General features: G+C 44.0%; 52 protein-coding genes (2 of these 52 cut by a window edge). 16 read left to right on the top strand and 36 right to left on the bottom strand.

Annotation, left to right across the window (positions count from 1 at the left end; genetic code table 11):
* Both B3V56_RS12255 and B3V56_RS12250 read right to left on the bottom strand, forming a co-directional pair.
* Window positions 1-104, bottom strand: the 5' portion of a protein-coding gene (locus B3V56_RS12255; RefSeq protein WP_286305604.1) for a flagellin. It extends 691 nt beyond the left edge of the window; 104 of the gene's 795 nt are visible here — the first part of the coding sequence; the start codon lies at window positions 102-104; the stop codon falls past the left edge of the window.
* Window positions 105-220: 116 nt separating this feature from the next.
* Window positions 221-3,877 (bottom strand): glycosyltransferase, encoded by a 3,657-nt coding sequence (locus B3V56_RS12250; protein WP_289284342.1) that lies wholly within the window; start codon window positions 3,875-3,877, stop codon window positions 221-223.
* 115 nt (window positions 3,878-3,992) lie between these two features.
* On the opposite strand from B3V56_RS12250, the gene B3V56_RS12245 reads away from it, so the two are divergent.
* A complete protein-coding gene (locus B3V56_RS12245) occupies window positions 3,993-5,408 on the top strand; it encodes a glycosyltransferase family 2 protein (RefSeq protein ID WP_289283792.1) in 1,416 nt (471 codons plus the stop codon).
* Window positions 5,409-5,447: 39 nt separating this feature from the next.
* Here the strand turns inward: B3V56_RS12245 and B3V56_RS12240 are convergent, their stop codons facing one another.
* The 20 genes from B3V56_RS12240 to flgB form a co-directional block, all read right to left on the bottom strand.
* Entirely contained in the window at window positions 5,448-6,497 is a 1,050-nt protein-coding gene (locus B3V56_RS12240; protein WP_289283791.1) for an NAD-dependent epimerase/dehydratase family protein, read from the bottom strand.
* Window positions 6,490-7,134, bottom strand: a complete 645-nt coding sequence (locus B3V56_RS12235) for an HAD family hydrolase (RefSeq protein WP_289283790.1) — start codon at window positions 7,132-7,134, stop codon at window positions 6,490-6,492. Before B3V56_RS12235 ends, B3V56_RS12240 begins: the two co-directional genes overlap by 8 nt.
* Complete coding sequence (locus B3V56_RS12230; RefSeq protein ID WP_286305609.1) at window positions 7,131-8,312, bottom strand: class I SAM-dependent methyltransferase; 1,182 nt, start codon at window positions 8,310-8,312, stop codon at window positions 7,131-7,133. Before B3V56_RS12230 ends, B3V56_RS12235 begins: the two co-directional genes overlap by 4 nt.
* Window positions 8,305-9,351, bottom strand: a complete 1,047-nt coding sequence (locus B3V56_RS12225) for a methyltransferase domain-containing protein (protein WP_289284341.1) — start codon at window positions 9,349-9,351, stop codon at window positions 8,305-8,307. Before B3V56_RS12225 ends, B3V56_RS12230 begins: the two co-directional genes overlap by 8 nt.
* Window positions 9,344-11,167, bottom strand: a complete 1,824-nt coding sequence (locus B3V56_RS12220) for a thiamine pyrophosphate-binding protein (protein WP_289283788.1) — start codon at window positions 11,165-11,167, stop codon at window positions 9,344-9,346. Before B3V56_RS12220 ends, B3V56_RS12225 begins: the two co-directional genes overlap by 8 nt.
* The gene (locus tag B3V56_RS12215; protein WP_289283787.1) at window positions 11,164-12,684 is read right to left on the bottom strand and encodes an N-acetylneuraminate synthase family protein; all 1,521 of its coding nucleotides are present in this window, start codon (window positions 12,682-12,684) and stop codon (window positions 11,164-11,166) included. The genes B3V56_RS12220 and B3V56_RS12215 overlap by 4 nt, the downstream gene beginning before the upstream one ends.
* Window positions 12,685-12,687: 3 nt before the next feature.
* Entirely contained in the window at window positions 12,688-14,316 is a 1,629-nt protein-coding gene (gene rfbH, locus B3V56_RS12210; protein WP_289283786.1) for a lipopolysaccharide biosynthesis protein RfbH, read from the bottom strand.
* Window positions 14,317-14,349: 33 nt separating this feature from the next.
* Complete coding sequence (gene rfbG / locus B3V56_RS12205) at window positions 14,350-15,456, bottom strand: CDP-glucose 4,6-dehydratase (protein ID WP_289284340.1); 1,107 nt, start codon at window positions 15,454-15,456, stop codon at window positions 14,350-14,352.
* The gene (gene rfbF / locus B3V56_RS12200) at window positions 15,420-16,190 is read right to left on the bottom strand and encodes a glucose-1-phosphate cytidylyltransferase (protein ID WP_289283784.1); all 771 of its coding nucleotides are present in this window, start codon (window positions 16,188-16,190) and stop codon (window positions 15,420-15,422) included. Before rfbF ends, rfbG begins: the two co-directional genes overlap by 37 nt.
* A gap of 38 nt (window positions 16,191-16,228) precedes the next feature.
* Window positions 16,229-17,134 carry a flagellar hook-associated protein FlgL gene (flgL, locus tag B3V56_RS12195; RefSeq protein ID WP_289244612.1) on the bottom strand — a complete coding sequence of 302 codons (906 nt, stop codon included), beginning with the start codon at window positions 17,132-17,134 and terminating at the stop codon, window positions 16,229-16,231.
* Between the two features lie 9 nt (window positions 17,135-17,143).
* Window positions 17,144-18,580: a flagellar hook-associated protein FlgK gene (flgK, locus tag B3V56_RS12190; protein WP_289244611.1), complete on the bottom strand. Its 1,437-nt coding sequence runs from the start codon at window positions 18,578-18,580 to the stop codon at window positions 17,144-17,146.
* A 27-nt stretch (window positions 18,581-18,607) separates the two neighbouring features.
* Entirely contained in the window at window positions 18,608-19,582 is a 975-nt protein-coding gene (gene flgJ / locus B3V56_RS12185) for a flagellar assembly peptidoglycan hydrolase FlgJ (protein ID WP_289244610.1), read from the bottom strand.
* Between the two features lie 2 nt (window positions 19,583-19,584).
* Window positions 19,585-20,676: a flagellar basal body P-ring protein FlgI gene (locus tag B3V56_RS12180; protein WP_286305619.1), complete on the bottom strand. Its 1,092-nt coding sequence runs from the start codon at window positions 20,674-20,676 to the stop codon at window positions 19,585-19,587.
* A 12-nt stretch (window positions 20,677-20,688) separates the two neighbouring features.
* Entirely contained in the window at window positions 20,689-21,396 is a 708-nt protein-coding gene (locus tag B3V56_RS12175; protein ID WP_289283781.1) for a flagellar basal body L-ring protein FlgH, read from the bottom strand.
* Window positions 21,397-21,527: 131 nt separating this feature from the next.
* The gene (gene flgG / locus B3V56_RS12170; protein ID WP_286305621.1) at window positions 21,528-22,313 is read right to left on the bottom strand and encodes a flagellar basal-body rod protein FlgG; all 786 of its coding nucleotides are present in this window, start codon (window positions 22,311-22,313) and stop codon (window positions 21,528-21,530) included.
* Between the two features lie 42 nt (window positions 22,314-22,355).
* Window positions 22,356-23,099, bottom strand: coding sequence for a flagellar basal-body rod protein FlgF (flgF, locus tag B3V56_RS12165; protein ID WP_286305622.1), 744 nt, complete (start codon window positions 23,097-23,099; stop codon window positions 22,356-22,358).
* 50 nt (window positions 23,100-23,149) lie between these two features.
* Complete coding sequence (gene flgE / locus B3V56_RS12160) at window positions 23,150-24,505, bottom strand: flagellar hook protein FlgE (protein WP_286305623.1); 1,356 nt, start codon at window positions 24,503-24,505, stop codon at window positions 23,150-23,152.
* Window positions 24,506-24,516: 11 nt separating this feature from the next.
* Window positions 24,517-25,191 (bottom strand): flagellar hook assembly protein FlgD, encoded by a 675-nt coding sequence (locus tag B3V56_RS12155; protein WP_289284339.1) that lies wholly within the window; start codon window positions 25,189-25,191, stop codon window positions 24,517-24,519.
* Window positions 25,192-25,204: 13 nt separating this feature from the next.
* Window positions 25,205-25,618 carry a flagellar basal body rod protein FlgC gene (gene flgC / locus B3V56_RS12150; RefSeq protein ID WP_286305625.1) on the bottom strand — a complete coding sequence of 138 codons (414 nt, stop codon included), beginning with the start codon at window positions 25,616-25,618 and terminating at the stop codon, window positions 25,205-25,207.
* Window positions 25,619-25,623: 5 nt separating this feature from the next.
* Window positions 25,624-26,028: a flagellar basal body rod protein FlgB gene (flgB, locus tag B3V56_RS12145; RefSeq protein ID WP_286305626.1), complete on the bottom strand. Its 405-nt coding sequence runs from the start codon at window positions 26,026-26,028 to the stop codon at window positions 25,624-25,626.
* A 291-nt stretch (window positions 26,029-26,319) separates the two neighbouring features.
* Between flgB and B3V56_RS12140 the strand changes: the two genes are divergently transcribed.
* From B3V56_RS12140 to B3V56_RS12110, 7 genes are read left to right on the top strand one after another with little or no spacing between them, the layout of a single operon-like run.
* On the top strand, window positions 26,320-26,853 hold the full coding sequence (locus B3V56_RS12140) for a GspH/FimT family pseudopilin (RefSeq protein ID WP_289244606.1): 534 nt from the start codon (window positions 26,320-26,322) through the stop codon (window positions 26,851-26,853).
* Window positions 26,850-27,311, top strand: a complete 462-nt coding sequence (gene pilV, locus B3V56_RS12135) for a type IV pilus modification protein PilV (RefSeq protein ID WP_289283779.1) — start codon at window positions 26,850-26,852, stop codon at window positions 27,309-27,311. The genes B3V56_RS12140 and pilV overlap by 4 nt, the downstream gene beginning before the upstream one ends.
* On the top strand, window positions 27,308-28,399 hold the full coding sequence (locus B3V56_RS12130; protein ID WP_289283778.1) for a PilW family protein: 1,092 nt from the start codon (window positions 27,308-27,310) through the stop codon (window positions 28,397-28,399). The genes pilV and B3V56_RS12130 overlap by 4 nt, the downstream gene beginning before the upstream one ends.
* Window positions 28,396-28,920 carry a pilus assembly PilX family protein gene (locus B3V56_RS12125; RefSeq protein WP_286305630.1) on the top strand — a complete coding sequence of 175 codons (525 nt, stop codon included), beginning with the start codon at window positions 28,396-28,398 and terminating at the stop codon, window positions 28,918-28,920. The genes B3V56_RS12130 and B3V56_RS12125 overlap by 4 nt, the downstream gene beginning before the upstream one ends.
* 4 nt (window positions 28,921-28,924) lie before the next feature.
* Window positions 28,925-32,566, top strand: coding sequence for a pilus assembly protein (locus tag B3V56_RS12120; protein ID WP_289284338.1), 3,642 nt, complete (start codon window positions 28,925-28,927; stop codon window positions 32,564-32,566).
* A gap of 10 nt (window positions 32,567-32,576) precedes the next feature.
* Window positions 32,577-32,870, top strand: a complete 294-nt coding sequence (locus B3V56_RS12115; RefSeq protein WP_289283776.1) for a hypothetical protein — start codon at window positions 32,577-32,579, stop codon at window positions 32,868-32,870.
* Window positions 32,863-33,264 (top strand): type IV pilin protein, encoded by a 402-nt coding sequence (locus tag B3V56_RS12110; protein ID WP_289283775.1) that lies wholly within the window; start codon window positions 32,863-32,865, stop codon window positions 33,262-33,264. The genes B3V56_RS12115 and B3V56_RS12110 overlap by 8 nt, the downstream gene beginning before the upstream one ends.
* Window positions 33,265-33,332: 68 nt before the next feature.
* Here the strand turns inward: B3V56_RS12110 and B3V56_RS12105 are convergent, their stop codons facing one another.
* From B3V56_RS12105 to B3V56_RS12065, 9 genes are all read right to left on the bottom strand, one after another.
* Window positions 33,333-36,671: a retention module-containing protein gene (locus B3V56_RS12105; RefSeq protein WP_289284337.1), complete on the bottom strand. Its 3,339-nt coding sequence runs from the start codon at window positions 36,669-36,671 to the stop codon at window positions 33,333-33,335.
* Between the two features lie 220 nt (window positions 36,672-36,891).
* Window positions 36,892-37,332 carry a hypothetical protein gene (locus B3V56_RS12100; RefSeq protein ID WP_286305635.1) on the bottom strand — a complete coding sequence of 147 codons (441 nt, stop codon included), beginning with the start codon at window positions 37,330-37,332 and terminating at the stop codon, window positions 36,892-36,894.
* Window positions 37,329-37,946, bottom strand: coding sequence for a nucleoid occlusion factor SlmA (slmA, locus tag B3V56_RS12095; protein ID WP_289286507.1), 618 nt, complete (start codon window positions 37,944-37,946; stop codon window positions 37,329-37,331). The genes B3V56_RS12100 and slmA overlap by 4 nt, the downstream gene beginning before the upstream one ends.
* Window positions 37,943-38,842 (bottom strand): acetylglutamate kinase, encoded by a 900-nt coding sequence (gene argB / locus B3V56_RS12090; RefSeq protein WP_289283771.1) that lies wholly within the window; start codon window positions 38,840-38,842, stop codon window positions 37,943-37,945. The genes slmA and argB overlap by 4 nt, the downstream gene beginning before the upstream one ends.
* 20 nt (window positions 38,843-38,862) lie before the next feature.
* Window positions 38,863-41,697, bottom strand: a complete 2,835-nt coding sequence (locus tag B3V56_RS12085) for a phosphomannomutase/phosphoglucomutase (protein WP_289283770.1) — start codon at window positions 41,695-41,697, stop codon at window positions 38,863-38,865.
* A 21-nt stretch (window positions 41,698-41,718) separates the two neighbouring features.
* The gene (gene dut, locus B3V56_RS12080; protein ID WP_286305640.1) at window positions 41,719-42,174 is read right to left on the bottom strand and encodes a dUTP diphosphatase; all 456 of its coding nucleotides are present in this window, start codon (window positions 42,172-42,174) and stop codon (window positions 41,719-41,721) included.
* Window positions 42,146-43,375, bottom strand: coding sequence for a bifunctional phosphopantothenoylcysteine decarboxylase/phosphopantothenate--cysteine ligase CoaBC (gene coaBC, locus B3V56_RS12075; RefSeq protein ID WP_289283769.1), 1,230 nt, complete (start codon window positions 43,373-43,375; stop codon window positions 42,146-42,148). Before coaBC ends, dut begins: the two co-directional genes overlap by 29 nt.
* Complete coding sequence (locus tag B3V56_RS12070) at window positions 43,372-44,730, bottom strand: YihY/virulence factor BrkB family protein (protein ID WP_286305642.1); 1,359 nt, start codon at window positions 44,728-44,730, stop codon at window positions 43,372-43,374. Before B3V56_RS12070 ends, coaBC begins: the two co-directional genes overlap by 4 nt.
* 6 nt (window positions 44,731-44,736) lie before the next feature.
* Window positions 44,737-45,495: a Nif3-like dinuclear metal center hexameric protein gene (locus tag B3V56_RS12065; protein WP_289244595.1), complete on the bottom strand. Its 759-nt coding sequence runs from the start codon at window positions 45,493-45,495 to the stop codon at window positions 44,737-44,739.
* A 57-nt stretch (window positions 45,496-45,552) separates the two neighbouring features.
* On the opposite strand from B3V56_RS12065, the gene B3V56_RS12060 reads away from it, so the two are divergent.
* Complete coding sequence (locus B3V56_RS12060) at window positions 45,553-46,230, top strand: DUF4126 domain-containing protein (RefSeq protein WP_289283767.1); 678 nt, start codon at window positions 45,553-45,555, stop codon at window positions 46,228-46,230.
* Here the strand turns inward: B3V56_RS12060 and B3V56_RS12055 are convergent.
* Window positions 46,227-47,060, bottom strand: coding sequence for a CheR family methyltransferase (locus B3V56_RS12055; protein ID WP_289283766.1), 834 nt, complete (start codon window positions 47,058-47,060; stop codon window positions 46,227-46,229). The genes B3V56_RS12060 and B3V56_RS12055 overlap by 4 nt on opposite strands.
* A gap of 114 nt (window positions 47,061-47,174) precedes the next feature.
* Here B3V56_RS12055 and B3V56_RS12050 point away from each other — a divergent pair, with 114 nt between their 5' ends.
* The 4 genes from B3V56_RS12050 to cynS all read left to right on the top strand — a co-directional run bounded on the left by B3V56_RS12050 (window position 47,175) and on the right by cynS (window position 51,654).
* Entirely contained in the window at window positions 47,175-48,005 is an 831-nt protein-coding gene (locus tag B3V56_RS12050) for an SDR family NAD(P)-dependent oxidoreductase (protein WP_286305646.1), read from the top strand.
* A gap of 35 nt (window positions 48,006-48,040) precedes the next feature.
* The gene (locus B3V56_RS12045) at window positions 48,041-50,146 is read left to right on the top strand and encodes a putative bifunctional diguanylate cyclase/phosphodiesterase (RefSeq protein WP_289284335.1); all 2,106 of its coding nucleotides are present in this window, start codon (window positions 48,041-48,043) and stop codon (window positions 50,144-50,146) included.
* 175 nt (window positions 50,147-50,321) lie between these two features.
* On the top strand, window positions 50,322-51,164 hold the full coding sequence (locus tag B3V56_RS12040) for a formate/nitrite transporter family protein (protein ID WP_289284334.1): 843 nt from the start codon (window positions 50,322-50,324) through the stop codon (window positions 51,162-51,164).
* Window positions 51,165-51,213: 49 nt separating this feature from the next.
* Window positions 51,214-51,654, top strand: coding sequence for a cyanase (gene cynS / locus B3V56_RS12035; RefSeq protein WP_286305649.1), 441 nt, complete (start codon window positions 51,214-51,216; stop codon window positions 51,652-51,654).
* A gap of 59 nt (window positions 51,655-51,713) precedes the next feature.
* Here the strand turns inward: cynS and clpB are convergent, their stop codons facing one another.
* From clpB to B3V56_RS12015, 4 genes are all read right to left on the bottom strand, one after another.
* On the bottom strand, window positions 51,714-54,299 hold the full coding sequence (gene clpB / locus B3V56_RS12030; RefSeq protein WP_289284333.1) for an ATP-dependent chaperone ClpB: 2,586 nt from the start codon (window positions 54,297-54,299) through the stop codon (window positions 51,714-51,716).
* Between the two features lie 69 nt (window positions 54,300-54,368).
* Window positions 54,369-55,076, bottom strand: coding sequence for a lysophospholipid acyltransferase family protein (locus B3V56_RS12025; protein WP_289283759.1), 708 nt, complete (start codon window positions 55,074-55,076; stop codon window positions 54,369-54,371).
* Window positions 55,042-55,665, bottom strand: coding sequence for an L-threonylcarbamoyladenylate synthase (locus B3V56_RS12020; RefSeq protein ID WP_289283758.1), 624 nt, complete (start codon window positions 55,663-55,665; stop codon window positions 55,042-55,044). The genes B3V56_RS12025 and B3V56_RS12020 overlap by 35 nt, the downstream gene beginning before the upstream one ends.
* 27 nt (window positions 55,666-55,692) lie before the next feature.
* The gene (locus tag B3V56_RS12015) at window positions 55,693-56,526 is read right to left on the bottom strand and encodes a PHP domain-containing protein (protein WP_289284332.1); all 834 of its coding nucleotides are present in this window, start codon (window positions 56,524-56,526) and stop codon (window positions 55,693-55,695) included.
* A 53-nt stretch (window positions 56,527-56,579) separates the two neighbouring features.
* Here B3V56_RS12015 and B3V56_RS12010 point away from each other — a divergent pair, with 53 nt between their 5' ends.
* The 3 genes in view from B3V56_RS12010 to B3V56_RS12000 are tightly spaced (at most 12 nt apart) and all read left to right on the top strand, a layout consistent with a single transcriptional unit that may run on beyond the window.
* Window positions 56,580-57,158, top strand: coding sequence for a septation protein A (locus B3V56_RS12010; protein WP_289283755.1), 579 nt, complete (start codon window positions 56,580-56,582; stop codon window positions 57,156-57,158).
* A 12-nt stretch (window positions 57,159-57,170) separates the two neighbouring features.
* Window positions 57,171-57,470 carry a YciI family protein gene (locus B3V56_RS12005; RefSeq protein WP_289244584.1) on the top strand — a complete coding sequence of 100 codons (300 nt, stop codon included), beginning with the start codon at window positions 57,171-57,173 and terminating at the stop codon, window positions 57,468-57,470.
* On the top strand, window positions 57,467-57,671 hold the 5' portion of the coding sequence (locus tag B3V56_RS12000) for a BolA family protein (protein WP_289283754.1). The gene runs 62 nt beyond the window's last position; only the first 205 of its 267 coding nucleotides appear in the window; its start codon is at window positions 57,467-57,469; its stop codon lies beyond the right edge, outside the window. The genes B3V56_RS12005 and B3V56_RS12000 overlap by 4 nt, the downstream gene beginning before the upstream one ends.

Raw genomic sequence — 57,671 nt, 5'->3', positions numbered from 1 at the left:
CCAGAAGATAAACGTTGTAATGCAGTGTTCAAATCACCTTGCGATTTTGTTAAGTTCCGCTGCGCATTAAGCGACGCAAGGTTAGTATTTACGATTAATGGCATTTGAATTCTCCCATTTCAAATATTATTTGCCTGTAGCCACAAAGGGTTACCAGACTCGATGGGAGTAAAGCAGTTTGCGTACCAGTTTTTTAATCGGTCAACGCAAAAACCATTAACTATTTGTTTTTATTAAACTTAAATACTTTCAACCACTCGTGCAAGTGATCTTCAAGGATAAATTTTTGACGTACCCAGTTTTGAAGCTGCCGGCCTTGAGCGGCAATTTTCTCCGGTTCGGCTAAAGCGGCAAGAATAGTTTCTATCCACACAACCTCATCATTTGGAACTAATGTCACAGGCGCGCCATCTTGCTGGTATGGATAGATGTCACTGGCAATCACAGGCCAGCCCATGACGCCATACTCAAGCAGACGTAAATTACTTTTTGCTTCGTTAAAAGGGTGTTCCTCTAAAGGCGCTATAGCCAGATCTAAGTCAAGATCGGCTAAAGCCTGCGGATATTGATTAAACGACACAAATTGATGGAACTCTTTGACATAAGGTCTGAGTTCTAATGGGCACATCCCCATAAAAACCCAATCCACTTTATCTGCCAATGATTTGACAACATGAGTCATTAAAGCCAAATCGCCGGCATGCTGATTCGCCCCAGCCCAACCCACTCGGGGTTTAGGGTAAGTTTTTTTCTGTGGTAAGGATAGATTAAACCAGCGTTGTAACTCCAACCTATTAGGAATAACCGTCACATTATCAGTATATTGACGACATAACTCCGCTAATGGCTCAGTAGAGACGATTGTATGGTCACATAAGGCGAGTGTTTTTCTGAGCCTTGAACGCATATCCCGGAAAACCAGTTTTTTTCTATCACTCATTTTTGGCAAGTTGGTGACCAAGTCGTCCAAGGAAAGGACAATGCTGATTTGGGTGTGCGCTTTGACCTCTTTAAGAAAATTATAGGTGACATCAGTCAACATTTGTTGCACGTAGATCACATCGGGCTTCAATCGCATCAATTCAAATAAGGTCGGCAATAATGGTTGCTCTTTGAACTCATGAAACGGCATCCATGTGAGTTCTACATCACCTCGTTTTGCCAAAGCCTGCATTGGTGCAATCATGCGATACTGGCCAGTGCCAGAACCATTAAGAGGAAAAACAACAACCCGTGTTTTTAAATTAAACCGAGGGTCCCACTGTCGTTGAATATCTACCTCTGGTGCAAAAAATCGTGAGCGCAGACTCAGGTTGTCATTATAGAAAGGATCGTGTGTAAACAAATCAGACCACTTTTCGACGATGAACTCTTCTCTGTGAGAATTGTAATCGGCCACACCATTTGATTGCTCTGCCAGCTTTTTGTCCTGAAACAAGGTGACATAGGGTGACCAGATAACCTTTTTACCTTGCTGCTGGATAGTGAGACATAAATCCATAACGGTATAACACGTATCTGAAAATATACTTTCACTCAGCCCTCCAGCCTGGATGAACGTCTGTTTTTCAATACCGAAACATGCTGATGACACGGAGGAATACTGCTGAATGCAATGCGCTCGTTCCATATAGCCCGGTTCAGTAATATCGAGCCCTTGAAATAGACCACTGACATCATCCGTGATACCGAAAACGCCTCCAGCATGAATAATCTTGTTGTTATCATCGAGGATACGGGCACCCACAATCCCCACGTCCTCTCTGGCCAACAATGGCATCATCTCATTTAACCAATTGCCGTTCACAGCCATAGCAAAGCAAGACATAACAACAATATAATCACCACTAGCGATGTTCACACCATGGTTAATAGCTGCCGAGTAGTTTTTCTGTTCAAAACGTGTTGAAACGAAACGTTCCCCCCACATTTCTGACATCTCAGCATACACATCTTCGAGATCTTCGACATCACTCATGACATCTACAACGACCACTTCGTAGTTAATATAGGTCGTGTTGAGCTCTAACTCTTCCAAACATCGGGCAAGGTAGGAAACATAGTTATGATGAGCAACGATAATAGAGACTTTGGGCTGATTTTTCGTGCTATAGACTGTCTGGAATCGCGGCTTGTTTTTGGGGTTCGATATTGTGGCTGAAATACCGCTCCTGTTTAGATGTGCATGGCGGGTCAACCATTCATTTTCTGCCAATAGCTCTTTATTAATCTCTAATGGAATAGATGTGAGCAATACATCAGGGATATGAGAAAACGCTGATTGCTGATATTGCTCATACACCTTAAATGCCATATCGGTGGTGTGCACATAAGCTAAGTTTGAATATCCACCGACCTGTTCAAAGGCTTCTCTACTGACAATGAATGAACGCCCTAAGTATGAATAGGCCCTCAGATAATCCAGACTAAACTCAGGTTTGAACCAGATATCAGCTTTAGACTCATCGACTAATTCATCACTATAGATAAACTGCGCTTTTGTCTCTACGTTAATCGTATCCGCAAAACTCAATAAGGCATGTGGGGCTAATTTATCTCCAGGGATTAACTGCATAATCCAGTCAAGCTGAGCAGCAACCACAACCTGTTCGATGTCTTCATTCAGATTTTTCCCTGAGATCTGGACCCATTCAATATTCTCAGGCACAGAGGAAAACGCATCTGGGGCCGGGATATTACTTAGGATAGTCAAACCCCAAGCTTGATAGAGCTGTTGCTCAAGTGACTCAATCGTGTTGGAAAGAGCCTCTAGTTCTGATGCATTGACGATGATAAGTAAATGAAAACCTGGCGTCATTGTCCAAGTACTTGACATTCGTTCAGCAAGTGACATAACAGAGGTTTCTGACAACTCATGTTGATATAACCATCGTTTATTTTTGGAAAGACGTTCCCTTTCTGCAATCAATACATCACTTTGTTCGGAGACAACACCATTTATGTAAGCTAGTGTTTTATCAACCCATGCATTCGATAATCTCTTTCTTTTTGAAAAGAACTCTTGCGTTTGAATCACAAACCATTCGATCTGGGTGGTGCAATCGTTTATTAGTTTTTCGTAGTTTACACCGACCTGTGCGACCGTATTTCTCGCCATTGCTATGGCATCTGGATCAGTTCCAAATGCAATACCAGGGCCATTCAAATCACCATCGATTTTATCCAGATATGGTGTGGGTATCATCGCGACAGGACAACCGCACAAAAGCGCCTCAGCGACTATTGAAGAAGGTTCATAACAGAGTAACAATTCACTTTTTCTAAGAATGCTGGCAAGCTCAGCCTGAGACAAAGAAACATCCTGGCACAAGCTTCTGGCACCCGAAATATGCTCAGTTAAAGCTCTCCCACTGGCTAAATATTTGTTTGCGTAATAACAAATCCCTTCTCGGCTCTGATCCTCGGGGTTATCACGATTATTGAATAAAGTATTATTAACAACAGGAACTCTAAGGATATTCGCTTCAATATTGACTGGAATAAAATCAGCTGAGAAGGCAAATATCATCTCATCTTCAGAAAAAGTTTTATCACCGCCAACCACGCCTGGTGCATTCAACAACCAACGTACAACATTTTCTGCCCCGAGAGGGTTACCGGAAATGACCTCTGGATAAATGACGATAGGTGAGAGGCCTAAACGTTCATGACGAACAACATCAAGCTTCGTTAACTGCGGAGTCCTCAAACTGGTATCGACCTTTTTCGCTCCCACGACATATGCCTCAGCACCAAGCTGGTTTAGTGCATGGCATAGATAGTGTAAAGCTCTAACACCAGCGAATTTATTAACAAATTCTGAGGTGTAGATATAGAAAGGTTGCTGTTCCGTTGTAAAAAAATTCAATCGCGCCATTAATTCCTCTTTACTAAGCCATCGACTTAACTTCCGTATGTTGCCACTACACTAATTTGTCAAACTCAGGCTATCGCCATATTCTTGTTGTCACTTTAATAAATGCAGACAAATAATGACACCCATACTTTCAATTTGCATACCAACACTAAATCGAGCCCATTTACTCAAGTCAATGCTGTTCCAACTAGCCAGAGTCGTCGAGGGCTATCTAGACCGAGTTGAAATTGTTATTGCCGATAACGCTTCAATAGATGAGACAAAGAAGGTAGTTGAATCTTGCCCGCTTCCGATTCAATATGGATGCCAAAAAGAAACGGTTGGGTTCACTAAGAATGTATTATTTGCGACCACAGAACTAGCGAGAGGTGAGTTTATATGGATCGTTGGTGATGATGACCTTATTGTTCCCAGCGCGCTCAAGCATATTTTTGATTCTCTCGCGAGAGCCCCCGACGTCAGCTACCACTACCTCAACTTTGGTTGGATCAATATCGCCAAGAGAGATGAGATTATTTACGGGCAATCTGGCTACCCCAATGAAACGCAACTCAATAAACTTCAATTTAATGAAACATCTTGGCAACTACTCGACAAAATCGAATTATTGACTCAGCTTCCCTCTGACAACATCTCAGCCTCTTTTAGCGGCATTTTTTGTTTTATTTGTCGCCGACAATTATTTATTAGAGAACAGATAACATTAAATCCTACTGATAGCCTTGATGGCTCATCCACCAATATGAGTGATTGTTTTCCTCATGCAATGCTTACTCTCGCTCCTCTGGCGGGTGAGCCGATTGCTTATGTGGCTGAACCCTGTTTACTACAGGGCATCAACGGATGGGAGTGGGGAGGTTACGCTTATAAAAATATGATTTTGGGCACGTATCAGCTGTTTAGATGGCTGCAATCAACTGCGTTCGATCAGAATGCCCTAGAAATACTATGGAAGAGCTACTACTCCATGGCAGGCAGACTGTTTGCCCGGATGCAACATGAACCAGATCAACATAAAGGGGCTGAGCTGATACTAAAAGAAGCGATCCCTTACTCCACATCGCACCCTCAATTTTGGGATAGCTTGATTACCGAAATGAAAATGTTAATAAATATAGACAATGATGTTGAGGCGTTAGCAAGTTGGCTGAGGCAGGAGCTAACTCATCACCCACAAGCAAAGCTAGGGTTATGGGGTGTAGCCGGTAGAGGAACAAAACTATTCAGAAAACATCCCAATTTTCTGAGAAATCTCATTTGGATTACTGATAAAAATGAGCTGGAGCATGGTTTGCCTTTTCTGCAATCTGGACAGTCCATATCACAGCCAGAATCACAGAGAGGAATGGATATTGATATATTACTTATCGGAACACGCTCAGAGTTTGTAATTGATGTAGAAAATCACGTTTGCTCAATTAGCCCATCGCTCACCACGATTAGCGTGAACGGAATAAAAAGACACAAACACAACAATACAGCCATTCATAAAGCTTCTAAAACAGAATACAACGAGACCCAAAAGAATTAAAAAACCTTTACGTGAATTTTATGACGGAATTATTGATCATTATTTCTGAAACGAGCATAAGTCATCATTAAACATATTTTCCATCTCCATGGTTTTTCTAATTGCGGCACGAAGGTCTGTCCACACATCTAACCCTAGTTCATCTTTTGCAGTCGTAATATCTGGAACATAAACTTGGCGACTACTGCTTTGGTTAGCGCCCCCTTTCCCCACAAATATAGATTTATTTGGAGCAATAATTTGACGAATATGTTCAGCATGATCAATTAAGGATTTTACATCATCAGAACCGACATCGTAGGCTGCTTTATCTCTCCCATTGATAAGTATTTGTAATAGCCATAGCGCCATATCAGCCGCATAAAGGTAACTTCTCACAGGAGAACCATTGCCATGAATAGTGATACATTCATCATTTAAAGCACTTCTGATGAACTGTGCAACAGCAAGATGCTTTGGCAAAAGATAACCAATAAAAGCAAAACATCTGGCCAGTTTTAATTGACACATACTTCCTTCAGTTTCGCTAAGAGCGACCTGCTCCATGAGTTGCTTAGCGATACTGTAATAATTCGCTGAGTTTAATTTGCCTGGTTTTTGCGGAACATAATCAGACTCATATACTGCACCTGAACTGACTATCAAAATAGAATTTGCAGAAGCCATTTTCGCCTGTTCAATAACTCGCTTTGTGCCTCTTGTGGCAATATCAATCAAGTCACTACCATTTTTTAATTTATCTGGCCGAGTATCCATGGCTGCGTGAATAACATAGTCATAGACCTCGTTCTTGAATGGGAAATCTCTGATCTCTCCCTTAATTAGATGAAGCCACTTTTTACTTAAAAAGAAAGGGTGTCGCTGATAAAACTCATCAGGATGCCTAGATATACCCGTTACCTGTATATTAAACCCTTTGATATTTAGGCAATGAATCGTCATTAATATCCAATAGCCCATAAATCCGGTACAACCAGTGACGAAAAGGTGCTTATCGGATAACAAGGAGAAGTCAACAAACTCTAGGAGATGATTAATATCAGCCTGAGCTAACTCATCAACATTTAACTCAGAGAAATTTTCAGCCATTATAATTGCTTATAAAATGAAGCAGTTGTAATGGTGAATGGAACACAGTATTTGATGACTCCCAGTCCCCATACCCCCAGCCAGCAGCAACAAATGGCATAGAATTGAATGTAGCAGCTTGATAGTCGTCTAATTTGTCTCCGATATAAAGTGCTTCTTTTTCTTCAATATTATGTTCTTTCACCAACCTTTGGATAAGAAGCGATTTTTTTTGCTTTCCTAAGGGTAACTGATCGACGGCACCAATATCGGTGAAATACTTTGCTAGTGATAAATGTTCAATAACTGCCATGGTTGGTTCATAACGCTTGTTTGTTGCGATATATAGCTGATACCTCTGTTCATTTAACCAGGCTAATACTTCCTCTATCTCAGCATACATTGGCGTTTCTGTTGCCACACGGCTGTCATAAAAGCTTTTAAACGCGGTTGCCATGTTTTCGATGAGAACTTCATCTTCAGTATTTGCCAGCATGGCTACAGTGTCAGTAAGAGGAGGGCCAATTATCGACGCAGTTATCGGAACAGATGGTGTGATATTCAGATCCGACATGACCTGCTCATAACAATTGAGAATACATGGTGCCGAATCAATGATTGTGCCATCAAAGTCAAAAAGAATATGTTTTAAATTCATAGCTGGTACATCGTTATAATAGGATTTGGATAAATGTCACTAAGCACATGGTTAATGGCATTCTGAGATCGGTATGAAGAGACAAGAACAGGGATATCAGGACAGCGGTTTATTAATATTTCTGGCACATCAATCACCCATTTTCCCATCTGCTTACCCTGAAGATTTGTGTTGCCATCAACAATGCCAACAATATGTTGAGAAACCTGACAGTCATCGAGATAGGGTAGTAACCGTGCGGTATGGCTACCTGCACCATATATTATTACGGGCTGCCGAACCAATGACTTTATTTTACTTAAGCCTAGCTGCAATTTACTCTCAGACTCTGCCATGTATTCATCCAAAGCGGTATCAGTTGCGATGACATTATCTGTTTTTTGTTTACGCGAATAGAGGCTTAAAAGACTGTCCGTTGTTCCTGGAGGTAAATCCAAGATGTGAGACGTTATTGGATAAAAACCAAAGTTCTCCATTAATCTGTCCAAGGAACTTGCACTAAAAAATTGAATATGTTCCAGAGAGAACTCGCCATAGGGCTCAAAATCACCTCGTGTAAATCGCTCACAAGCAGGTACTTCAATCAGTATGCTGGCATCCTCTTTCACACTATTTAATAATAAGGTGAGATCATCATATAAGTTGGGCAGATGCTCCAATACTCCCATCAGACAGATTAAATCAGCCTCTATCAGCCGATTTAAAGACACTGCATTTTCCAAGCTCCCCGTTGTAATACAGGACAAACCATAAAGCTGGTTTGCTTGGTCGGCAGCATTTGGGGCTGGGTCAACGCCATAGATATTTGACCAACCACTCATCGAGAACCAGTTGAGTAACGTTCCATGTCCACACCCTAAGTCAAAAACTTTTTTATCCAAAGAAATATATGGCTGGATGAAAGAGATAACTTTCTCAGCTCTATAATTATCTATTTCTGGTATCGAGCTGGCAGAAAGAGTGACATCATATTTAGACAAAGATCGATAGTAAGACTGATACGATGATGCCTTAGGTAGCTGATTCGCATAATGAAATCCACAGTGACTGCAGGTTGTAACACTATAGCTCATGTCTCTACCATCAATGACAGCAAGTTGGTTCTCATACAAAACCGACAGATTCAATGTCCCACAAACCTGACAAGCCCTGTTCCAAGCGAAATGCTTATCAGCCATTGCTATTCACCCCCAGCAAGATATCGCTGAGATAATAGATATTATTTAAAGACACTTTTTTCTGAAGCAACTCGTCACGGATCTGCTCCTCATAACGAATACTCGCTATTAAAATGGGGCGTTGTTCATTTTTTTCATTTTCGAAAAGTATGACAGGTTTACCTCCCATCTCTTTTTTCATTGCATCATTATCGAATAATGATATGACGTTTAGATGGGGCATAATCGGCTCTATGTAGTTTTTAAAATCCCCACCCACACAAAAAACATCAAAGGGTTCATGTATCGTTTTTCTGATAGCTTCTATCAGGCTATCCTGTTTGTCTTTTCGAGACAGTGACAACTCAGCTACTAAGCGAATGCTATCGGTATAACTTGGTGATTCAAAAAAGCCGGTGCTCATCATCTTGATTATGAAGCCATGCCTTTGCAATAAAGCAGCTATTGAACTCATTCCAAATTGGTGAATATGTTCAGGGTTATTATCGTCCTCAACCCACGGATGCCCAGCGTTATTAGGCACCTCCAGAATCACTATTCCATTAGGCTTTAACCAATGTTTCCAATCTACAATGACAGCACTAAGATCAGAGATATGCTCCAATACATGAAAACTCATGATGAGATCAAACTTCCGTTCTTCGCTCACTTGATCAGCTAAACGGAACACACCGTCAAGAACTGTCATGGCTTGTATGACATCTTGCGAAATTTCAAAGCCATAGTATTCCAATTGATACTTTTCTTTAACTTTCTTGCCCAGCTCCCCTTCAGCACATCCGATCTCTAATACTGACATCCCTGTCCTTAAGTAAGGTGCCAAATACTCAACTCTCTCAAGAAGTTTTTTTTCTACGTATTTATCAGGAAGTTCATTTCGACCTGTTAATTTAATGTAATGTTTACTTACCCAATGGGGGTCAACATCTTTCCAAACATGATGGCAATGGGGACAGACAAATACACTATTTATAGTATGGTTTATAAGCGACAGACAACATGGGCATGCTAATGATTTGCGGTTTTGAGTATCAACCATCTCCTCGTACCACTTGTTGAGAAATGTCAGCTAAGGACACTAACATTTCCTGTTTTAACTGATCTAAAGACAACAGAGGTGTCATATCTTCTAAGGGCATGGATATCATCGAACCATTCGCTTGAGGATTAGCTGACACTTTTGGCCATAACGCTTCGTCTTTGATGATAGAGACATCACAAAGAATTGGGCCTGGATGATTCAGCACATATTGGATTTTTTCATCCAACTCACTGGCGTCATTTATACGAACAGCATCAAGACCAATTGCTTCTGCGAGTTTTACTAAATCCGGAATCAGTAATCCAGCTTCTTGACCAGTTGCCACATAGCGCTCATCAAAATAATTGCGTTGTGTATTTCGAATGGAGGCATAACCATTATTGTTCATAATGAACATGCGTATAGGTAAATTGAGGGATTTTAAGGTGCTTAATTCTTGAAGATTAAGCTGCAAACTTCCATCACCTTCAACCGAAACAACGGGCTTTTTACCTGAGGCCAGACAGCCACCAATCGCCGCGGGCAAACCATAGCCCATAGAACCTAAACCCGAGGTGAGGAAAATACGTTGTCCCGTTTTGTTCACAAAAGTGGAGTAAAAGACTTCGACTGCCAGCCCTGAGCTGCCCGTAATAATAAGCTCATTTGCTTTAGTGAGAGCAGATAAACGATCGATGAAATGATAATGACTAATTTCACCTTGCTCTGGAAATTTTTCTCCATCACAGCGTGGATAGCGTTGTTTCCAGTCTGCAATTTTATGTATCCAGTCAGCATAGTCGGCAGGTGTATCATTCACCTCAGCCAGAAGCTGCTCAATAAAGGTTTTGGCATTCGCCTGAATCAAACGGGCTTTGGGTAGCTGATGTTTTTTCAGTTCAGAGGCATCAATATCGATAATCACCTTATCGGAATACTGAGCAAAGTTTTGCGGATTGTGTGCTGTAACCACATTATCCAGACGTGCGCCAATACTGATCAATAAATCACAATTCTGGGCGGCAAAGTTTGCCGGTCTCAGTGCCACTGAACCTGGTCGACCAGCACATAATGAATGTTCGTAAGGAATTAGATCCAGAGAATTCCATGTGGTTAATACCGGAATACCGTTTTTTTCATAAAGTTGTTTGAATGCGTCAGCGGCACCTGATAGACGGATACCATGACCAGCCAAAATTATAGGACGCTCAGCCTGCTGAATGAGTTGGATAACTTCATCCAGCTCAAGTGCACAGTCTGACTCATTGTCTGTATTCGACTCATCCCGGGCTAGCTCTTCCGGCTCAATCAAACTGGCTTGTACATCCAAAGGCACATCCAGCCAGACAGGGCCTTTTCGTCCTGTCATCGCTTCATGTAAAGCCTTATCAAGATAAAGACCAATATTCTCTGGCTCATCAACGGTGATGGCATATTTGGTAATGGGTTTAACCATCGACACGATGTCAACTTCCTGCGGGCCCATTTGCCGTACACCGCTATCAGCTTTCATATCGGCCCGTTTCACCTGACCGGAAATAATCAGCAGTGGTACAGACTCAATCCAGGCACCCGCTACAGCAGTCAAAGCATTGGTCGCACCCGGTCCCGTTGTAACAAGCGCCACGCCGAGTGTTTCATTCACGCGAGAGTAGGCTTCAGCCGCAATCGCTGCAGCTTGTTCGTGATGAGTCGGTATGAAAGTGATATCAGGATTCTGCCCCAAGGCATCCACCAGATGCATGGCCCCTCCACCAGGAAGTAAGAAAACCTCTTTAACACCTAATTCAGCCACTCGGGCAAAGATATAGTCAGCAACGCGTTGTTCGCTCATGCCCACTCCGAAGTTAGCCAGTCAGCACGGAAGATTAGATTGGTTTTGCGGCGACTGTTTTGGTTAATAGCTTTATCGTCATAATACGAATCATCAGTGAAATGTGTGGTGGATAACTCTTCAAATATCGCCCCAGTTTCACTGCTAAAAGCATGTTTAACACCGCGCTCAACGGTGACCATTTCACCGGCTTTGATGGTTTTTAGCTCATCACCTAGTTGTAAGTACATCTCTCCCGCCAGCACATTAAAGGTTTCTTCTTTTTTATGATGAGCGTGCACCGGATGATTTTGTCCTGGCAGTAACACCAGAATCTTTTTACAGTATTCACGGTTAACCACATCAATAATGGTCGCACCTGTTTCTTCGAACTTCTCAATGCCATAGTGATGCGATAACTGGCAGTTCACCCCATCAGCAATAGCAATGCCGGCTTCACGTAATAAAGCACACACTTTAGATAATGAAGCTGAAACCATGTCACGGGTATCGGTGATTTCTAACTGCTTGAGTAATAAAGGTTCATTAGCCTTTACCGCCGCTTTTAACTCAAACTGTTTGTATTTGGATAAGTCATTGGCCAATAGTTGACCGGGTTGACTTGGAATCGCCAAGTAAAAATCTTCTGTTTGCAATGCTTTGCCTGCAGCGAGATCTTGTTTAGCAAACACCGCTCGGCGTAATGAATTCAGTGTGGTTAATTCTGTCTCTGTCACCGTCACACGCTCGCCCTCAAGACCAAGCATGGCATAAGCTTCTTGCGCTGAGAGTAACCATTGTCTGACTTGTTCAGGGTTCGCCGAGTAAGCATTGAGCTCACCTACCCCAACATGCTTTTCAAACAGCTGCGCGCCCATGGCGACGGCCATTTTCACTGCTTCCGACTCATTAGGATCTTCATGGGTTGAATAGCCCACCGTCACCTCAGGAAAACGTTGTTTTAATAGAGCAATTTGACCTAACTGTAGATTTTGTCTTGGCGTTGGATACTCACCAACACAGTGCATCACGGCTAATTGTTTGTGGCGATGTAAGAAAAACTGAACGACATTGTCAATCTCTTCCATCGTGGCACCGGCGGTAGACATCACCAGCGGCAAAGAGGATTGAGCGATACGTTCTAATAATGGCCAATCGGTAAGTGAACAGGAGGCAATTTTTAAGATGTCAAAACCATGTTGTTCAATCCAGTCAACAGAGGCTTCATCAAACGGCGTACACATGGAAATAAAGCCTGCTTCATCAATGGCTTTTTTTAATTCCAGCAATTGGGCTTCGTCTAACTCTGTATCACGAAATCGTTTTACGTATTTAATATCTTGTCTATCTCGATAATCAGGATGAATAAAGGTTTTCAGGTTACGGTACTGCAATTTAAAGGCAAACTGGAAAGGGAAATCATCACAAACCTGCTTCATCTGCTGAATAACCTGCTTGCCATGAGCAATATCACCTTGGTGATTATTGGCCATTTCCAGCACAAATAACTTTTGATACATCGATGTTTTGTCAGTCATCACTCACACTTTGAAATAAGATTGGATAGTATCGATCATATAATCAATCATCTCATCAGATAGCCCCGGAAAAACGCCGATCCACAACGAATCATTCATGACCTGATCGGTGACGGTTAATTCACCAACTTTACGATAGCTTTGCTGTTCAAAATACGGCTGTTTGATAAGGTTTCCGCCAAAAACCAGTCGATTGGCTATCTTGTGTTGTTCAAGATACTGAATAAAGTCAGCTCGATTACCTTGTTTTAAGGTAATAGCGAAACCAAACCAGGACGGTTCAGCATTATTTTCTGCTTCCGGCAGTAATAAATAATCTTGTAGGCAAGCTAAGCCATCATGTAAACGTTGAAAGTTAGCTTTACGCTTTTCAATAAAGCCCGTGACTTTATCCAATTGAGATAAGCCAACAGCGGCCTGCATATCAGAAATTTTCAGATTATAACCAAGATGTGAATAGGTATATTTGTGATCATAGCCGCACGGCAGTTGTCCCAACTGATAACTGAAGCGTTTATTACAGGTGTTATCTTTACCGGGTTCACAGAAACAATCTCTACCCCAATCACGGAATGACTCCAAAATCAGTTTCAGTTGGCCATTATTGGTATAAACCGCTCCACCCTCTCCCATCGTAATATGATGAGCCGGATAAAAGCTTAAGGTAGCAATATCACCAAAGGTACCGACATGTCGAGGCTCATTTATGGCGATGGGCAGACCACGATAATCCGTTAATTCTACAGAAGGTGTATAGGTACTCCCCAGAGCATCACAACAATCTTCGATTAACCATAAATTATGTTGACGAGCAAAACGCACAACAGCATCAATATTGAACGTATTTCCTAATGTATGAGCCATCATAATGGCTCGGGTTTTATCAGATAACGCCACCTCAAGCTGACTGACATCAATATTGTAGGAAGGCAAGGTAATATCAACAAAAACCGGCACTAAACCGTTTTGTAATATGGGATTCACCGTAGTCGGAAACCCAGCCGCGACAGTGATGACTTCATCGCCTTTTTGTAATGCTTTATCACCTAACTTAGGTGAAGTCAGTGCAGTTAATGCCAACAAGTTCGCTGATGAACCTGAATTTACCGTGAGAACATGTTTGACACCAATAAATTCAGCCAGTGCTTTTTCAAACTGGGCATTAAACCGTCCAGTTGTTAGCCAGCCATCCAGTGAGGCATCCACCATATGCTGGATATCATTGTTATCCAAAACTTTTCCTGACACAGCAACAGCATTCTGCCCAGGCTGGAAAGCCTTTGATTGAAATTTATGCTGGCTGTAGCGTTTCACTTGACGTTGAACTAAGGCACGTAATAACGCATCGACTGTTGAAGCCGAAAGTTGACCTTGTCGACTGGCGATATTCATTGGACCAGTAAAAATAGGCTGCCGTAAATCCAGATATTCTGCTGAACGGCTTGCTGTCGCTTCCGATAACAAAAACCAGTTATCCCCTGAAGTTGAAGGATTGTCTGTTAAAGCCAGTAATTCATAACATTCTATGACGGCTTCTTCCTGAGAAATCACGACACACAAAGTTGGCGAGGTGGCAGGTTTATTGACAATACACAGTTCACCGCAAGCAAAAGTCGCAGCGTGATTTGTCATATCATGAGAATGCATTGGGTTCATAATGTTGCTTTATGTTATCGAGCTCGCGTTACTGTCCTGAACAAACTGCTGAATTTGTTGCAGGCTTATCTCGCGCATGGGCTTTCCAGAATAAAAAGCATCATACCAGTCAAATGTGAGAGAGAGCGCATCATCAATATGCCAAACAGGTTGCCAGTCTAATTGCTGTCGGGCTTTACTACAGTCGAGCATCAGTATTGATGCTTCATGATGCTCGTTATGCTGAGGAGCAAACCAATCAAGAGACGGCCAACGCTGCTGAGCAAATTCCACAATATAATCTACAGGCTTCGTGTCTTCCATAGCAGGACCAAAATTCCATGCATCAGCTACTTCCGCACCGCGCTCAACCATGTGTTGAGCCAGTAATAAATATCCTGATAAAGGCTCCAATACATGCTGCCAAGGTCTAATGGCTCGCGGATGACGAATCTCAAGCGAATGACCTGTCTGATTGGCTTTTATTAAATCTGGGATTAACCGGTATTCAGACCAGTCACCGCCACCAATCACATTACCGGCACGCGCGCTAGCTATGGCAGTTTTATTAGCCATAAAAAAGGACTGTCGATAGGCACTGGTGACAAGCTCAGCACAGCCTTTACTATTGCTGTATGGGTCATGCCCACCCAACCGATCGTTTTCGCGGTATGGCCAGGACCACTCATGGTTTTCGTAACATTTATCTGACGTCACCACGACCACAGCTTGAACACTGGGACAATGTCTGACGGTTTCTAGAAGATTGACTGTCCCCATCACATTGGTTTGATAAGTTCCAACAGGATCAAGGTAGCTGGGTTTAACTAATGATTGTGCAGCGAGATGAAACACCACATCGGGCTGTGTCTGATTAACAAGTTCAGATAGCCTTGATAAATCAGAAATATCTGCCATCGCAGAATTGATAATAGTCTTTAACTCGAGAGCTTCGTATATTGAAGGTGTGGTATTTGGCGCAAGCGCATAACCCGTTACTTTGGCGCCAAGCTGAGTTAACCACAAGCTCAACCAGCTACCTTTAAAACCGGTATGTCCGGTAATCAGAACCGATTTGTTCTGCCAAAAAGTCTTATCAATCACCACACTTTCCATGGTGCCTGATTTGACTGCCATAAGTGCTCAAGATGTTGTTTATCACGTAAAGTATCCATCGGTTGCCAAAAACCTTCATGCCGAAAGACTCGCAACTGCTGTTCAGTTACTAACTTCTGCAATGGATAACCTTCCCAACTTGTCTTGTCATCACTGATGTAATCAATGACTTTGGGAGATAAAACGAAAAAGCCACCACTGACCATACCGTTATCACCTTTGGGCTTTTCCTGGAAGTTAACAACACGATCACCTTGAATATCTAAAGCACCGAATTTCGCTTGAGGATAAGCCGCAGTCACAGTAGCCAAACTTCCATGCTCATGATGAAACTCAATACTAGTGCGAATATCGATATTGCCGACACCATCACCATACGTCAGGCAAAAGGCTTCCTCATCTTGGACATAATCCTTAATACGACGGATACGTCCACCAGTCATACTATCTTCACCGGTATCTACCAGAGTCACCTTCCAAGGCTCTGCATGGGCTTCATGTACATGCATTTTATTGTTTTGCATATCAAACGTGATGTCCGACATATGCAAAAAATAATTCGCAAAATACTCCTTGATGAGATAACCCTTATATCCACAGCAGATAATAAAATCATTCACGCCATGGTAGGAATAGATTTTCATGATGTGCCAGAGAATAGGTTTGCCACCTATTTCTATCATCGGTTTAGGTTTATTGATGGACTCTTCACTGATACGCGTGCCTAAGCCACCTGCCAGGATCACTGCTTTCATATTTTTATAACTGACAACGGTAAAAAAATGTCAGTGTTTCATAAAAAGTTAAAGAGGGACAGTCCTTGTACTTTGACATAGGCTTGTTGAGCGGCTTGCAAACCCGTTGTTTGAGAGTTCAAACGCGATATAGCCTCGGCGTAATCCAAATCTTTTAATTTAGTCAAACTGGTTTCCAGACTAGCTAAGCTGTCTTCATTAATACTACGTTGCTGGTCTATTGAATTGATTCGGGCACCTACAGCGGTTCTTGCTGTCGTTAATGAATCAATGGCTGTCGACATATTATCAAGAAACTCACCATTATTAGGGGCTGTGCCTATAGTATTGGCTTTAAGCGCGGTAGAAAAATCATCGATGGTTTGGAAAACCGCCTGAGTAGTGGTGTCGGCATTGGTGATAACAAATAGCTCATCGCCGGGAAAAGTGGCTTCAACAGAATAATCGCTGCCTACACGCATACTGCGTTGCCCACCATCGCCGCCATAAGCAAATGTGGTAGTGTCAAACGCTTGTGTAAAAGATTGATAACCAGAGAATAAAAACTCGCCGTTCGCATCTGTGGTGTTCGCCAGGCTCACGAGAGACTTATTCAACTCATCAATTTCTTCTGCGATACCTGCTCGGGCATTGGCATCATTGCTGTCATTAAGTGCTTGCACAGCCAGCTCACGGATCCGTTGAACAATATTTGTTGCACTGGTTAAGGCATTTTCAGCGGCATTAAGTTTGTTATTGGCCACATCGGCATTCGCCTGATACTGTTCGTTGATGCTGACTTCACGCTGATAGTTCAATGACTTTACTGCTGCCACCGGGTCATCTGACGGTCTTAGAATTCGTTGCCCCGTTGAGACTTGTAACTGGGTATCCGCCAACTGCTTTTGTTGGGCCAGCATCGTATCAACACTTTGCTGTTGAATATAGGATGTAGAAATTCTCATGACAATCTCCTAAACAGCATTAATCAGTGAATCAAAAATAGTATTGGACACAATAATGATCTGTGATGCCGCCTGATAGGCTTGCTGAAACTTGATCAGCTGAGCGGCTTCTTCATCCAGATTTACACCGCCTACCGCGTCGAAACGCTGTTCGGTCTGTTGCAGTAATGCCAGTTGTGTTTCCTGACTGGCTTCTGCTTGCTGAGTTCTGGTGGCAACATCAGACACCAGCACGGCATAACCTTCTGATAGAGAACGCGTTACACCGGGGGCAATTGTCACGAGCGTTTTATCTGTCTCCAGATTTGCCAGCGCCAAAGCATTTTCGTTATTACCAGAACCAGAAATATTAATTGTTCCTGTTGCCGCATCAAATTTAGAGGAAGCGGCAATAGCACGCGGATCACTGATTGCCAAGGAGATCGTGGCAGCGGTAATATTTGCCGGGTTAAAGAAATCCCCACCATCATTACCATCCAAATCAACTGAACCCTGACCGCCATTGGCAATATTCGTCGTGTTGTTGTGGACGGCATTAAAACCTTCCACAACGGCTTGTGCCAACACATCAAGCTCCGCTCTCACATCATCTATAATCGTGTCACGGAAATCCAAAGCCCCACCTAAGGTACCACCAGATAGCTGACTGGTAATATTCGTACTACTATCACCGTAGCCAATACCTAATCTTGGTGGACTGGTTGAGGTATCCGTAACCGTCGTTAGAGCCATACTTTTTGTGCCCGCGACAAGGGCCTGGCCATTACCAATCAGGATATTTGTGGTGCCGTTTGATTGCTCAATAACATTCACTGAGACGATCTCGGAAAGATCTGTGATCAGTTTGTCACGCTTATCAAGTAAATCATTCGGTGATCCACCAGCACCTGTGGCTGCGGTAATGGCCGAATTTAACTCGGCAATACTTTTCGACAGATTATTGATGTCATCAATGGCAACGGTGATATCGTAATCGACCTGCTCGTCTAGCTTTGTTAGCTGTGAGTCCATGGTGTTAAAACGATTCGCTAAGAGTTCACCACGGGTCAGCATCAACTGTCTGGCCGCTATAGAGGTAGGATCGTTTGCCACCTCATTTACTGAGTTGAAAAATTCACTGATGCCTGTACTCAGACCTAAGTCTTCCGAACCAAGTAGATCATCTACCTGTTGTGAATAACTGAGATAGCTTCTTTGGGCTGCTTCTTGTGCGGTATACGTTCTAACCTGGCTCGCCAGAAAGGTGTCATAAACACGTTCAACCGAGGTTATCTGTACACCCGTACCAAAATACATATCTCCTTTGTAGTCAGGTGTACGGGTGGCTTGGTCAGCACGCTGGCGAGTGTATCCCTCAGTATTGACGTTACTGATGTTATGACTTGTCGTCGATAAATTACCTTGGGCTGTTAATAATGCCGATGTCCCAATCCCTAGCAGACTCATGGCATGCTCCTTAACTCGTCAGCGTGATTATGCATGGTCTGACTCCAGCGAAATTCGTGCCAGAATGTCACTATTCATTATGCGTTTTATTTTGTCAGCGTATTGAGGATCGGTTGCAAACCCGGCTTTATGCAGGTGTTCAACAAAGGCTTCAGCATCATTGGTGTGCTGCAATGCGTTACGGTAGCGTGGTTGAGTTTGTAAAAACTCAACGTAGTCATTGAAGCTATCTTGGTAAGAATCATAAGCACGGAATTGAGAAGCCTCGTTGTAAGCTTTGCCATCACGATACTCAAGTGCCACTTTACTGACACGCTCTCCGTCCCAGCTTTTATCCGCTTTGATGTTAAACAGGTTAAAGCTTGTTTCACCACTTTTGCTTTTTAATACAAATTTACCCCAGCCGGTTTCGAGTGCAGCCTGCGACAATATTACTTCAGGCGACACGCCTATTTTATCTGCAGCTTGTTGTGCATACGGCCACAAGGTTTGCACAAAATCTTTGGGTGAATTAAAAACCTTTTCCCCAAGATTCATTAAGTCTGCTTTTGTCTCAATCTCACCGTTTTCTGCATGAATCTCACGGATTTGTTTGATCATCAGTTCATTCACTTTCTTAGCAAGTGCTGGCCGAATAGTCACTGTGTCATAACTGTATGATTGATCCGTTCTCGCTGGTTGAGAGGACTGCAACTGATAACTTCCTAGCTGTTTGATGATGGCATCTTGCAGTCCCAGACCACCTCGCATCGATAAATCTGAGGCCAGTTGCTGATCAGCCATATCCTGATACATTTTGCTTTGTGTCGAATCAAACATGCCTTCAGCTAAACTGGCTTGGCGCATGGACTTGAGCATCATATTCACAAATAAAGACTCAAACTGACCAGCCACCTGCTTAAGTGTTTGCTCAGCATCACTACCTTTCACCGCTTGCTGACGCAGTTGGTTCAGACCATGAAAGTCAACAGCGGACTGGGCAATATTCGATTCGTAAGCCATGATTAGATGACCACTAAGTCTGCTTTAAGCGCACCCGCTTGTTTGAGTGCCTCAAGTATAGCGACCAAATCACCAGGTGCCGCGCCAACTTGATTCACAGCACGTACGATTTCATCCAGTGACACGCCTGGGTTAAACACAAACATACGACTATTTTCTTCCGTGATATTGATGTCGTAGTTAGGCGTCACCACGGTTTGTCCTTGTGAGAACGGTTCAGGCTGGCTAACCTCAGGATTTGCTGAAATAGTGACTGATAAGTTGCCATGAGTGACAGCAGCTGGACTCACTCTGACATGCTGACCAATCACCACCGTTCCGCTGCGTGAGTTAACCACGACTCTGGCAGGAGCCTCACCTGGGCTCAGCTCTAAATTTTCAATCAGTGATAAAAAGGGTACTCGTTGATTAGGATCTCGTGGCGCATTAACTTTTACGGAAGAAGCATCCATCGAAAAGGCCGTGTTTTTACCCAGAGTATGGTTAATCGCATCACTTAAACGACTGGCGGTGGTGAAGTCAGGGCTATGTAGATTCAGAATAATCGAATCTCCTACATTCAATGCATTTCTGACCGCCCGCTCGACGGTTGCACCGTTAGGCACACGACCAGCACTGGGAATATTGACGGTAACGCGTGAACCATCAGCTGCGTCAGCACCAAAACCACCTACAATTAAATTGCCTTGTGCCATGGCATAAATCTGTCCATCTGCCCCTTTTAAAGGGGTCATCAATAAACTACCACCACGTAAGCTTTTCGCATCCCCTAAAGAAGAAACGGTGATATCAATGGTTTGTCCAGGCTTCATGAAAGGCGGCAAATCGGCATGAACTGAAACGGCTGCTACGTTTTTACTTTTTGGGTCGGTACCTGGCGGAATATTGATGCCCATTTCTACCAGCATGTTTCGTAAACTTTGGCCGGTAAACTTGGTTTTATCACCCGTACCATTGAGGCCGACTACAAGGCCATAACCAATTAATTGGTTATTTCGCACACCCGCAATTGAGGCTAGGTCTTTGACCCTTTCGGCATAAGCCATGCTCGAACTCACTATGAACGCAAATGCGATAAACACTTTAAACTTCATAACTTTCACCCTTTAGAAAGGCATTAATGCACTGACGAAGAATCGACTTAACCAGCCCATCACATTGGCATCATTAGTCGGACCATCTCCTACATAAGAAATCTGAGCATCGGCAATGCGGATAGACGAAATAGAATTATCGGCCTCAATATCTCTGGGACTTATCATGCCTGACAACCGGATATATTCATTGCCTTGATTGATAGTGATGACTCGCTCACCACGAATCACCATATTGCCGTTTGGCAGTACTTCTACAACCGAAACACTGATATTACCGCTCAGTTTGTTGTTCTGATCACTGTCGCCCGCACCAGTAAAATCTGAGTTAGAGCCAATACCAAATGCCAAATTGTTATCTTTTGTGTTGGCTAAAGGTAACTGACTGGGTAAATTGAATTGAGGCGTAGTACCAAACAATGTTGGATTATCGATGTTGTTACTATTTGATTTACTGACAGTGGTTTCTGTTTCTTTTTCGGCATCAGTCTGCTCTTCCAGCTTCACCGTCAAAATATCGCCGACTCGTCTTGCACGATAATCTTCAAATAGAGAAATATTACTGCGTGCGTCAAAAATAGCACCGTCATAATTATCTTGTGGTTCAATAGGAGCAGGACGAACAGCAGCAAACGCGGGGTCACGCTTCACTTCATTGTTGTAGCAACCCGATAACATTGCCACAGCAAGAAATACTAAAAATGGGGCAACAGTTTTCATTTTGACACTCCGAAAAAACCAACTTCACATGAAATAATCTTGCAGAGTTCGTGCCAAAAATGAGTAAGATAGTGAATATTGAAAAAGAAAAAAGGCTACCTGGTGGGGGACCAGGTAGCCAAGTGCTGTAACTAGAGATTTTGGCTGGCGTACTGCAGCATTTGATCGGAAGTAGAAATCGCTTTTGAGTTCATTTCGTAGGCGCGTTGAGTTTCGATCATATTGATCAGCTCAGTCACCACATTCACATTCGATGTTTCTAAAGCGCCCCCAATCGTTTGACCAAAGCCATCCAATCCAGGCGTTCCCGTTATCGGTGTGCCACTGGCGCCGGTTTCCTGAAATAAATTCTCACCGATAGGCTGCAGACCTGTTGGATTAACAAAGTCAGCTAACTCAATGTTGCCTACGATGGTCGGGGTAGCCGTACCTGGCTGAGTTACGCTAACCGTGCCATCTGAACCTACCGTGATACTCTGCGTGTCAGCTGGAATCGTAATGGAGGGTTCTAAAGGGTTACCGTTTGACATCACAATCTGACCATCAGAGTCTAATTGAAATGTACCATCACGAGTGTACGACAATGTGCCATCAGGCATTAAAATCTGAAAAAAACCACGACCATTAATAGCAATATCCAATGCTTGTTCAGTTTGAATAATATTACCTTGACCATGTAACTTTTCCGTCGCAACAGTGCGAACACCTGTACCAATCATTAAGCCGGATGGTAGTTGAGTGCTTGTTGAAGACTGGGCACCAGGCTGTCTTATAGTCTGATATAGCAAGTCTTCAAAAACGGCACGATCTTGTTTAAAACCTGTTGTATTCACGTTAGCCAGATTGTTTGAAATAACTGACATTCGTGTTTGTTGGGCATCAAGGCCGGTTTTGGCAATCCACAAAGCCTGATTCATAATTGTCTCCTGAAATCTATGCAGTCAGTATTACATTGAATGCTAATTACTCATCTGCATTAAACGTGCCGATGCCGCACTATTTTCCTGGGTTGTATCCATCATTTTGACTTGCATCTCATATTGACGCTGCAACTCAATCATATTTACCAGCGCCCCAACCGCATTCACATTGCTTCCTTCCAGTGTGCCGGAAGCGACTTTTACTGTGGCATCTAAAGGTGCTTCAGAGCCATCTTGCATACGCATGAGGCCATCACTATCTTTAAACACTTGCTGCAAGTCTGGTTTGACTAATTTAATCCTGTCTAATACGGCAAGGGCATTTGCCGCTTCACCAATAGGACGGATAGATATCGTGCCATCACTGCCAATTTCGACAGTTTGTGCCGGTGGGATGGCAATAGGTCCACCTTCTCCCATCACGGCCAGACCCGTTCCTGTGACGAGCTGCCCTGCTTCGGTGACATGCAAATCGCCTGCACGCGTGTATCCTTCACGGCCATCTTTACCTTGCACAGCAATAAAGCCTTCGCCTTGAACAGAAATATCCAGATCACGTCCCGTAGATTGAATCGAGCCAGTTTGATAATCCGTCTGAGGCCGTTCCAGCATTGAGTAGACCCTGCTGGGTAAACCTTCACCAAACACTGGCATACTTCTGAACTGCTCAAAGTCAGCCCTGAACCCTGTTGTGTTCACATTCGCCAAATTATTGGCATTGGCTGCCTGAGCAAGCATGGTTTGTTGAGCGCCATTCATGGCGATATATAAGCTACGGTCCATTTTTTCACCCTCAATGTGCTGTTTTAAACAGCGCATTTATACTAAAAACGTTATCGCAGGTTGATAATGGTCTGAGTAATAGCGTTATTTGTCTCAATCGCTTTGGAGTTCGCCTGGAAGTTACGTTGTGCTGTAATCAGTCCCACTAACTCTGCTGTCAAATCAACATTCGAGGTTTCTAATGCACCCGCCTGAATTTGACCAAAACTACCTGTCGCAGCTTCTCCTGCAATGACCGGGCCAGAATCTGTTGTTTCCTTCCATGCCGTACTACCAATTTTGTTCAGCGCTTGTGGATTGGCAAAGTTACCCATAGCAATCTTACCGATTGGGATGGCTTGACCATTACTATAGTTTGCGCGAATCAGTCCTTCTTCACTCACATCAACACCCGTCAAACGTCCGGTCGGAAAACCATTGACCGTCAAGGCACCGACGTTAAAGCTACCTGAGTTCTGTGTCGACCCTCTCAATGAGATAGTAATATCTTGAGTTTCGGCACCACTGGCCCACTCCGTAGCACCACCATCTGTGAAGGATATGACCACATCATCAAGCGCCGCCGTACCAGGATCGGCATCAACGCTGGCAAGTGTACCGTCGGCATTAAAACTGATTCTGGCATCGGTTTCTAACGCATAGGGGACACCAGCCGTACCACCTTTGACTTCACCACCATCCACATAAGCAGCCATTTGCCATTGATTGTCACCGACAGGTGTACCACCATCCAAGGCTGCTTCATCAATGTGCTGATAGTAAGTGGTCACAATATGTTCATTACCCAATGAATCATAAATCGTGGCTGATGTTGAAAAGCTGTATGTGGTGTCATCCGTCGGATCAATCGCCAAAATACCACCAGTACCACTATCGATAATGCCATCAGAAGTAGAAGGCAAATTGGTCGCGATAGTTAGCGCCGTTGTAGCTTCAGGCGCACCCACTGAAGCCGGTAATTGAATTGGCGAGGTTGCATTCATACTTGTGGCTGAAATATTGCCTTGCAAATCAACAGGGAACGTTCTCAGATACCAGCCCTCATTTGAAACAATATAACCATCCTTATCCACACCAAACTCACCCGCCCGAGTGTAGATGACTTCACCACTATCCAACTCAGGTGCTAAAGCAAAAAAGCCTTGCCCACTTATCGCTAGATCCAAGGAATTATCAGTGAATTCCAGATTACCCTGGTTAAATTGCTGAGCCACGTTCTGTAACACTGCGCCACTACCAATCGCGGTTTGATTGGTTGAACCAAACGCCGACACGGCAAAGACGTCACCAAACTCTGCACGAGACATCTTAAAGCCTGTCGTGTTGACGTTAGCAATATTGTTTGATTTGACATTTAGATCGGCGGTTGCCGCATTCAAACCACTTAAAGCTGTACTAAATGACATAAGATGTTCTCCTAAAGAATTTCAACTACTTCGCTAAATGACGCAGAACCAATTCCGGCCAAATTCACTATCAGGCCATCGGTCGAGCTAATGGATACACTCGATACCTGAGCCATAACCCCGGTGGCAAAAGCCGTGTTAGATCCGTCTACCGTACCCGAGGCTTTAAACTGATAAACACCTTCTGGTAAGGCCTCACCATTGTCGTCAAATCCATCCCAGGTGAAATCGGTATAGCCCGAAGCAGCACCCATTTCGATGGTACGAACCACCACGCCAGCCTCGTCGTAAATATTCACTTTTAGATCCGTGACAGGATCGGCAACATTTATCCGCCCGGACATACCATCTGTTGCCGTTAAATTACCGATTGAAGATGGAAGTAGTACTTTACGTCCTACTAATGATGATCCCTGCAGTGCTTGGTTAGACTGCATCGAGTTAGAAAAAGTAGAGAACGAATCCTGCAAGTCAGATAAGCCTGTGACCTGAGCAAAAGATGCGATTTGTCCAAGAAAATCACCATTTTCCATGGGGTTCATTGGATCCTGATACTTTAATTGGGTGGTCATCAAGGACATAAAATCTTCCATGCCCAATGTGCCAGGATCTTTTTTGGTTTCTTCTGAACGATTTGAGTTCAAGAATGCATACGGATTGTTATCGTTAACGCCGCTCACAGCCATCTTTCACCCCTCCTTATTGCCCTAACTGTAATGTTCTTAACAGCAATTGTTTTGAGGTATTCGCGATTTCAACGTTGTTTTGATAGGAACGTGACGCGGACATCATATTTGCCATTTCGGTAATTGGATCCACATTAGAGTGGAAAATATAGCCATCTTCGTTTGCCATTGGATGACTTGGGTTGTATTCCTGTCTCACAGGTGCCTGGCTTTCAACCACTCCCTGAACTTGCACTGCACCCTGCTTGTAACCTTCCTGAACATCATCAAGTACGGTCGCAAAGACCGGTTGTCTGGCTTTGTATGTTTGATCAACACTGCTACTGACACTGTCCACATTCGCTAGATTACTTGCTGTTGTGTTCAGACGCAGAGACTGAGCACTCATGCCACTACCGGCAATATCAAAAATATTAAATAAAGACATAGTGCCTACTCTCCTTTCAGTGCTCGTGTCATCGAACTAAACTTGCCACCCAAAAACTGAAGGCTGGCCTGATACTGAACAGCATTCTGCATAAACTGTGCCTGCTCAACCTCCTCATCGACACTATTGCCATCAAGTGAGTCCTGAGTGGCCACTCGATATTGGATGGGTCCCATAAGCCCATTAGATTCCGGATTAGTGGCGTAGTGTTTGTTATTCGTCGTGTTCAGTTGGCTAGGAGAAGATCCTGCCATCGCATTCTTCAAAGTCTCTTTAAAATCAATATCCTGAGCTTTGTAATTAGGCGTATCAGCATTAGCCATATTGCTGGCCAGTAACTCTGCACGCTGTGATCGCACCCGCAATGCATCAGCATGAACTCCAATCGCACTATCAAAATTAATCGGCATCTGTACGCCTCCATCCTCATTTACAATTGTCCTTCAGCATTTAACGTGCCAACTAAACTAAGCTCATGAATTGCCGATAAACAGATAAGAATTCGGCAACATATTGGTCGAACATGGCGGCAAAGATTTCCCCCTATTGCCGCCATGTTGCTACACTTTAAAATGACGATATGGCTGATATTCACCGTTATTTTTCAAAATATGAGACAAGCCCCACAAAGTCTATTGATTGAAGCTTGACTGAGAAAATAAATAAGACTAAAACCGACCACATGGAGAGGACGATACGACGTGGTAAAAGACAAAATTAATCAAGGATTTACTTTAGTTGAATTGATGGTAACACTCGCTGTTGCAGCCATCATATTAGCTATTGCTGCCCCTAGTTTTTCTCAAATGATTCGAGACCACCGCCTTATCACGACAGCAAATGATTTTATGGGCACCATGCAACTGGCACGCAGCGAAGCTATCAGAAGAGGCATTCAAGTCACCATGCTACCGATTACCAATGGTGACTGGAGTAGTGGTTGGAATGTATTTACTGACTGGGATGCTGATGAATCGCTTGGAGATGTAGGGGCAGTTTGTGCAGAGAATCAGGATTGCTTTCTATCTCAACAAAATGCATTGGACAGCGTTACGTCAGTCGCTGCCGGAAATACAGGCAGTGGATTTCGGTTTATGCCGACAGGTGAAATTCTATCCACACTAGGTTTCCCAAATGGCAATATCACTTTTTGCTCGACAGGCAGCAATGAAAGAATTATTACCGTGAACCAGTCAGGTAGTAGCAGAATTTCTATCGGGAATGTTTGCCCATGATGAGACGTCAACAAACCGGCTTTACCTTACTGGAAGTTATGGTGGCAGTATTTGTCTTAGCTATAGGTTTACTTGGTATGGCACATTTACAAGTCACCACCCTCAAGGCCAACTCAACCGCAGGCCTCAAAACCCAAGCTAATATTCTTGCTGGCAGCATACTAGAGCGCATGAAAGCCAATACCACGGCAACCTATGCAAAAAACTATGACATCCTTTTTAATGGGGCAACGCCAGCTGGCAATAGTGTTTCTGATACGGATGTTCGAGAATGGCGAGCGGCTTTATCAGCCTATCTTCCTGCAGGTGAAGGACAAATTGTGTGTGGCAACTTTCTTGTGAACCAGCCCTTCATTTGTACGATCACGGTGAGATGGTCAGATATTCAAATTGGTGATGAGAATACTAATTATGGTGACTATGCGACCTCGACAATGGTTCTGGAAAGTGCAATATGAATAAAGAAAAAGGGTTTTCTCTAGTCGAATTGATGGTGGCACTTGTCATAGGCCTTTTACTGATTGCTGGGGTAATAGAGTTATTCGTTAGTACGCGTCAAACCTATCGTGTACAAGATATGAAAGCGCGCATGCAAGAAGATGGACGCTATGCAATTCATCACATTTCATCGCTTTTAGACCGCGCCGGTTACATCGGTTGTAACTCTATCCCTACAGGGAATAGAGGGGCTACAGGAAGAAATTCAGGGGGTACAGGTAGAAGCCTAGTCAATAATCTGAACACGGCAAATAATTATTTCTGGGACATAGGTGGTGCCCCAGTCTTAGGCCACGAAGCAGATAACAACGGTGGCTGGTCTCCCGCATTACCTGCTGGAATCAATCAAGCGATAGCAGGTAGTGATGTATTTACCTTACGTACAGTGAGCAATGTCTTTATTGAAGTGAGTCATTTCGATAGCAGTTTAGGCCCCTCTGCTCCGGTTAAAATTCCACAGGATAATCCTCTGGATGACTGCGATCCGGCGACAGAAGCAAAGCCTGGTGAGTGTGCTAACATCGTGATTGCTTCTGACTGCAATAATAGCGTGATTTTTCAGGTGACCAATGATCCCTCAGTAGACGGCAATCTTGAACATGAAACAGGTATCGGTACACCTGGAAATAGTAGAGTTGACTTGGGACTATCTGGCCTAAGTCAGGGCTGGTTAAATACCATCACTACACATACTTTTTTTATTCGAAATGGCCCCAGTAATTACCCTTCTCTTTATCAGATGGTGCTAGGAAAAAATCCAGATGTACTTATCGAAGGTGTCGAACAGATGCAGGTGGAGTATGGTGTCGATACCAGCAATAACGGTAGTGTAGACCAATATGTCAAAGCAAATGCAGTGGCTGACTGGGAGCAGGTTATCAGTGTTCGCATCTCCTTAGTCATGATCAATATTGACCCTCAACAAAATGATAATGTGGCATTAGGGGATGGCACCTATACCCTCGAGGGCAATGTCATCACCCCAGATGACGGCAGGTTGAGGCAAGTCTTTACCAAAACAATAACGCTCAGGAACCGTATATTATGAAAATTCAACAATCAGGTGCGGCCTTGATTGTCAGTCTCATTATGCTGTTATTGCTGACCATGATAGGAATCTTTGCCATGCGTACAGGTGTCATGGAAGAAAAAATGGCAGCTAATCAAATTGACAGAGATATAGCGTTTAAAGCAGCTGAAGTGGCGTTACGAGCTGGTGAAGGTACCGTCTTAAACTGGGTTAATCTGCCAATTTGTTCCGATACTGGTGCCCCCGGGTGTTGGACCAAACAATCTATGGATCCTGTCGGCACAGATGCGACCCCTTGGTGGCTTCAACGTAACGCCGCCTGGTGGACTGCAAATGGCACAGCCGCCACCCAACCACAAGGTGCTGTCAGCCCACCACGTTATGTCATTGAAGAAATTATAAAACCCGGAAATAGTAACGGTAATAAGCCTCGAGACCAGCAACAAGGTGGTGCTAAGTTCTACCGCGTTACTGCCCGCGGTGTGGGTGGCTCAGTGCAATCCGTGGTCCTTTTACAGTCTGTCGTTCGTATGAGGTAAAAATATGAATAAATTATCCTCTTTCACAGCGCTCGTATTATTGGGTATTTACTCGCTGACATCTTCAGCAGCTAATCTCAACATCAGTAATGTGCCACTCTATCTCGGTGGTGTGGTTGCACCGAATATCATGTTTACACTTGATGATTCAGGTTCCATGCAATGGGAGGTCATGCCTGATGAGAATTTACATTATGCGAATTACCTGTTCCCTAGACCGTCCAGTCTTTATGGTGGTGTTACCTACAGTAACCAGGTACCAAACTTTGATGACGATAACGTCCATAACTTCTTTTCACGCTCATCTGTCAACAACGCAGTGTTCTACAATCCAGATGTGACTTATGTGCCTTGGAGTAAGGCTGATGGCACGAGTATGGGAAATGCGAATCCATCAGCTGCGCTATATAATCCGGCCGATCCTTCACGTGGAAGTATCAACTTAAAAACTCAACAAACACAATATTCATGCTGGTTCAAACATGGCAGTAGCCTCGGTAGTGCTTATGGAGACCCATGCAATGGTAACCATAGTTTTTGGCCCATCACATACTACAAATACAATGGCAGCGCTTCTGACTCAGAGGCATTGCGATTAGATCGCTCTCGCTATACACGGGTAAGAATTACCGACTCCACTTCAGCTAGTACAACATTCACCAGTCCAAACGGTACGACTCGAACTCGTGATGAAGAAATACAAAACTTTGCTAACTGGTTTCAATATTACCGCTCAAGAATTTTGACAGCTCGTGCTGGTGTAGGCCGCGCATTTGCCACCCAATCTGAAAATTCCCGTGTCGGTTTTGCTGCAATAAACGAGGGTAGCCGCACTATCGATGGTGTCAGCAGTAACAGAGCTCTCATCAGAGGCGTCAGAAAATTTAGCGGTGCAAACAGGACCGCATTTTACGATAACCTCTACGATCATGTGATTAACAATTACGGGACACCTCTCAGATCAGCTGCAGCCAGTGTAGGCCAATATTACGAAAGAACCGACAACAGAGGACCATGGGGAGCTACCCCAGGTACTGATGACTCCTCTACTCACCTGACTTGTCGTCAGAGCTATCATATTCTTACTACAGATGGCTACTGGAATGGCGGCAGCCCTGGGCTTGGAAATGTCGATAATAGCAACGGCACCGCCATCAGTGGTCCCAATGATGACGATTATACGTACATTGCATCTCCCCCTTTCTCTGACTCATGGTCAAATACACTGGCTGATACAGCCATGCACTACTGGAAACGGGATCTTCGGACAGACTTAGAAAATGAAGTACCAACCAACACAGAAGATCCAGCATTTTGGCAACACATGGTCACATTCACCGTGGGGCTCGGGGTCAAAGGCTCACTCGACCCAGAGAATGATTTAGACGCTCTTTCAGCCACCCCTCCGACCAAATCATGGCCTGACCCGGGAAGTTCAAACCCAGCAAAAATAGATGACTTATGGCATGCTGCAGTCAATAGTCATGGTAATTTTTTCAGTGCTGCTGATCCTGATGAGTTTGCCGAATCACTTGCTGGCATTTTACAAAATATCACATCGAGAACTTCGTCCTCCGCTGCTGTTGCCGTTAACTCGGGTGCCATAACTAGTGACAGTAAAGTCTATCAAGCCCGTTTTAACAGTGGCGACTGGACAGGACGACTACTAGCGTTTGGCTTTGATGACGATGGACAATTATTACCTTCAGCATTGTGGGATGCTGCTAATAAAATTCCAAGCGCTAATCAACGTGTGATATTCACCTCTGATGGTAATAATGGTTATGCATTTGACTGGAATGCATTGAATTCTAGTCAAAAATTATCATTAGGTAGCGAAGATGTATTGAATTATCTGCGTGGTAACCAATCGAAAGAACAGAGTAAATCTGAGGGTATCTATAGAACACGAACTAAATTACTTGGCGATATTATTAATTCCTCTCCAGTGTTACTTGGTCCTCCTAGATCAGATTATTACGATCAATGGGGCAATAGATCAGAAGATGATGAGCCAGAAGATTCTGTCCTATATTCTGAGTTTGTCAGCACCTATCTGAACCGAACCGCTATGATTTATGTAGGGGCGAATGATGGTATGTTGCATGCGTTTGATGCTGATTCTGGAGTTGAAAAGTTTGCCTACGTCCCGAATAGTGTCTATGACAACTTGAAAGAATTATCATCCCCCAGCTACTCACACAAATATTACGTTGATGCCAGTCCGACTGTTGTGGATGCCTTTTTTGATGGCAGCTGGCATACAGTACTTGTTTCAGGTCTTGGTGCGGGTGGTCAAGGTTACTTTGCCTTAGATATTACGGATCCTTCAGCATTTTCAAATGAAACAGAATCAGCTAAAAAAGTGTTGTGGGAATTTACCGATAAGAATGATCCCGATATGGGATACACCATGGGACAAGCAAATATTGTTCGTTTGAATAACGGTAAATGGGCGGCCTTATTTAGTGGCGGGTACAACAATACTTTTGATAATGACGCTGATGGCAGTGCAAATAATGCAAGCCATGACAGTGAAGATGGCAATGGTTATATCTATATCGTAGATATAGAAACCGGTAGCCTGATTCGTAAGTTTGATACACAAACAGGCAAAAATGAGGATCCAACCGAACAGTTTAGACCAAATGGAATCGCCACGCCGACAGCTATCGACACAAACCAAGATGGCACCACCGATCTGATTTATGCCGGCGATATGTTTGGTAATGTTTGGAGCATTGAAATTGGTAGCAATAATAAGAATGACTGGGACTTTACATACAGAGATGCGGATACTAATAAGCCACTGCCGTTATACTCGGCGTGTTTCGGGACAAGCTGTAACAAAGACAACATTCAACCAATTACAACACCAGTTAAAGTAGAGCTTCATAACGAAAAAAATGGCTATTTACTTTTATTTGGTACCGGTAAATATTTTGAAGTTGGCGACAATACTCCGGTTGATCAAGTTACACAAAGTTTTTACGCTATTTGGGATCCGAGAGTATATGATGCTGATACATCCTCCTATACACGTTATGCATTTTCTCGGGCTCAACTCAATAAACGGGCAATGGCTGAATTTACGATTCTAGGCACGAATTATCGGACAATATCGGCCTCAGAATCAGATAAAATCATTAACTGGGGTACAGCTAACACTGATGACCGAGGCTGGTATGTTGACTTAGTCAGTGCATCATCAGGTGAAAATAGTGGTGAAAGACAAGTTTCTGAAGGCATTATCCGAGATGAAAAAGTGATCTTTACGTCACTTGTTCCATCAGAAGATGCATGTGATTTTGGTGGTAGTAGTTGGTTAATGGAATTAGATTATTACACGGGACTACCTCTGAACTATCAGCCGCTGGATATCAATGGCGATGGTGTGATTGATGCAAATGATCTCTATGTAGATACTGATGGTGACGGTGAGCCAGATACCGAGGTGCCAGTTGTCGCAGGTAAAGGCTATGACAGTATCATTTCTCCACCTAAAATCAGCAGACGTGTTCCTGGTTCTGGCTCCACTGAAGTGAAATTTATGAGTGATGCCGAGACAGGTGAGCTTATTTTAGAAGAAGAGTCTTCAAGTGAGGATGCGATAGGAAGACGATCTTGGATTCAACTGACTGATTAAGGACATATGTATGTTTAAAAAAAATTATTTAACCATCCTCTCTGTGTTATTAATACCAATGTCAGTACTTGCACAGACTTTTAGTCAGAGTGGAACAGTAACGGACTCATCGCTATCCTCAGATAGATTAGTGATTTCTAATCAAGAGTATCTTATCGACCATAATACGGTTGTGCATGGTCTTGCGCCACAAGGGGAAAAAGGCCCCATTGTGAATGAAGACACAGCTATAGGCTTTAACACGAGTCGTGGTGCTGATGGCGAGCCCCCCTATATCACTGAAATATGGTTATTAAATGAATAACATAAAATATACAGAAAATGGATTTACACTCATCGAGTTGATGATTGTGGTTGTCATTCTAGGCATCCTTGCTGCCATTGCTTATCCGTCTTACCAAGAGCAAGTCAGACAAACTCGACGAGCTAATGCTCAGGCTGATTTAATGGAACTGGCAAGTTATATGGAAAGGTATTACACAGAAAACTTTACTTACGTAGGCACACTGGGTGCATTACCTTTTGCTCAGTCACCTAAGACTGGAACAGCCTATTACAATATCGTTGTAGCAGCGAATCCTACGGCGACAAGCTATCAATTAGTGGCAACAGCCCAAGGGAGCCAAGCAAATGATATCAACTGCACCCCCCTGACAATAACTCAGACAGGTGCCACTGGTCCAGCTGGTTGCTGGTAGAAACATATAAAATAACCCAGTAAAAAAGCCGACTAACGTCGGCTTTTTTACTTTTCTCATATACTGAATTAACTTTGATCTACTTGTATCTGACCACTAGTAATCAAAGAGTTGATAATATCTGCATTTGACATACCAGATGCATCACTACCAACCAGTTGATCAATACTGGTATTTTGCAAGGTGATTGTTTGTGTCATATCACCACCATCGCCTTCTGGGGTTAACGAAAGTACAACGTCGTTACCTTGTTCAGCGACTGAGATATAGTCGGTAATATCATTACTTTCTTCTCCCTGCAGAATATCAGAAAGATCCAATACATCCCCTTCACTGTCATTAAAATCAGTGACGATATCAGCAGCAGGGCTGGCAGCTGAGCCTTGATCACCTGAGTTCCAGATAAACAAGTCAGCTCCTTCACCACCAGTAAGGATATCATTGCCGCCACCGCCGACAAGGGTATCATCCCCTTCACCACCAAGTAGAATATGCTCACCATCACCGCCGACAAGAATATCGTCTCCTGAACCACCATCAAGGGTTTCCGTCACTATTGGTGAGTCATTGACTGTTGCTGTGCTTCCACCATTTACAGAGTCCGACTCATAAGACCCATCGAGACTGGTTCCATCACTGAAAGAGACCTTAAAAGGCACTTCTCGTGATCCAAAATCTTCACCTCTCGTCATCCCCCGGCCATCAGTATCAATACCGAAGGTGAGAGTCTCTCCATTCGTGAAAGTACCAGGTTCAAACGTGATGACTAGCTCATCAGTATCGCCACCTGTAACCATCTGAATGTCATCACTTGATATAGTTGAACCATCACCGAGGGTGAAGGTATAGCTATCGGTTCCTACCTGATCAAAAAAGGCATTATATTCGGCTAAGGAGATACGTACCTCCGTGACATATAATGCAGCAGCGGCTAATGCAGTCAAAGTGAAAGAAAACTGATTATCATTGCCCGTACCAGTTTGTCCTGGACTTACCCTGGCAATGACTTCTCTTTCACCTGAATTATATGTACCGCCTGTACCGCCTATCAGAACATCATTACCAGCGCCGCCATAGATAAAATCAACGTCGTTGCTACCAATTAGAATTTCATCTCGGAATGTGCCTTCCAACAGACTTCCATTCACCTGTGTAACAGAGACATTGGCAGAATCTTGTTGACTGCCTGCCTGATTCTGATAGCTGAAACTGCCGCCATTACTATTGGCATCATTGAAGGTCACACTATTACCATTGACTGAAGCACTATCGGAGTCCGATGGAGCACTAACTCCATTTAGGGAGTATGTTTCACCATCAGCACCACTATCATTAGCAAATAAAGCCCAATCAGGTATATCAACGGAGCTTTGATTAGTAATAACGACGTCATCACTGACGACTAACGTAGATAAATCCACATCGACATCGATAGTAAATGAGTTACTAGCACTATCACCATCGCCATCAGTGACCGCGTAGGTTATTTCTTCAGTGAAGGTACCACTTGCAGAATCCCCTACTGTATAGGTGTATTCACCATTATCCATATCAACCGTTAAAACACTTCCATTAGCGGTTGTAATCGTCCATACGTGTGTTGTCACATCAAAACTGGCGACAGCGCTACCGACAGAGGCTGTATTCGTGAATTGATTGTAAGTATAGTCAACACCATCGATCGTAATCTGACTAATCCAACCGCCATCGGCTCCTGCACTTGATGGGAGTCCGCCGTCGAGTAGATCGCCAGAGACACTATTGCCTGTGACAGTACTTGTTAAAGTGTCACTAAGCTGAGAAAAATCCGTCACTGTAATGACCGGGATTTCTGAACTATTGACACCGTCATAAGCTATCGGCGCTAATTCCTCAGATACAGCATCTGCCCCCATACCTAGGGCGTATGAAGTGATGCCATTATCAATTAAAAACTGTTCCCAGGCCTGTTGCTCACTGCTATCAATGCCCACACCAATAAAATTGCCATCAGCATCGGTTTGATTACTTTCATTTGGTGCGCCATCAGACATGAAGTAAGCAATATTCTGTGCACCGTCTAATTTGCCTGTATCATTAAAGGCATCTATCGCCTCTCGAATAGCATCATCATAATTTGTTTCACCAGTTGCAGAAAGTGAGTTGATGATGTCTTTTGCTGTGGCAGTGTCAACCCAGAGGCTGGTTGGATTCTCAGCATTATTGTTAAATGTCACTAAGTTCACCATGACATCACCAAGGGCTTCGTACTGCTCGATTAAGTTCAAGCTGGATTTAATCATTACTTCCAGTTTCGTCATGCCCTGAAACTCAGCAGATCCATTCATGCTGTTAGACGTGTCAAGGATCAATAGTAGATTTGTATCAACTGATTGTCCTAGCGTTGTTGCACGTTGTTCCGGATTTGCGACAGGCGCATCATCTTGCACTGTAACGTTGAAACTAGCTGACGATGTGCCACCGAGGTCATCAGTTACGTTAACGTTTACATTTATGTTTTCAACAACACCATCGACATCACGTAACGGTTGGAGAAGCTCAACGGTGTAGGATGCTTGCGAATTTGAAATATTACTGAGTGATACTGTAAAAACCTGGTTAGCTGAGTCACTAGAATCTGTTCCACTGATGTAACCTATCAATGTCCCTGTAGAACTATCCCAAACGGTGTCTATCGCTGAACCATCAAGTGTTAATAAATCAGTGGTATCACCTGTGGTGGACAAGGAAATAGAGCTTAAATCATTTCCACCGAGTTCCAAGCTAATCGTTTGTGTCGATGTTGCCGAACCACCTGATATTCCGTTCACTAGTCCGCCTTCAGAAACCAAACTGGATGGCGCCTGGATAACAATATCACCTGGTGGCGGAGGAGGCGGTGGCGGCTCAATTGGCGGTACATCAGACTGTTCAGGATCATTATCATCAATAAACAGCAGATCTGCCTCAGGAAAGTCATAAGTATTGCTGACGCCAACGGTATCAAATCCTGCCTCGGGTATTCTTTCCGGCTCTAAATAGTCGACAAAGACCGCATCATGGCCTTCATTTCCCGCCGCATTACCCGCGCCAGCAGCAGTTTCTTCAGCAGCTTGTGTAGGATCTTGCCCTTCTAAAATAGCCTGTTGGATAGCATCAACATCGTCACTGACAGACTCTTCATTATCAGCAACATCAGTATTGACTGGATCAAATACTTCACTATCCAGCAATGCTTGGGAGCTTCGGCCCAGATCCATAACACTGCCGTCTGCAAACTCGATTTCAATGGCACCTTCTGCCCCTGTTGAAATCAAATCATTGGCATAGACCACATCACCCACTTGTAGTGTTCTTACAGAACCATCCGTGGAGGTGGCTGTTACAGCGCCAATGAGCGCTTTTACAACACCAATTTCTGTAGCCATATTTATTCCCCTGATCGCTGTACTGGAATAGCCAGCACGCGTAACTTATTCATCATGCCGTAATATTGCCCCGAGAGCCTTATTTGATCTACTGTACTTTGGTACTACACCCGCCGTTAAATGTGAAACTGTTCACATTTTTTCAAATTCTTGATGGCGAATTCCTGCTTTTGAAAGCAATATCAGTACCATTAATTTCAACTAAGGGAGGAATGAGCTATCAGCTCTTGATGAGATTTTGCCGTTTTTCTTCTTTAGCTAGGTGATCAAGTACATCCGTCACTAACTTTCTAGGAATCCAGGCTTCCCCATCATGCACAACACGCACAGCTCTAACAATAGCATGCCGTTGTTCGTAAGCTACAAATCCTCGACATGTAAAAGCAGACAGCTTTAATTGTTCGTAAGTTGCAGGTTTATCGGTGATAATAATCGTTTTTGTATGCGGTGAACGCAAATTAACATAGAAGCAGAGCTCATCAGCTGAAAGTTCGTCAGTCCGGTCTGAAATGACTAGCACATCAGGCTTAGATTTTGCGATCGCTTCCAGAAGTATTTCAAAGGAAGAGTCATATAATGCATTGGTCGTAATGTTATGCTGGCTCTGCAACAGAGCGAGTTCTTTCTTTATATCAGAACCAACCAGACACACATTTATCATGCATAAACCTCAAGCATTTTTGCCAATAACTGCCATTTTTGATCCCAACCAATAAGCGGTGATTGCCGGTAACTACTTCTCACATATTGCTGCATCTGACCTTCCACCACAGCAAGTAGTAAATTAGCCGTTTCATTTACAGGCCTTCCTCCGGCCTGAGTCAACGTCAATTCGCGTTCTCTAAGGATCTGCCTAAACTGCGTTTCTAAACGGTCAAAAAATTGACTCACTCGCTGTCTTAATCGTTCTGTTTCACCCGTTAAAGCTGCGCCCATTAATACACTGGTGATCCCAGGATTTTTGGTTGAAAACCCAAGCAGAAGCGTCATGATTTTCTCAATACGGTGCAACGCAATTTGTTCGTCTTGCAAAATACGTTGAATCAAGCCAAACACCGTGTCTTCAGCGAAACCAATTAAACCTTCAAACATCCTGGCTTTACTTGGAAAATGTCTATAAAGAGCCGCTTCAGACACGCCTAAACTCGCTGCGAGCTTAGCGGTTGTGATACGTTCTCCGGGACGCTGTTCTAGTTCTGATGCAAGCGCTTCCAGAATATCCTGACGTCGTGAACGTTTTGTTTCAGCTCTACTCGTTTGCACAGCCTCGCTCATCGACCACCTCCACGAATCAAAGTCCCTACCCCTTCATCAGTAAACATTTCTAGTAAAACAGCATGCTGAACACGCCCATCAATGATATGTGCAGTCGTCACACCCGACTGAACAGCGTCTAGTGCACAGCCTATTTTGGGGAGCATACCACCATATATGACCCCTTCGTCAATTAACTCATTGACTTGCTTAGCATTTAATCCAGTTAATAATTCACCATCAGCATCTAATAGTCCGGCAGTGTTAGTGAGTAGAATTAACTTCTCAGCTTGAAGGACTTCTGCAATCTTTCCTGCCACCAAATCAGCATTGATGTTGTATGACTCACCATCTTTACCAACACCAACTGGCGCGATGACGGGAATGAAATCACTGTGTATCAGCATATCAATCACGCTGGTATCAATGCTCGCGACTTTACCGACATGACCTAAGTCGATTAATTCTGATGGTTTGATATCAGGCGACCCGGTTATCTGCAGTTTCTCCGCAAAAATTAAACTGCCATCCTTACCTGTTAAGCCCACAGCTCTGCCACCGTGATTATTGATTAAGTTAACTATACTTTTGTTAACTTGACCGCCCAACACCATTTCTACGATATCCATGGTTTCACGGTCAGTAACGCGCATACCATTCACAAATTCACTTTGCTTACCAACCCGCTGTAGTAACTCACCGATTTGCGGGCCTCCACCATGAACAATGACCGGATTAATCCCTACTGCTTTGAGTAACACCACATCTCTGGCAAAATTGTTTTTTAGGGCTTCATCGACCATGGCATTACCACCATATTTGATGACCAGTGTTTTGCCAGAAAACCGCTGAATGTAAGGCAAAGCTTCAGTTAATACCTGAGCGATATGGGTAGCACGTTGTGTGTTTAAACTCATTCTTATTAGTCTTAATTAAATTATAGTTTTAATGTCAGAGTGGGTTTCACTTGCTGCATTTGCTCCACAAACAACTGTTTGATTCTTTCTAACTCAACATCATTTGTGGCTTCAAAACGTAATGTCAACGCAGGCAATGTATTTGAAATACGCACTAATCCCCAGCCATCAGCATAATCCACACGAATACCATCAACCGTCGAAACGTCACCACCATCTGCATTGAAATTGCTTATGAGCGTCGTCATAAACCGTTTGGCTTCTGGGTAAGGCATGTTCACCATAATTTCAGGTGTTGATACACGTTGACTAATTTCAGAGAACAACTGGGTAGGTGTTCGTGACATCGGATCGGCGGCTAATAACTCGATTAACCTTGCTGCGGCATATGTCGCATCATCAAATCCATACCAGCGGTCATTAAAGAAGAAATGTCCGCTCATTTCAGCAGCCAGCGCGGCATTATACTGTCGCATTTTATTTTTGATAATAGAATGTCCAGATGGCACCATCATTGGCTCACCACCCGCAAAGCGTATCACGCCCTCAAGCAAACTCGTACTTTTTACATCATAGAGTATCGTAGCCCCTGGCGACTTTTCCAGAACATCCCTTGAAAACAAGATCATAAGTTGATCCGGCCAGATTATATTGCCTTGCGTATCGACCACACCAAGGCGATCACCATCTCCATCCACGGCAATACCCAGCTCTGCTCCTGTAGATTTCACTTCAGAGATGAGTGATTTTAAGTTTTCTGGTTCGCCTGGATTAGGGTGATGATTAGGGAACCGGCCATCAACTTCACAGTATAACTCAATGACATGGCAGCCTATTTCTTTGAGCACTTTAGGTAATACTTTACCTGCAACACCATTGCCACAGTCCACTACCACTTTAATTTTGCGCTCAGGTTTTACCTCAGTTTTTATTCTTTGAATATAGGCATCTGTCACATCCGTTGCACTGATGTTGCCTCGTCCTATTTCAAATGCACCCGTTTTAATACGGCGGTATAAGGCGTGAACTTCATCACCTTCAAGCGTTTTTCCGGCGATAACTAGTTTTATTCCATTGTAATTAGCAGGATTGTGACTGCCTGTGATCATCGCGCCAGAATGCGTATTTAAATGCTCACATGCGAAATAGACCACAGGTGTGGGCACCTGCCCAAGATCAACCACATGACAACCTGTATTGGTAACACCGCGCATGAATGCTTTAGCTAAAGGTTGACTGCTTAAACGTCCATCATGACCAACAACTAACTCGGACACGCCTTGCGCCAACATTTGACTGCCCACAGCGCGACCAATCAATGTCATCACGGGAACAGTTAACTGCTCACCCACAATACCTCTAATGTCATACGCTCTGAATATGCCTTCATCAGGCATATTCTGTGCTGACGGTGGATTCAACTCCAGTTTCTTTTCTGGTGTTAACTGACTTTGCTGAGTATCTTCATGGAAGCTTTCTTTTGCTTCCTCGGGGCCCTCATCGACTTCTAATTCAAAATTAATAGTTGGCTCAGGTGACGTTTCTTTTTCGTCTAAAGAGTCGGGTTCAATGAAGATAGAAGAATCACTCTTGTCCGTCTTTTCTTCTTCATCATTTAATTCGAGCTCAAGAACATCAGAACGGTTGTCAACGGTTTCATCAAGACGATTAGATTTGAATTCATCAGTCACCATCTCATCATCTATTTGCTGAGGGGATGTCATCTCAGCATCTTTGTTCTCGTATGGTTGGTCATAATCAATAACGTCATGATTGCTAGGCTCATTATCAGTAATTAACGACGTCTCTGTTTCAGCACTTAAGTCTGCTTCTGTTGCCTCATCATCTATGACAAAAACGCTGTTTGGTTCATCCACGGGGACGGGACGTTTCTTTTCTGGAATCGCCAATTGTTGAATAAACTCTCGAACGCCATAAAACTCCTGGAAAATCAGTGGGTATTTTGGTTTGAGTTTGACGTCTTGTAGATCATGAAGCTGCTCTTCCAGCGTATCGGCATCTGATCGTAATAATTTTTTCTGCCACCATTCTCGCACCCACCATATCAGTGCAATTAATAGCATCACGGGTAGAAATATCATCCATAGCGATACACTAGTTGCAAGCGGTGCGGCCCAGAGTTTCACTTGCCAGTATGAATTGGATATTGGCTGACTCACAACAGGATCGGCATGTTTGTATTGACTGTTGCCGAGCGTTGTCAAAATGCCCAGTGACATATCGCCCTGAGTAATTTCAACATACGCATCAGGAAGCAGTCCTGGATTAATCATTTGGATATCGACAGGCTCAAGCGCAACAGCCACCGCCGCATACTGTTGCTCATCATCAAGAGGTACTTTCGCCGCCAGTAAAATATGATCTGCCTGGCCATCCTGCATGATCATAGCGACATCAGCCTGCGCTTGTGTGTTCAGTTGTCGCAAGCTTTTTAACGAAGCATAGGTAATGGGCAGGCAAGCTTCACGTGTAGGCGACTCATACTCTTGTGTGATTAAACAGACGGCCTTGGCTGTTGGAAAAAAAGTGTTCGCCACTGTCTTCCAGTCGTCAATTTCGAAGATATTCTTAGTTTTTGCCAATTGCTTGGTTTCGTCTAACTCAGCCAGCCTCAGCGTTTGTTGCTGCCAAGCTGTAATTTGTTGCTGATAACTCGCAACAACCGCATCGATAATCTGTTGGTTATGTTGGCGCTCAGTACTTTCTTGTGCTGTGTTAGCCTTTTTATCAGCGAACAGGACGGCAATGCATAGCAATACGAGCACGGACAATAACAACATACTACTAACGAGCTTGCTTCCCAGCGCTATCGCGAGCTTATCCTTCATCGCCATGCCCATCCCCTTTGCTTACTTTTACTGACGACCGGTATGGCCAAACCCACCCGTTCCGCGCTCCGATGAACTGAATTCATCAACTTGCTCAAATCCTACCTGCACGACAGGCACAAATACCATTTGTGCAATCCGTTCACCTACACTGATCTCAAAACTATCGCTACCGCGATTCCAGCAGGAAACAAACACTTGCCCTTGATAGTCACTATCAATCAGTCCAACCAGATTGCCTAAAACAATACCGTGTTTATGACCTAGCCCGGAACGTGGCAATAACACAGCCGCCAGACTGGCATCATCAATATGAATAGCCAGGCCTGTGGGAATTAACACTGTTTCGCCTGGAGCAAGAGTGACAGACTCATCAAGACAGGCACGCAGATCTAAACCGGCCGAACCTGATGTTGCATAGTCGGGCAGTGCAATCGTGTCGCCAAGGCGAGGGTCAAGAATTTTTAATTGAATTTTTTGCATAGAATCTTTTTATTATTAATGTCATCAGTTCTCGCGCCAACTGAGTTTTAGGCATCAGTGGCAATGTTTGTTCACCATCATTCCATATCACATGCAAAGCATTGTCATCGACAGCAAACCCCTGTTTTTGTCCAACCCAATTCGCTGCGATCATATCGAGCTTTTTACGTTCTAATTTCGACTGTGCATATTCCACCAGGTTTTGTGTTTCTGCAGCAAAGCCAACAACAAATGATGGCCTATTGTGGCTTGTCGTTACAGCCGACACAATATCTTTTGTTGGCTGGAGTTCTATTTGTAACGGCTGTTTTTCTGTTTTTTTGATTTTTTCTTGCTCAAACAGTTTAGGTCGGTAATCAGCCACTGCGGCACAGCTAATGAAAATATCACATGATTCCAAGCTGGCATCAACTGCATTTGCCATTTGTTCCGTCGTTTCCACATCAATCCGTTTCACGCCTGTGGGCGTTGTCAGACTGACCGGGCCGCTAATCAGCGTCACGTTTGCACCTGATTCTCTCGCCGCCTGAGCTAAAGCAAAGCCCATTTTCCCCGAACTTCTGTTACCAATAAATCTAACAGGATCTATCGGTTCGTAGGTCGGGCCAGCTGTAATCATGACGTGTTTGTCTATTAACTGGCCTGGCACCATCAACCGACTTAATTCCTCAATAATAGCCAAAGGCTCGAGCAATCTACCTTCTCCCTGTTCGCCGCAAGCCTGGTCGCCACTAGCAGGACCAATCACATGAATGCCGCGATGCCGCAGCAAGCTGAGATTGCTCTGTGTGGCAGTGTTGGACCACATTTTATTATTCATGGCCGGGGCGACAGCAATTGGCGCTTCAGTTGCCAGGCAAACAGCACTCAGTAAGTCGTCAGCACGACCGGCAACCAGCCTCGACAGGCAGTCAGCGGTTGCCGGGGCAATCACTATCCAATCTGCCCAACGAGCTAAGGCAATATGTCCCATTGCGGACTCTTCATCAGCGTCCAACAAGGTCATCGCTACAGGATGCCCACTCAATGTCTGCAATGTCAGTGGTGTAATAAATTCGGCCGCGCCATGTGTCATGACGACACGCACTTCAGCACCAAACTCTTTCAATCGACGAATTAAATCTGCGGCTTTATATGCAGCAATACTTCCTGTAACGGCGACAACAATTTGTTTGTTTTTTATGGATGAAACATTGCTCATTCGCCATCTTTCCTCATCGCAAGTTCACGCAATGTTAAATCGCCTAAGACCTCGGCTTGAGCATCACCAATGTCTTTAAGTAATTTGTTCACATCTTTATCCATCATACCTTTGACATGATAGGCACTGTTCTCTTCGGCAGTGCGTAAACAGTTCAATAATGCTGCTACCTTGATTGTTGCCACATCACGCGAGGGCACATAACGTGTTTCATCACCAGCAATTTCAATAAGAAACCCGCCTTTTTCAAGACTGGTGAGTAAATCCTGAACAGCATTATTCGTCAGTCCGGTTTGCTCTTCCAAGTGTTGAATCGTTAGCGGAGGTTGATTTTGACAAAATCGTCTCGCAATCACTGTCATCAGCCAAAGTCCTTCTCGTTCCCGTAGTCGAGGACTTAATATCAACGGTTTACCTGCTAGTTTAACCAACTTAGGATGCTGAAGATAAAAGGCTACCTGAGATCCTGTTAATAGGATGAACCACGCGAGATATAACCAGATCATAAAGAAAAACAAAATAGCAAAGCTGGAATAAATCGCCGTGTAGTTGGATGAAGAAGCCACAAATTTGGCAAATACGGTGCCGACCCCAATCCATAAAGCACCCGCCACTGAAGCACCAATCAATGCCGGACTGAATTTCACTTTTGTGTTCGGTATAAAGGTGTATAAGAACGTAAATGCCGTGATAATCATCAGGTAAGGCAATAGCTTTGTGCCTATCACCAGCAATGTGCCAAAAGGCTCGATACTGCTTAATTGTTGAACAAACTCATGGTTTACAACGGTTGCCACCAGTCCCAATGCTGAAAAAATCAACACCGGGCCAATCATCACCACGCTCAGATAATCCGTAAAACGCCGGGCGAATGATCGCGATCGCTTTACACGCCAGACAAAATTGAACGCATTCTCAATTTTCTGGACCAGCGCAATAATGGTGTAGAACAACATCGCCACACCAATTGATCCTAAAACGCCGACTTTGACGTTCTGCACAAAACCAATAATATTTTCCGTTATTTCGGGACCACGTTCGCCCAGCGGCTCCAACAAACTCAATAACATCGGTTCCATTTGGTTGTGAACACCAAACGCTTTCAAAACAGAAAACGCAACAGCAATTAAGGGGACCAAAGAAAGAATGGTGGTAAACACCAGACTCATGGCACGTAAATTCAACTCACCGGTCGCCAGTTCACGAATCATGATATATGTGACACGAATGGCATTGACCCACAAACGCCATAATGGCGAAGCATCTTCAGCAATGTCTTGCCACAAGGTTATTTCAAAAAAACGTTCAATGCGAAGGCGCTGTTTTTCATAAAAATTTAGAATGGAATTAAACATAAGAACCTAAACCGGATTATCGATATCAATAAAATGATGAGTGATTCCAAACTGTTCCGCCAGCCGTTCACCCAATGCTTTCACCCCATAGCGCTCCGTGGCATGATGCCCCGCCGCCATGTAGTTAATACCTAATTCACGTGCTATATGCACAGTTGGCTCAGAGATTTCACCACTGATATAAAGATCTAACCCCAGTTCAGCCGCCTGCGCTAAATACCCCTGAGCGGCACCAGTACACCAACCAACCGTATTAATTTGGCGATCATGCCCTTGTATTACCAGCGGATCTCGTTTGAGTTGTTGTCGAACATGACTCGTGAACGCAGCTAGAGATACAGGCTCGGGTAGACTCCCACATAAACCTATTGCTGGATCTCCCATACCTGAAATTCGCCCATCAACTTCGATGCCTAACAATGCAGCAAGCTGGGCATTGTTACCTAAGTTTGGATGAGCATCCAAAGGCAAATGATAGGCGATTAAATTAACTTCATTTTCCAGCAATAATTTTAATCTGCGCTGCTTCATACCGATTATTCGGGCATCTTCTCCACGCCAGAAATAGCCATGATGGACGATGACAGCATCGGCATTTCGATCTATTGCTTCCTCCAACAAAGCTTCTGAAGCCGTAACACCGGTCACCAGCGTTGAGATATCCTCACGACCTTCAACCTGGAGACCATTCGGGCAATAATCATTAAAACGCTCAGGCTCTAAAAGTGTATTGATGTAGGCGAGAAATTCAGTTCGGGTTATCATCGACTCAAATCCCTGTGGCTAAGTAAGTCATCACTATAACAAAATGGAGAGCCATCAATGGAAGCAGTCAACATTATTGCACTCAGTATGGGTGCTGCATGGGCAAGCGGGATCAATCTCTACGCCACTATTTTTATGCTTGGTTACATGGGAATCACCGGAAATATTGTCTTACCTGATGAACTTCAGATTCTAACTGATCCGATGGTGATGGCCGCCGCTGGCTTTATGTACTGCGTAGAATTCTTTGCTGACAAAATTCCAGGTGTCGATTCCGGCTGGGATACGATGCATACCTTTATCCGAATTCCTGCTGGGGCGATGCTAGCCGCAGGCGCCGTAGGTGATGTCAGTGCAGCTGCTGAATTAAGCGCCGCGTTATTAGGAGGCAGCTTAGCGGCTGGCAGTCATGCCACCAAGGCAGGTGGTCGTTTATTGATTAATACCTCTCCCGAACCTGTGACGAATTGGGGCGCCTCTATCAGCGAAGATTTATTAGTGATTGCAGGTTTATGGACGGCGCTTCACCATCCAGTACTATTTCTGATAATGCTTGTTGTGTTTGTTGCTTTGATGATTTGGTTACTGCCAAGACTATGGCGCTTGCTTAAAGCTATATTCAGTAAGGTTGGCCGTTGGCTGGGCCTGACAAAAACACCAGAAAGCAGTATGGGCGAATCAACAACAAATACTGAAGACACACCAGTCAAAAAAATCGAGCACGATCCAAACTAATCTTTTTTACGATAAACGGTGCTATGTGGCGTACGAACGAGATCAAAGGCATCGGTGTAACCACTAATTGTTTCTGACGCCCCAAGGAAGAGATAGCCACCTTTGTTGAGTGATTGCGCCATTCGCTGCAGAATGTCTTTTTTGCGATCGGCCGAGAAGTAAATCAGTACATTTCGACAAAAAATAATGTCGAACTTGCCTAAGGTGCCAAAGCTTTGCAACAGGTTCTGAGGTCTAAAACTCACTCGCTGCTTGACTTCATCAATAACACGCCAGCGCTCTCCCTGTTTGGTGAAAAACTGTTGGCGCCGTTGATCAGATAAGCCGCGACCAACGGCCACATCCTCATATTCTGCTTTTTTTGCCTGCACTAACATCGAACTGGAAATATCTGTGGCGATGATTTGACTTGTGGCCAGTCTACTTGACGATACTTTTCGGCAGTATTCACTTAACATCATGCTGATGGTATAGGGTTCCTGCCCAGATGAGCATGCGGCCGACCATATTCTAAGCGACGTTCCTCGCACCTTCTCTAATTCGGGGAAAATCACCTGACCAAGGGTCTCAAAAGGCTGAACATCTCGAAACCAAGACGTCTCATTGGTTGTCATGGCATCAATAACCGCATCACGCAGATGATGGGGCTGACCTCGCTCAACCGCACTAATCAACTCTGACAAGCTTGTCATCTTTTCATCGCGCAACAGACGCGTCAGTCTGCTGACAATGAGATATTGTTTGCCATCCCCGAGAAGAATACCGCAGGCATCTTCTAAGAAACGCTTAAAGCGCTGGTAATCAATATCCGTTATTTCTTGCGTCTGCATAGTGTCTCAGGGTTAAGTGTTAAAAGAATATATAGCATATCGGACAACAGACTTAAACATTTACCCTAACATCCGATAAAGTGATAAATCATTTCGTAAAGATGAAGTAATCAAATGAAAACATGTCTCATCACAGGCTGCTCCAGCGGCATTGGTTTATGTGCCGCCATCACATTACATCAGCGTGGCTATAAAGTCGTGGCCACGGTACGTCAGGACAGCGACAAAGCAGCGCTTGAGGAGCAAGGTATCCATACCATCATTATGGATTTAGCGGATGAAAACAGTGTGAGCGCAGGTTTTCAACAAGCATTAAACTATCTTTCTCATCAACTGGACGGGCTGTTTAATAATGCTGCTTTTGGACAACCAGGTGCCGTTGAAGACTTATCACGCACCGCACTGACAGAACAGTTTGAAACGAATGTATTTGGTACACAACAGCTAACCAATCTGGCTATCGCTCATATGCGCCAACAAGGCTATGGACGCATTATTTATAACAGTTCGGTCTTGGGATTAATCGCCTTAGCTTACCGGGGCGCCTATAACGCCAGTAAATACGCCATAGAAGGTTTGGCTGATACCTTACGAATCGAACTCCATGGCTCTGACATCCATGTCAGTCTGATTGAGCCAGGCCCAATCAGCAGTCGTTTTCGCGACAACGCCTACGCAAAGTATATGCAGCATATTAATAAAACTCACAGCGCTCATCGCCAAACTTATGAAGCGATGGAAGCCAGACTCAAGAAAAAAGGCCCAGCCGCCCCTTTTACGCTGCCTGCAGATGCTGTTGTAAAAAAATGTATTCATGCCTTAGAAGCTAAAAAGCCTAAAAGACGTTACTACGTCACTTTTCCTACTTATCTTTTTGCATATAGTAAGAGACTACTGCCAACAGGTGTACTAGACTGGATGTGCCGTAAGGTCTCCGATAGCTAGCTTGAAAGGATGCGTATCATGAACGAGCTGTCATCATGAGAAGTACCAGACACTCCAATTCAGTCTCCATGACTCAAAACTGGATTATGGTAAGCAGTGTTTTATCCGCTGTCATAGCGCTTGGTACTTTCTTCTTAATACGTTATTTTTTTCCGACATTTTCATCTATCACCTGGATTGCAGGAGCACTGAGTGTTCTCTCTTATTTATGTCTCACTCTATTGTTTTCTCGCTACATTATTCGCCCTCTGCAGTCAGGCATCGATGAGATAGGTCAACTGACTCTCTCCATCCCACTGGTTGCCAGCAAAAAATACATTGAGGCCCGCGAGCAATGTGAAAAAATCGATGAAGTCCAGTCAGACCCGGCCATCTTGAAGCTGAAACAAGCGCTGTGTGATTTAGCTAGTATGCTTGAAGCACTGGAAAGCAAGGTTAGTCAACGTAATAAAGCGGTATTTAGAGCCCATCAAGCCTTGAAGAGTGAACGCGATTTCATCACACAACTTGTTGATACCGCTCAAATGATTGTGATGACTTCAGACGATCAACACATCATTCAGTTATTCAACCAATATGGTGAGCAATTGACCGGTTTTAGTCGTGACGAAGTGGAAGGTTCGGATGTCGCACGTTTTTTCCCTCCTGGTCACTGGTCCGAAACCGATCATATTCTGAAAGAGCTGCTACTTGGTAACATCCAAATTGCGCAGCAAGAGGCTGAACTTGTTGATAAAGCAGGACATTTAAAACAAATCTCTTGGTTTCATTCACGTGTAGAAAGAAATAATGAAACAACACTGATTCTCTCTGTGGGTCTTGATAATACACAAACCCGAGCAGCTGAAAAGCGTATCGTCTGGATGGCAGAACATGATCCATTAACGGATTTATGTAATAGAAGAAAGTTTACTGAAGAATTCGAAAAGTCATTGCAAACAGCCATTCGTTATCAACATAACAATACGCTTTTGCTACTGGATTTAGATCGCTTTAAAGATATCAACGATACCAGTGGCCATCGAGCTGGTGATGAAGCCTTAAAGCTTGTCGCAAAAACCCTCAATAGAATCACACGTTTTACTGATTTTGTTGCCAGGCTAAGTGGTGATGAATTTGCGATTATCATGCCGGAAAGTGATGAAGCTGGCGCCATCACTCTGTCGAAAAAGATACTGGCTGAGCTATCAACCATTCATCTGAATTATGCGTCTGTGCGTCATACCATCTCGGCCAGTATTGGTATCGTCAACTATCCCCTACAAGATGCCACGACCAATGAACTTATAGGCTTTGCAGATTTGGCCATGTATCGAGCGAAAGCTAACGGCAAAGGTCGCTATCATGTTTTTTCATTGGATGATCAAAGTCGTGAACAGCTACAAAAACGGGTTTATTGGAAACAAAAAATCGAAGAAGCCTTGGAAAATCATCTCTTCGTTCTCTATTTCCAGCCCATACTCAATCTGAATAATAATAACATTCAGCATTATGAAGTCCTGGTCAGAATGCGTGATCCCGCCACCCAAGAAATCACTTTACCCGGCAAATTTATCGAAATTGCTGAAGAAGTCGGACTCATTCAAAGCATCGACCATTATGTTTTACATCACAGCATAAAAAAATTAGGCGAACTACAAAAACAAGGTTCTAAAGTAGAGTTTGCTATCAATCTGTCTGGTGCCGTGGTGGATACCCCCGTTTTATTGCCCTATCTAAAAAAATTAATTAAACGCTTTGATGTGGACCCTACCGCCTTAATTTTTGAAGTTACCGAAACGGTGGCGGTTTCAAACCTGTATCAAGCTAAATTAATGATGACCGCCATCAAAGCGCTGGGATGCCGTTTTTCACTGGATGACTTTGGCGTTGGTTTTGCTTCATTCAATTACATGCGGGAACTGCCCATAGACATCATTAAAATCGATGGTATTTTTATACAAAATCTGGATATCAATAAAGACGATCAGCTCTTTGTTAAAGCATTAATTGATGTAGCAAAAGGGCTTGGTCGCCAGACCATTGCCGAATATGTCGAGAATGAAGCCATACTCCACATTCTACAAAGATACGGGGTCGACTTTGCTCAAGGCTTTTATATTGGCAAGCCCCAACAAGATTTATTACCCGAGTCAGATTAAATCTTACTGCCCTGCACCATGCAGGGACAAAATATTCAATATGGTGCAAAAAACCAGCACTCCCCCAGACAAAAACACCACTATCACACTGATATATAAAGCATTATTAAACTGGCATAATAAATGCCAATTTAAATCTACCTTACTTTTTTAGTTCTGTGGAGAAATAAATGCCATGTCTTATATAAGCCCTGGTGAGTTTGTAAAAACAATGGTGGATGCTGGTGAGTCAAAATTATTCATGGCCACCCGAGATGTGTTGATTCGTTCATTTATGGCTGGTGCCATTTTAGCCATCGCCGTCGCTCTGGCTGTGACGGCCGCTGTACAAACCGGTATTCCAATAGTCGGTGCTTTAATCTTCCCCGTCGGGTTTTGTATTCTGAATTTATTAGGGTTTGATTTATTGACCGGTGTGTTTGCACTTGTGCCATTAGCTTTATTTGATAAACGCCCAGGTGCGACATTCAATGGTTTACTTAAAAACTGGGGGCTAGTCGCTCTGGGTAATTTACTGGGGGCATTAACAACCGCGGTGTTGATTGGCATTGCCTGGACCTTCGCCTTCACAACCGAGCCCGGTGCAGTCGGACAAGCGATTGCTAGAGCGGCTGAAGCGAGAACGCTTGGCTTTGCCGAACACGGTGCAGCAGGTTGGTTTACCGTGTTTGTCAAAGGCATTTTATGCAACTGGATGGTGTCTGTTGGTGTGGTCGGTGCCATGTTATCAAAAGACGTGATTGGTAAGGTCATCGCTATGTGGATGCCGATTCTTATTTTCTTTGGTCTGGTATTTGAGCATGCTGTCGTCAATATGTATTTATTCCCGCTGGGAATGATGATGGGTGTACCTATTACTATTGCTGACTGGTTAATCTGGAATGAAATCCCCGTTATTTTAGGTAATTTAGTAGGCGGTTTATTGTTAACCGGCATGGTGCTTTACGCCACTCACCTTAAACCGGGACCTACTCGTAGCCGTGTTATCGAGCCGGCTAATAAAGTCACCGTTAACTAATATTGCATTCGTTAATCTGTCGATATCACTTAATAATGCGAGAAATAAGATGAACAAACTGGATATGACTCAAGCCATCATGGTGGCTAAAGAAAGTAAACAGCTTCAGTGGGAAACGATTGCCAACACCATCGGTATGTCCACTGTGTGGACCACTTCAGCTTGCATGGGCATGAATAGCATGCCAGCCGAAAAAGCACATGCCTTATGTGAACTTTTAGAACTACCAGCCGAAGTCAAAACAGCACTTGAGGCTTACCCGATCAAAAGTTGGGATGAGAGCGTGCCTAAAGATCCATTGATTTATCGCCTCTATGAAATTGTTGGCGTATATGGCCCCACTCTGAAAGAAGTCATTCAAGAAAAGTTTGGCGATGGCATTATGAGTGCCATTGATTTTAATATGTCGGTAGAGCGGGAACACGACCCCAAGGGGGATCGTGTTGTTGTGACAATGAATGGCAAATTTTTACCTTATAAAGCCTGGTAAGTTGCCCCTTGGTGAAGGGAGATAAACCTCGGTTTTCTCCCTTCTTTTTTTCTCATGTTTTAGTGAAGCTTCAGTTCTTTGAAAACCAGTTTATCGGCTTCAACATCGATATTGACGGTATCACCCGCTGAGAACTTACCTGACAATAAGTCCTGCGCCAGAGGGTTTTCAATCTCCTGTTGAATCACACGTTTCAGTGGTCTTGCACCATAGACAGGGTCAAAGCCTTCTGAAGCAATCAAATCCAATGCCTCATCAGATAACATCAGCTTCATCTCACGCTCGGCCAGTCTTGCACGCAGATGAGATAACTGAATCTCAGCAATCGCACGGATTTGCGCCTGTTGTAATGGATGGAATACCACCACATCATCAACCCGGTTGATAAACTCCGGACGGAAATGTTGTGCCACAATCTCCATGACCGCCGCCTTCATGGCGTCATAATTTTCTTCACCGGCCATTTCCTGAATCACGCTTGAGCCTAAATTAGAGGTCATCACAATAACGGTATTACGGAAATCCACTGTACGCCCCTGTCCATCAGTCAAACGGCCATCGTCCAACACCTGAAGCAGGATGTTAAAGACATCCGGATGGGCTTTTTCCACCTCATCTAACAAAATGACAGAATAAGGTTTACGTCTGACCGCTTCCGTCAAATAGCCACCTTCCTCATACCCAACATAACCAGGCGGCGCACCGACCAGACGAGCGACGGAATGTTTTTCCATAAACTCAGACATATCAATTCGAATCATCGCGTCCTGTGTATCAAACAGGAAGTTAGCTAGTGATTTACATAATTCTGTTTTACCCACACCTGTAGGCCCTAAAAACAGGAACGAGCCATTGGGACGTTGCGGATCAGATAAGCCTGCTCGACTACGACGAATCGCATTGGCCACTGAGGTAACCGCTTCATCCTGACCAATCACGGTTTCATGTAAGGCGTCGTCCATTTTCAGCAGTTTGTCACGTTCACCTTCCAGCATTTTAGAAATGGGAATGCCCGTCCATTTGGACACAACTTCAGCGATTTCCTCTTCACCCACTTTGTTACGTAGCAGAGTGAACTCCTGCATCTCAGCTTCTGTCGCCAGTTTCAGCTGTTTTTCCAACTCAGGAATACGTCCGTATTGTAGTTTCGCCATTTTTTCATAATCAGCATTACGATTAGCTGCATCAAGTTCAAGACGCGCTTTTTCCAGCTCTTCTTTTACGTGCTGACTACCGTGAAGTGATGCTTTCTCAGACTTCCAGACTTCTTCCAGATCAGTATATTCTCTGGCCAGTTTTTTCATCTCGGTCTCAAGCGTTTCCAGACGTTTTTTGGAGGCATCATCACTTTGTTTTTTCAGTGCCATGCGTTCAATTTTTAATTGAATCAAACGACGTTCCAGGCGATCTAACACCTCTGGCTTGGAATCGATTTCCATACGAATGCGACTGGCGGCTTCATCAATAAGGTCAATCGCTTTATCTGGTAACTTTCTGTCTGTAATGTAACGGTTGGACAAGGTCGCCGCAGCCACAATCGCCGGATCCGTAATATCGACACCATGATGGACCTCATAGCGTTCTGTCAGCCCACGTAAGATGGCGATGGTCGATTCGACAGTAGGCTCACCAACGAGCACTTTTTGGAAGCGACGCTCTAAAGCCGCATCTTTTTCCACATACTGACGATATTCATTTAAGGTGGTGGCACCGATGCAGTGAAGTTCACCACGCGCCAGTGCGGGCTTGAGCATATTACCGGCATCCATCGCGCCTTCCGCTTTACCGGCCCCTACCATGGTATGGATTTCATCAATAAACAGAATAATCTGACCTTCTTGTTTCGATAGATCATTCAAAACAGCTTTCAGGCGTTCTTCAAACTCACCACGGAATTTAGCACCGGCAATCAAAGACCCCATATCCAGCGCTAAAACCCGTTTATTTTTCATACCATCAGGCACTTCACCATTGACGATACGTTGTGCTAATCCTTCCACAATCGCGGTTTTACCGACACCAGGTTCACCGATAAGAACGGGGTTATTTTTAGTACGGCGCTGTAAGACTTGAACAGTACGACGAATTTCATCATCACGACCAATCACCGGATCTAATTTGCCTGCTTCTGCTCTTGCAGTCAGATCAATGGTGTATTTCTCCAAGGCCTGCCGTTGTTCTTCTGCATTTGGATCAGTCACGCGCTCCCCTCCACGAATCTTATCGATGGCGTTATTAATCGCCGTTTTGTTACCACCATGCTGACGTAATAGATCGCCATATTGGTTTTTATCTTCTGCCAATGCCAATACAAACAGTTCACTGGAAATGTACTGATCCTGACGTTTTTGTGCCAGCTTATCGGTTTGATTTAATAACCGGCTTAAGTCTTGTGAAACATGGATATCACCATTGCCACCTTCCACTTGGGCCAGTCGTGATAACTGCTGTTCTAACTCCGCTTGATAAGCGGCTACATTGACACCACTCTGGGCCAAAATCGGTTTGACACTGCCATTTTGTTGTTGCAACAAGGCCAACATTAAATGTACAGGTTCAATGAACTGATGATCTTGCCCGACAGCCATACTTTGGGCCGCAGCGAGTGCTTCATGAAATTTACTGGTTAATTTATCGATTTGCATAAGAGGTATTTCCCCTAAAAAAGTAAGTTAATACAGAAATGGGGTAAACCTCGATAAAAATCAAGAGAGTTAATGCGGATGTTTTTGTAACGTTTCGATATAGCTTGTTAATTGAGCTTTAAGCACATCGATTTCCTGTAAAGGTGATAACGGTTTGCCAACACGGATCTGAACATGACTGGGAACAAAGGGAGCGAGCAATACCTGTCCCTGCGCTCTAATCCCATCCAATCGCACTGGATATATTGGTGTTTTTGTCCATATGGCTAAGCGAACAACGCCTGCTTTTATTGGTCTTGGTGGATCGCTATCTAAATGAATTTTGCCATGAGGAAATAAGGCAATAACCTCTCCCTGTTCCAGAGCGCGTCTTGCTGCTCGCAATGCTTGTTCTGCTCTGCCCTTACGGTCAACAGGAATACAACCGGCCGCTTTGAAAATCCAATGAAGGACTGGCCGATGATATTCTTCTGAGGCGATCAGAAACCGTAATGGTCGACGACTCGCCGCAATCAACAATAAGGGATCAAGCCCGGAAACATGATTAGCAGCCACAATAGCTGGGCCTTGTTCTGGCAAGGGCAAGGGCAACACCAGACCAGGATGACGATGTAATACTTTGCAAAGAAGACGGGTTAGACCATCCAGCCAGTTCACATGCATGCCACCCCAGTCAGCGCGTGACTGAGATAAACACAAGATGAAAAAGGCGAAAACCAGAATTAGCGTTATCCACATACGCTTAACTCTCGAACGGCGCAGTATCTCCCATGCCATGTCGGGTAACTTCAGGTAAGTCATCAACAAATTCAACCACGGTGGTGGGTTCTGCACCACAGGCACCGCCATCAATAATTAGATCCACCTGCTTACCAATGGCGTCAACAATGTCATCGGCATCGGTCATGGGCATATCATCACCAGGCAAGATGAGCGTTGAACTCATTAAGGGCTCATTCAATTCTTCCAGCAGTGCCAATGCAATCGTATGTTCCGGAATGCGTAAACCGATGGTTTTTCGTTTGGGATGCTGTAATTTTCTAGGTACTTCCTTGGTCGCCGGTAAAATAAAGGTGTAAGGACCGGGAGTGTAGGCCTTTAAAAGACGAAAGACCGCATTGTTGAATTTTGCATAGGTTGAGAGTTCTGATAAATCCCGACACACCAAAGTAAAGTTATGATCTACATCCAGTTGGCGAATCCGACGCAGTCGTTCCATGGCATTGTTATCGCCAATCTGGCATCCCAGTGCATAACCAGAGTCAGTGGGGTAGACAATCAAACCACCACCACGAATAATTTCGCAGGCCTGTTTGATGAGTCTGACCTGAGGATTCTCTGGATGTATTTGAAAAAACTGGCTCATATGAAATCACTTTATAAAAAATTGGTCTTAATTCACCCATGTAGACCAGATGGGTGTCACGTTTGGCGGCAAGTCTGTCATTTTACCGAGTTCAGTATAGCTATTGTCAGGGCTGTGAAAGTCGGAGCCTGCAGAAGCCAGCAAATCAAATTCTGTTGCCAGTCGTGCCATTGTTCTCACCTCTTCCGGGTGCTGAGATCCTGAGGCAACTTCAATACCCGCCCCGCCCAGATCTTTAAATTCAGCGACTAATTTCCGACGTTTTGTCGCCGTCATTTTATACCGTGCCGGATGCGCTATCACTGCTTGTCCACCAGCAGCATTAATCCAGTTAACGGTCTCTTCGAGGCTGGCCCAATTGCCACTGACATACCCCGGTTTGTTACGAACCAAAAAGCGCTTAAACACATCCTTCATATCTTTTGCATAGCCTTTTTCAACTAAAAAGCGAGCAAAATGTACACGTCCCATCATCGTTTCAGATGCATATTGACTCGCACCATCATAGGCTCCAGGGATGCCGGCTTTCTCTAATCGGCTTGCAATATCTATGGCTCGCTGACGCCGATAATCTCGCAAAGCTGATAATCCTTCCTGCAAAGCCGCATTATCAATATCAATTTGTAAACCGACAATATGCACGGTCGCACCATGCCAGCTAACGGAGATTTCTACACCAGGAATCAGAACAATATCCTGAGACAGAGCCTCCTTCATCGCCTGTCTGATGCCTTCTGTACCATCATGGTCTGTCAACGCAAGATGGGTAACACCTTGTTGTTTGGCGCGCGATACCAACGCTTCTGGTGTGAGCGAACCATCAGACGCGGTGGAATGGGTATGTAAGTCAAACTGAGTCATAGGTGATATTTTACGATAGAATGCAGACATCCTGCTTGAAGTGAAAAAACGAAATGAAATTATTCTTCGATTTCCTGCCAATAGTGTTGTTTTTTGTAGCGTATAAGTTCGGCGGCGGAGAGTACACGTTTAATGGCATAAGCTATCAGCTAGAAGGTATCTATGTCGCGACCGCCGTCATGATTGTGGTCAGTTTATTACAGGTTTGCATCACTTGGTTGTTGTATCGAAAGGTCGAACGTGCGCATTTAATCACCCTGGCCTTAGTGCTAGTGTTAGGCGGGCTGACGCTCTGGTTACATAACCCGTACTTTATTAAGTGGAAACCCACGGCAGTAAACTGGTTATTCGCATTAGTCTTTATAGGGGCTTATCTGTTTACCGATAAATCGTTGCTGGAACGAATGATGGCGGATCATATTCAATTACCAGCCAAAGTCTGGACTCGTCTCAACCTGGCCTGGGTCGCTTTTTTTATATTATCCGGTCTCGTTAACCTGTATGTGGCCTTTAACTATGATGAAGCTACGTGGGTTAACTTCAAATTATTTGGCATGTTAGGACTAACCATCGTCTTTGTTGTGGCACAGTCCATTTATTTGGCCAAACATGCTGTAGAAGTAAAAAAATAGGGATTGTGAATTATGTTATACGCCATTATCAGCGAAGATAATCCAGACAGTCTCAGCAAGCGTCTTGCTGCCAGACCTGCGCATTTGGAACGTCTTCAAGTACTACAGAACCAAGGCCGTCTTGTTTTGGCTGGTCCTCACCCTGCTGTTGACACAGAAGCCCCGGGAGAAGCTGGATTCAGTGGGAGTCTGGTTGTTGCTGAGTTTGATAGCCTCGAACAAGCACAATCATGGGCAGCAGAAGATCCTTATGTGGATGCTGATGTCTACGCCAACGTCACCGTTAAACCCTTTAAAAAAGTCTTACCATGAGCACCATTGACGATATCAAAACTGCACTGCAAGCCCTATCACCTGAACTGATTGAAATTGAAGATGACAGCGATAAACATGCTGGTCATGCTGGCAATACAGGTGGTGGTCATTACAACTTGCTGATTGTCAGTGACGCCTTCTCAGGCTTAACACTTATCAAACGTCATCGTTTGGTTTTTGAGCAGGTTGAATCTCTGA

It is taken from the genome of Methylophaga sp. UBA2513 (assembly GCF_002341285.1).
Classification (GTDB): Bacteria; Pseudomonadota; Gammaproteobacteria; order Nitrosococcales; family Methylophagaceae; genus Methylophaga; species Methylophaga marina.
Note: the sequence above shows the minus strand (reverse complement) of the source record. Positions and strands in the feature narration are given on the sequence as shown.

What these genes read in the sequence shown, in the direction of transcription:
- B3V56_RS12070 (WP_286305642.1), bottom strand. Translation starts at nt 44,730, where the DNA reads ATGTTTAATTCCATTCTAAATTTTTATGAAAAACAGCGCCTTCGCATT.
- B3V56_RS12130 (WP_289283778.1), top strand. Translation starts at nt 27,308, where the DNA reads ATGAATAAAGAAAAAGGGTTTTCTCTAGTCGAATTGATGGTGGCACTT.
- slmA (WP_289286507.1), bottom strand. Translation starts at nt 37,946, where the DNA reads ATGAGCGAGGCTGTGCAAACGAGTAGAGCTGAAACAAAACGTTCACGA.
- B3V56_RS12180 (WP_286305619.1), bottom strand. Translation starts at nt 20,676, where the DNA reads ATGAAGTTTAAAGTGTTTATCGCATTTGCGTTCATAGTGAGTTCGAGC.
- B3V56_RS12010 (WP_289283755.1), top strand. Translation starts at nt 56,580, where the DNA reads ATGAAATTATTCTTCGATTTCCTGCCAATAGTGTTGTTTTTTGTAGCG.
- cynS (WP_286305649.1), top strand. Translation starts at nt 51,214, where the DNA reads ATGAACAAACTGGATATGACTCAAGCCATCATGGTGGCTAAAGAAAGT.
- flgG (WP_286305621.1), bottom strand. Translation starts at nt 22,313, where the DNA reads ATGAATCAGGCTTTGTGGATTGCCAAAACCGGCCTTGATGCCCAACAA.
- flgB (WP_286305626.1), bottom strand. Translation starts at nt 26,028, where the DNA reads ATGCCGATTAATTTTGATAGTGCGATTGGAGTTCATGCTGATGCATTG.
- B3V56_RS12065 (WP_289244595.1), bottom strand. Translation starts at nt 45,495, where the DNA reads ATGATAACCCGAACTGAATTTCTCGCCTACATCAATACACTTTTAGAG.
- flgE (WP_286305623.1), bottom strand. Translation starts at nt 24,505, where the DNA reads ATGTCATTTAGTACAGCTTTAAGTGGTTTGAATGCGGCAACCGCCGAT.
- B3V56_RS12240 (WP_289283791.1), bottom strand. Translation starts at nt 6,497, where the DNA reads ATGGCTGAAAATTTCTCTGAGTTAAATGTTGATGAGTTAGCTCAGGCT.
- B3V56_RS12045 (WP_289284335.1), top strand. Translation starts at nt 48,041, where the DNA reads ATGAGAAGTACCAGACACTCCAATTCAGTCTCCATGACTCAAAACTGG.
- B3V56_RS12230 (WP_286305609.1), bottom strand. Translation starts at nt 8,312, where the DNA reads ATGGCTGATAAGCATTTCGCTTGGAACAGGGCTTGTCAGGTTTGTGGG.
- B3V56_RS12120 (WP_289284338.1), top strand. Translation starts at nt 28,925, where the DNA reads ATGAATAAATTATCCTCTTTCACAGCGCTCGTATTATTGGGTATTTAC.
- B3V56_RS12250 (WP_289284342.1), bottom strand. Translation starts at nt 3,877, where the DNA reads ATGGCGCGATTGAATTTTTTTACAACGGAACAGCAACCTTTCTATATC.
- B3V56_RS12015 (WP_289284332.1), bottom strand. Translation starts at nt 56,526, where the DNA reads ATGACTCAGTTTGACTTACATACCCATTCCACCGCGTCTGATGGTTCG.
- B3V56_RS12050 (WP_286305646.1), top strand. Translation starts at nt 47,175, where the DNA reads ATGAAAACATGTCTCATCACAGGCTGCTCCAGCGGCATTGGTTTATGT.
- B3V56_RS12110 (WP_289283775.1), top strand. Translation starts at nt 32,863, where the DNA reads ATGAATAACATAAAATATACAGAAAATGGATTTACACTCATCGAGTTG.
- B3V56_RS12175 (WP_289283781.1), bottom strand. Translation starts at nt 21,396, where the DNA reads ATGAAAACTGTTGCCCCATTTTTAGTATTTCTTGCTGTGGCAATGTTA.
- B3V56_RS12105 (WP_289284337.1), bottom strand. Translation starts at nt 36,671, where the DNA reads ATGGCTACAGAAATTGGTGTTGTAAAAGCGCTCATTGGCGCTGTAACA.
- argB (WP_289283771.1), bottom strand. Translation starts at nt 38,842, where the DNA reads ATGAGTTTAAACACACAACGTGCTACCCATATCGCTCAGGTATTAACT.
- pilV (WP_289283779.1), top strand. Translation starts at nt 26,850, where the DNA reads ATGATGAGACGTCAACAAACCGGCTTTACCTTACTGGAAGTTATGGTG.
- B3V56_RS12225 (WP_289284341.1), bottom strand. Translation starts at nt 9,351, where the DNA reads ATGGTTGATACTCAAAACCGCAAATCATTAGCATGCCCATGTTGTCTG.
- B3V56_RS12115 (WP_289283776.1), top strand. Translation starts at nt 32,577, where the DNA reads ATGTTTAAAAAAAATTATTTAACCATCCTCTCTGTGTTATTAATACCA.
- flgK (WP_289244611.1), bottom strand. Translation starts at nt 18,580, where the DNA reads ATGAGTCTGCTAGGGATTGGGACATCGGCATTATTAACAGCCCAAGGT.
- B3V56_RS12220 (WP_289283788.1), bottom strand. Translation starts at nt 11,167, where the DNA reads ATGAGCGAACAACGCGTTGCTGACTATATCTTTGCCCGAGTGGCTGAA.
- B3V56_RS12025 (WP_289283759.1), bottom strand. Translation starts at nt 55,076, where the DNA reads ATGGCATGGGAGATACTGCGCCGTTCGAGAGTTAAGCGTATGTGGATA.
- B3V56_RS12020 (WP_289283758.1), bottom strand. Translation starts at nt 55,665, where the DNA reads ATGAGCCAGTTTTTTCAAATACATCCAGAGAATCCTCAGGTCAGACTC.
- B3V56_RS12100 (WP_286305635.1), bottom strand. Translation starts at nt 37,332, where the DNA reads ATGATAAATGTGTGTCTGGTTGGTTCTGATATAAAGAAAGAACTCGCT.
- B3V56_RS12040 (WP_289284334.1), top strand. Translation starts at nt 50,322, where the DNA reads ATGTCTTATATAAGCCCTGGTGAGTTTGTAAAAACAATGGTGGATGCT.
- dut (WP_286305640.1), bottom strand. Translation starts at nt 42,174, where the DNA reads ATGCAAAAAATTCAATTAAAAATTCTTGACCCTCGCCTTGGCGACACG.
- B3V56_RS12085 (WP_289283770.1), bottom strand. Translation starts at nt 41,697, where the DNA reads ATGGCGATGAAGGATAAGCTCGCGATAGCGCTGGGAAGCAAGCTCGTT.
- B3V56_RS12060 (WP_289283767.1), top strand. Translation starts at nt 45,553, where the DNA reads ATGGAAGCAGTCAACATTATTGCACTCAGTATGGGTGCTGCATGGGCA.
- B3V56_RS12245 (WP_289283792.1), top strand. Translation starts at nt 3,993, where the DNA reads ATGACACCCATACTTTCAATTTGCATACCAACACTAAATCGAGCCCAT.
- B3V56_RS12215 (WP_289283787.1), bottom strand. Translation starts at nt 12,684, where the DNA reads ATGACTGACAAAACATCGATGTATCAAAAGTTATTTGTGCTGGAAATG.
- flgC (WP_286305625.1), bottom strand. Translation starts at nt 25,618, where the DNA reads ATGTCTTTATTTAATATTTTTGATATTGCCGGTAGTGGCATGAGTGCT.
- flgL (WP_289244612.1), bottom strand. Translation starts at nt 17,134, where the DNA reads ATGAGAATTTCTACATCCTATATTCAACAGCAAAGTGTTGATACGATG.
- B3V56_RS12005 (WP_289244584.1), top strand. Translation starts at nt 57,171, where the DNA reads ATGTTATACGCCATTATCAGCGAAGATAATCCAGACAGTCTCAGCAAG.
- rfbH (WP_289283786.1), bottom strand. Translation starts at nt 14,316, where the DNA reads ATGACAAATCACGCTGCGACTTTTGCTTGCGGTGAACTGTGTATTGTC.
- rfbF (WP_289283784.1), bottom strand. Translation starts at nt 16,190, where the DNA reads ATGAAAGCAGTGATCCTGGCAGGTGGCTTAGGCACGCGTATCAGTGAA.
- flgF (WP_286305622.1), bottom strand. Translation starts at nt 23,099, where the DNA reads ATGGACCGTAGCTTATATATCGCCATGAATGGCGCTCAACAAACCATG.
- rfbG (WP_289284340.1), bottom strand. Translation starts at nt 15,456, where the DNA reads ATGGCAGTCAAATCAGGCACCATGGAAAGTGTGGTGATTGATAAGACT.
- B3V56_RS12125 (WP_286305630.1), top strand. Translation starts at nt 28,396, where the DNA reads ATGAAAATTCAACAATCAGGTGCGGCCTTGATTGTCAGTCTCATTATG.
- coaBC (WP_289283769.1), bottom strand. Translation starts at nt 43,375, where the DNA reads ATGAGCAATGTTTCATCCATAAAAAACAAACAAATTGTTGTCGCCGTT.
- flgJ (WP_289244610.1), bottom strand. Translation starts at nt 19,582, where the DNA reads ATGGCTTACGAATCGAATATTGCCCAGTCCGCTGTTGACTTTCATGGT.
- B3V56_RS12235 (WP_289283790.1), bottom strand. Translation starts at nt 7,134, where the DNA reads ATGAATTTAAAACATATTCTTTTTGACTTTGATGGCACAATCATTGAT.
- clpB (WP_289284333.1), bottom strand. Translation starts at nt 54,299, where the DNA reads ATGCAAATCGATAAATTAACCAGTAAATTTCATGAAGCACTCGCTGCG.
- B3V56_RS12155 (WP_289284339.1), bottom strand. Translation starts at nt 25,191, where the DNA reads ATGGCTGTGAGCGGCGTTAACGATAACAATCCGTATGCATTCTTGAAC.
- B3V56_RS12055 (WP_289283766.1), bottom strand. Translation starts at nt 47,060, where the DNA reads ATGCAGACGCAAGAAATAACGGATATTGATTACCAGCGCTTTAAGCGT.